Genomic DNA, 56,926 nt, shown 5'->3' with positions numbered 1-56,926 from the left:
CTCTTCTCTTCTCTTCTCTTACTAGCTTGGTACAAACACTTTTGTGTATCACACAAAGAAAAAGCCCAATCTACGACAGATTGAGCTTTGGGATGCATATTCTTGATAAATACTATTCAGTGATTACTGGGACTTCTTCACTGTAAAGCGGTTCGCCCTGCATAATGCTGATTTCAACACGACGGTTTAAGCTACGTTGCCATTCAGTATCGTTCGGCTCTACTGGCTCTGTATCGGCCATACCGCGAACTCTTAAACGTTGATGAGAGAAACCACGGACCTTTTCCATCTCTTGAGCCACAGACACCGCACGCTGCGATGATAAGTCCCAATTAGAACGGTAAAGCTCAGAATCAAGACGTTGATTATCAGTATGCCCAGAGATTCGGACAATGCCCGGAACATCTTTCACTAACTCGGCAACCTGTCTCACCAAAGGTCGGAACTTAGGTTGTAGGAAAGCAGAACCCGACGGGAATGCGCCTTTTTCACGAATTCGAATCACAATTTGCTGGCCAAGGTTTTCCACCTCAATCGCGCCTTGGTCGATCTCTCGCTCCAACGCCTTCTTGATGCTCTCCATCAAGGTTTCCATCTCTTGAGACTGTTCTTGAGCTTGCTGTTGCTGCTGATCTGATTCTGAGTTTTGGTTGTTGTGCGCAGAAACTTCTGCTGATTTACCACCCGTCATCTTGCCCTGATCACGCATTGTACCGCCAGCACGCTCAGATTCCCCTTCATGAAACTCGAGAGTTTGCTGCGTAATATCAATGGTTTGCTGCATGATTACATCAATAGGCGTCGGTTCTGGGCGACCAGGACGAAACTCCTGCGCAATAATGCTGGTACCTTTAGGAATGTCTTTTACTTCCAAGCGGTTTTGTACACCAAACGCGAATTTCATTGAGCCTGCGATCTGTTTAAATTTCAGTACGTCCATCTCAGAGAATGAGAGGAGCAGTACAAAGAAACACATCAACAATGACATCAAGTCAGCAAATGTTCCCATCCATTGTGGCAAACCCGGAGGGGGACATTTACATGGATTTTCTTCATCCATTTTTATTCCCCTTAAGCCATTTCACCATCAATCGTACGTTTACCTTCGTTAAGGTAACTCTTCAGGTAACCGTCAATAACTCGTGGGTTTTGACCATCTTGAATCGCGAGTACGCCATCCATCACCAAACGACGATTCAGTGTCTCTTGGTCACGACGTAGAGCAAGTTTGTCCGCGATAGGGAAGAACACCATGTTCGAAAGAATTGCACCATATAGAGTGGTTAAAAGTGCAACCGCCATCGCCGGCCCGATCGCTTTTGGATCATCCATGTTCGAAAGCATGGCAACCAAACCAACCAATGTACCAATCATACCCATTGCGGGTGCAACATCACCAAAAGCTGTAAATACTTTAGCGCCCTGTTCGTGACGTTCTGTGGTTAACGCGATGTCTTTTTGCAGTGCTGCACGCACCACATCACCATCATGGCCATCAACCAATAGGTCGATACCCTTTTGCATGAAACTGTTGCTGATTTCCATCTCTTCAAGTGCTAAGAAACCGCCTTTACGCGCGGCATCCGCCATCTCTACGACTTTAGCAATAAGATCTTCTGGTTCATCGGCTTTAAACATAAATGCTTTACCGGCAATTTTTGCCGCACCAAAGAACTGTCCCATGGTGAATTTCATTAGAACAACAAACGTTGAACCACCAATCACGATCAAAACGGATGTCGTGTCATAGAACATCCCGAGGCTTCCACCTAGGATCATTGCCATAATTACGAAGGCAAATCCACCAATCAAACCTATTAGGGTTGCTAAATCCACTGAGCACTCCTCATGCTTTTTTACAGTTCTACGTCGACGATAATATTCTTATCGGCAAGACTATAAGATCTTTTAGTTAATTCTTCGTCTAAGTATCACACTTTTCGTTTTTGAATCACAACTATTGGCTTACTTTGGACTTATCCAAAGCGTATAAACTCGATAAAGCCACGGTTATTCAATCAAAGTAAATTCAAGCGCCTTAAAAACGAACTTTCTAGCAAAAATTCTTGGTTACATTTGACCATCTTAGCGGCCTAGGGTAACGTTCGTTCATCTTTCCAAACGCAGATTTATTATGGCTACTAAGAAACCTGAAAATATGAGCTTTGAAGCGGCTATCGAAGAGCTTGATGGCTTGGTTGATCAACTAGAAAATGGTGATCTAGCTTTAGATGATGCGCTGAAAAAGTTCGAACGAGGCATCTCCCTCGCTCGTGCTGGTCAAAGTAAACTAAACGACGCTGAACAGCGTGTTAGCATCCTGCTGCAAAATGATGAAAATGCAGAACTGAGTGACTTTAACCCACAACCTGAATAACAAATTGTATGAGATCCCCTATGATCGAGACGTTATTGTCTTATCAAGCACGTAATAACGAGCAACTTAACCTTTGGCTTGATCGCCTGCCACACCAAAATCAGAATCTCATTAACGCGATGCGTTATGGGTTACTTTTAGGCGGCAAACGCGCACGTCCGTTTCTTGTCTACATTACAGGGGAAATGCTCGGTTGCACTGCGGAAGAACTCGACACTCCAGCTTCTGCAATCGAATGCATTCATGCCTATTCTCTGATTCACGACGACCTTCCAGCAATGGACGACGACGAATTGCGTCGTGGCCATCAGACTTGTCACATTAAATACGATGAAGCAACGGCAATTTTAACTGGCGATGCACTACAAACTCTCGCGTTTACTATACTTGCGGAAGGCACATTAAGTGCTGACGGGGAAAGCAATCGCGTTCGAATGATTCAACGCCTAGCAGAAGCGTCTGGTGCACAAGGTATGTGTATTGGACAAGCTCTTGATATTGAAGCTGAAAACCGCTCTGTCACGCTAGAAGAGTTAGAAGAAGTTCACCGCAATAAAACGGGCGCGCTAATGAAATGTGCGATTCGTTTAGGTGCTCTCGCTGCTGGTGAAAAAGCGTTTGAAGTGATGCCTCAATTAGACAAGTTCGCCGATGCCATTGGATTAGCATTCCAGGTTCAAGATGATATTTTAGATATCACTGGCGATACTGAAACTTTGGGTAAGCCACAGGGTTCTGACCAAGAATTGAACAAAAGCACCTACCCTTCTTTGTTAGGTTTAGAGGGCGCTCAAGAAAAAGCGCAAACTCTGCTACAGGAAGCGCTTCAAGCTTTGGCTGCAATCCCATACAATACCCAGTTACTCGAAGAGTTCGCCCGATACGTCATCGAGCGCAAGAACTAAGACAATAAGCGCGCATTACCTATGACTCTTGATATATCAAAGTACCCAACTCTTGCTTTGGCTGATAAGCCAGAGGATTTGCGTCTACTTCCAAAAGAGACGCTTACACAGCTTTGTGATGAATTACGTACCTATCTTCTTAACTCAGTGAGCCAGTCAAGTGGTCACTTAGCATCAGGCTTAGGTACAGTGGAGCTAACAGTTGCTCTGCACTATGTGTACAACACGCCTTTCGACCAGTTGGTTTGGGATGTTGGCCACCAAGCCTACCCACATAAAATTCTTACTGGTCGTCGTGACCGCTTATCGACTATTCGTCAAAAAGATGGACTGCATCCATTCCCATGGCGTGAAGAGAGCGAGTACGACACGCTTTCTGTTGGTCACTCTTCAACATCGATCAGTGCTGGACTTGGTATGGCGATCAGTGCGAAGAAAGAAGGCAAGAATCGTAAAGTCGTCAGTGTGATTGGCGATGGTGCGATCACCGCAGGTATGGCCTTCGAAGCGATGAACCACGCGGGTGATATTCACAATGACATGCTGGTTATCCTGAACGATAACGAGATGTCGATCTCTGAAAACGTCGGTGCGCTAAACAACCATCTAGCTCAAGTTCTTTCTGGCAGTCTTTACACGTCAATTCGTGAGGGCGGCAAGAAAGTGCTATCGGGCGTTCCGCCGATTAAAGAGCTGGTTCGTCGTACAGAAGAACATCTGAAAGGCATGGTTGTCCCTGGCACCATGTTTGAAGAGTTAGGCTTTAACTACATTGGTCCGGTTGACGGTCACGATGTGAATGAGCTGATTAAAACGCTTAAGAACATGAGAGACCTTAAAGGCCCTCAGTTCCTGCATATCATGACCAAGAAAGGCAAAGGCTACGAGCCTGCAGAGAAAGATCCAATCGGTTACCACGGCGTACCGAAATTCGATCCCGCACACTCAAGTCTGCCTAAGAGCACCAGCTCTAAACCAACTTTCTCTAAGATTTTTGGCGACTTCCTGTGTGATATGGCTGCGCAAGATCCTAAGCTGATGGCAATTACGCCAGCAATGCGTGAAGGTTCTGGCATGGTACGTTTCTCGAAAGAGTACCCAGAGCAATACTTCGATGTAGCGATTGCTGAGCAACACGCAGTGACACTAGCAACGGGTATGGCGATTGCGGGTGATAAGCCGATTGTGGCTATCTACTCGACATTCCTACAACGTGGCTACGATCAACTGATCCACGATGTCGCTATCATGGATCTACCGGTTATGTTCGCTATTGACCGTGCAGGTCTTGTTGGAGCCGATGGTCAAACACACCAAGGTGCGTTCGACTTAAGCTTTATGCGTTGTATTCCAAACATGGTGATCATGGCACCAAGCGACGAAAACGAATGTCGCCAAATGCTTTACACTGGTCACCAGCACACAGGTCCAAGTGCCGTTCGTTATCCTCGTGGTAATGGTATGGGCACCGAGATTCAAAGTGAGTTTACTGCGCTAGAGATTGGTAAAGGTCGTATCGTTCGCGAAAGCAAAAAAGCAAAAGATGGCTCGAAAGTCGCTATCCTAAGCTTCGGTACTTTCCTTGAGAGTGCACTTCAAACCGCAGACGCTATCGATGCGACAGTTGCTGATATGCGCTTTGTGAAGCCACTCGATGAAGCTTTGATCAAACAACTTGCTGCAGACTACGATGTACTTGTTACTATCGAAGAAAACGCAATAGCAGGTGGTGCGGGCGCGGGTGTGATTGAATTCTTGATGCAAGAGAAACTACTGATGCCAGTATTGAATCTTGGCCTCCCAGACAAGTTTATTGCTCAAGGTACTCAAGGCGAACTGCATGAAGAGCTTGGCTTAGATGCTAAAGGCATAGAGAACTCTATCTCTGATTACCTTGTTAAATAGCTTTCACAAGCAAACGGTATAAGCAACAAATCAAAAAAGGTTGGCCCTAGGGTCAACCTTTTTAGTATCCGAGACTTAGCTTAATATGCTTGCAACTAAGTCTTAATCCTTTAGCTAACTTAAACTAACCAGCCCGCGAAATGTGCCACTGCGTACAAGGCAACAGCCGCCATAATACCTGCCACAATATCATCAATCATGATACCTAAGCCGCCGTGTACTCGTTTATCTAGCCAGCCAATAGGCCAAGGCTTCACCATATCGAAAAAGCGAAATAGGACAAAACCAGTGAATAACCATTTCCAGTCATCCGTAGGGATATTCAATAAAGGCACTAGACCCATGGTGATCCAAAAGCCCGCAAACTCATCCCATACGATAGAGCCATGGTCGTGTACACCCATATCATCAGATGTCACCTGGCAGATCTTGATACCGATAATACAACTAACAACCACTACTGCGACATAAACAGGAAACGGTAACTGAACCAGCAATAGATAAAATGGAATCGACGCAAGCGTGCCCATTGTGCCTGGAATAATCGGCGATAAGCCACTGCCAAAACCCGTAGCCAATAAGTGCCAAGGATTTTTAAGAGAAATAAGAGAAAGTGGATTTGTCATCAGTTAACCTTAAAGTGATCGTAACCAGTTAAGTTCCAGCTTAGTGGTTCACCATTATTGTGTAATTCAAAATATTCTACAGGTCTTATCTGGCCAATGCAGGTGACTTTTGTACCTGTGTGCGACAAAGCACTTTCCAATGAACCTTTATTCTCTTCCGGCACGGTAAAGCAGAGTTCGTACTCTTCACCACTGGTCAATGCATACTGCTGTGCAGAACCGGTATCAGAAGAGAATTGAAGTAATTCAGCGGAGATTGGTAACGCACTCACATCAATGCTTGCGCCGACCTGAGAACGCTTAAGGATGTGTTTTAAGTCGGCAATAACGCCATCAGAGATATCAATAGCCGATGAAGCTAGGTTCACGAGCGCCTGACCCGCCAATACTCGTGGAGAGCTGATGTAGTGCCTCTCTTCTAGCTCAAGTGCATAAGGCTTAGCTTTGTTCTGTTCTGGGTCTAATATCACCTCTAGCCCAGCTTTGCTGTCACCTAAGTTACCCGTTACGTAAATCCAGTCCCCCACTTTCGCGCCATCTCTGCGTAGTGCTCGGCCTTCTGGCACAAAGCCCTGTACAGTCAGCGTTAAACTCAGCGGCCCTTTGGTCGTGTCACCACCAATAAGTTGAATACCAAAATAGTCTGCAAGTTTGAAGAAGGAATCACAGAAGGGAGCAAGCCATTCTTCATCAACTTCTGGCATGGTTAACGCAAATGAAACCCAGGCAGGCGTCGCACCCATCGCCGCAAGGTCGCTAATGTTCGAAGCCAACGCCTTGTGTGCTACCCATGCCGGATTCGCCTCTGTTAAGAAGTGAGTGCCCGCCACTAAGGTATCCGTGCTGATCGCTATCTCAACATTGCCCGGCGCTTTGACCAAAGCACAGTCATCGCCCGCTGCCAGATGTACATCTTTACGTTGTGGTTGTCGATTTACAAAATATTTTTCAATCAGGTTAAATTCGCCAGACATCACATGCCCTATCTTTAGTCTTCACACAAATCACCGTAATTATTGGTATTACGATAATTTAGTTACAAAAAAGGCCAGCATAAAAGCTGACCTTTAGATTCAATATACGAACGTCTTATTTCTTACGAACGTGCGGTGCAGCTTTATCAAGCACACCGTTAACAAACTTATGGCTGTCTTCTGCTGCGAATACTTTCGCAAGCTCGATAGCTTCGTTGATAACCACTTTGTATGGTACATCTTCGCGACGAGTCATCTCGTACATAGCTAAACGTAGAAGCGCTAGTTCCATCAAATCCAGATCTTGCATAGGGCGAGATACGAATGGACGAAGCTTGCTATCAAGTTCCATGTGGCTAAGAGCAACACCAGTTAGTAAGTCGCGGAAGTATGCAACGTCTGTTTCTGGCATAGCTAGAGCAGGTTCTGCGGCATGATGCTCTTCTTCATCATACTTACCACCAGATAAGAACTGTTCTTCAACGGTAGCAATATTTTCTTTAGTAATTTGCCAAGAATAAATTGCTTGTAGAGCAAATTGACGTGCGTTACGACGTGCGGCTGGTTTCACACTGGCCCCCATTAGGAATCGATTTCAGAAAGAACGTTGATCATCTCAAGTGCGCTAAGTGCGGCTTCTGCACCCTTATTACCAGCCTTGGTTCCTGCGCGTTCAATAGCTTGATCGATCGTATCAACAGTAAGAACACCAAACGCTACTGGAAGAGAAAATTCCAGAGACACTTGTGCCAAACCTTTATTACATTCACTACAAACATAGTCAAAGTGAGGTGTACCGCCACGGATTACTGTACCAAGAGATACAATCGCATCGAACTTACCTGTTTTTGCAACGCGTTGCGCTACAAGTGGAAGTTCTACTGCACCAGGGCAACGAACAACAGTGATGTTGTCTTCGCTTACTTGTCCATGACGCTTTAAAGTATCGATTGCACCAGAAAGTAAACTTTCGTTAATAAAACTGTTGAAACGAGCAATAACGATAGCAATTTTTGCATTTGGCGCTGGGAAGCCACCCTCGATCACTTTCATAAGCCTTCCTTTAACTATTTTCATCAAGTGAGAATCGCCGGATTCTAGCACAAAACTGTGAGCAATATCTAATGCTAATTTAGAAGAACAGACACCGGAGATGTAAAGATGATAACGCAGCACCGCTCTCAACCATATAGGAGCAACCAGTAGTCAAGCTCGTGTATTTAACACGTTTTGAATCGGGCTTAACTACTTTGCTCTTTTGGCAAAACGAATCACCAAAAGAGCCACTGGAATCATCGGTAAATTATGTTGCTATAAACAGAGATATATCGACTTACTCGCAAACATACTCAACAACGTTAAGACCAAAGCCACCTAATGCGTGGTAACGCTTGGTGCTTGAAGAAAGCAGACGCATATCATGAACACCAAGGTCTTGTAGAATCTGAGAACCCACACCAACACGACGAGAAGTACCTTGTTTCTTAGCCATGGTTGGTTGCTCATTCTTATCTTGAGCTTCGAACGTCTTCACTTTATGAATCAAAGAATCAGACGACTCTTCGTTGCCAAGAATAACCAGCACACCGCCTTCATCGCCAATGCGCTTCATCGCTTTATCTAGCGACCAGCTACGCTCTGTACCACGGTCTGAATGAAGCAGGTCAGTGAACGTGTCATGCAGGTGAACACGCACCAAAGGAGCACCTTCGGTTAAGCTGCCTTTTTGCATTGCATAGTGGATCTGGTTATCGATCGTGTCACGGTAAGTCACAAGCTCAAAGTCACCAAACTCTGTTGGCAAATGGCATTGTGCTACACGTTCAATCGTCGTTTCTGTGTTGTTGCGATATTCAATCAAGTCAGCAATGGTGCCTAATTTGATATCGTGTTTTTCAGCGAAGACTTCAAGATCAGGACGACGTGCCATGGTGCCGTCGTCATTTAGGATCTCAACGATAACAGACGCAGGCTCACAGCCTGCTAACCGAGCTAAGTCACAACCTGCTTCAGTATGGCCTGCACGCGTTAGAACACCACCTTCTTGAGCAGTCAGAGGGAAGATATGGCCAGGTTGAACTAAGTCAGCCGCTTTCGCATCTTTCGCCACTGCCGCTTGAACTGTCACTGCACGGTCTGATGCAGAGATACCCGTCGTTACACCCTCAGCCGCTTCAATCGAAACCGTAAAGTTCGTGGTGTACTGTGCATTGTTGTCTTGAACCATAGGGGCTAGACCCATACGGCTTGAACGCTCTTTGGTTAGCGTCAGACAGATTAAGCCACGGCCATACATCGCCATGAAGTTAATCGCTTCTGGCGTCACATGTTCTGCTGCCATGATCAGATCGCCTTCATTTTCGCGATCTTCATCATCCATCAGGATAACCATTTTTCCTAGGCGAATGTCTTCAATAATTTCTTGAGGAGTACTAATTGGCATTGTTCTATATCCTTTGAAATGGTTCTGCTTCCTAGAACCGACACTATTTAAACCTGATGATATTGCTTCGCTTTACAAAGTCTCGCTTAACGCACTTTGTATCAACGGTTAGGCAAAACCATTCTGCTGTAAGAATTCCATCGTTAATCGAGATTCAGGCTCAGACTCTTGCTGCTGACCTTGCAGTAAACGCTCCATGTAACGCGCTAATACATCAACTTCTAGATTCACTTTACGACCGACATTGAATTGGTCGATGGTCGTTTCTGAAGAGGTATGAGGAACGATAGTCAGCTTGAATGCGTTCTTGCGTAAATCGTTCACCGTTAGGCTGATACCATCGACCGTTACTGAACCTTTTTGAGCCACGTATTTTGAGATTTCTGCTGGCATTTCTACCCAGAACTCAATCGCACGACCAACTTGATTACGTTCAACAATCTCACCCACGCCATCAACGTGACCAGACACGATGTGTCCACCGAAACGCGTGGTTGGTAACATTGCTTTCTCAAGGTTAACTTTATCGCCCGCTTGGTAATCGACAAAACCCGTTTTTTTCAGGGTCTCAAGCGAAAGGTCTGCACTGTAGCTGTGGTCGTTATACTCAACAACTGTCAAACACACACCATTGGTAGCGATACTGTCGCCTAACTTAACGTCAGCCATATCAAGCTTACCAACATTAACCGTTACGGTGATGTCTTCTCCGCGGGGAGTGATTGCACTCAATGTACCTACGGCTTCTACAATTCCTGTAAACATTTTAAAACTCTTTTTGTTGTCAACGACACGTATGCAGTTGGAGTAACTATTTCTACTGTGGTTTCGTTACTATCAGTTTCGAAATACGGGTTTCGCAACAATGCGAATATCCACACCAACCTGTCGAACATCTTTAATTTCTAGGTCAATAACGTCAGACATTGAAGTGAGCCCTAATGCGCCCATCAAACCTCGTCCGTCACTGCCCATAAGTTTAGGTGCTAAATAGAGGATTAGCTCATCCACCAACTGTTCTTCAATCAAGCTTTTTGCCAATGTCGCGCCCGCTTCGACCCAAATATGATCAATATGGTTCGCTGGCAATTGACGCATCAAATCGTGTAAATCAAGCTGACCAGTATCCGTTGTTCTGACCTCAATATCAGCAGAGGTTTCAGCAACTCTCAATACCGAAGTTGGAGTCTGGAATAACTTGAGCTCAGGATACAGTTGATTTTGGCGATCAAGAATCACGCGAATCGGCTGACGCAGCTCGTCTTCAACGTAATTTATTTTGGTACTGCTTGGCAATTCTGCCCAGCGAACATTCAGCGACGCGTTGTCTTCAATCACCGTTTGGCTGGTTGATAGCACCGCGCCTGATTTTGCTCGAAAGTTCTGAACATCACGACGCGCTTCTGGCGATGTGATCCATTGGCTTTGACCATTTTCCAATGCCGTTTGTCCATCAAGGCTAGCGGCCATCTTTAACTGAACAAATGGCATGCCCGTTTGCATACGCTTAATAAATGCAGGATTTAAATCGAGAGCATCTTGCTCTAACAAGCCGATTTCAACCTCAATACCTGCGTCGCGTAGCATCTTGATACCACGGCCTGCGACTTTAGGGTTTGGGTCCTGCATGGCACAAATCACTTTTGAAACTTGAGCCTTAATCAAACCTTCAGCACAAGGCGGCGTTCTACCGTAATGAGAACAAGGTTCAAGTGTGACATAAGCGATCGCACCTTTTGCCTTATCACCCGCCATTCTCATAGCGTGTACTTCGGCATGAGCTTCGCCAGCTTTGGCATGGAAACCTTCGCCAACGATCTGGCCATCGGTTTGCACGATGACACAACCCACATTAGGGTTTGGCGCAGTAGTGTAAATGCCGCGTTTTGCTAACTGAATAGCACGCGACATCATTTGAAAATCTAGGGGAGTAAAGTTTGACATGATTGAGGAGTTAATCCTCTAATTTAGCGATTTCTTCGCCAAACTCTCGGATGTCTTCAAAGCTGCGGTAAACAGAGGCAAAACGGATGTACGCCACTTTATCCAATTCTTTCAATTGGCCCATCACAAGATTACCGATCATCTCGCTTGGTACTTCACGCTCACCAGTTGCACGGAGTTGTGACTTAATCGTACTGATCGCAAGTTCAATTGCATCAGCACTCACTGGCCGTTTTTCTAGAGCGCGCTGCACACCACCGACCATTTTATCTTCATTAAATGGTTCGCGGTTTCCATTCGACTTTATGACTTTAGGCATCACAAGTTCTGCCGATTCGAAAGTCGTAAAACGTTCACTACATGCAAGGCATTGACGGCGACGACGAACCTGATGGCCATCGGCTACCAGTCTTGAATCGATTACTTTAGTGTCGTTCTCTGAACAAAAAGGACAATGCATATCACCTCCAAATAATTGAATATCAGTGTAACGGAATTGCCAAACGTTAGGAAAGAAAAAGGGCCAATTAAGGCCCTTTTGTGTGGTAATTCATTGATTATTGCTACTCGATCGCCATTTCAAAAATGAGCTGAGGAGTAAAATTAACGACCAGCGTTAACCGCGAACTAAATAGTTCGCTTTACCTACCCACTTGTAGCTTGTCAGCTCTTCTAAGCCCATTGGGCCGCGAGCATGTAGTTTCTGGGTAGATACTGCGACTTCAGCGCCTAAACCAAACTGTGCGCCATCTGTAAAACGTGTTGATGCATTCACATAGACTGCAGCTGAACCGACTGAATTAATAAAGCGCTCTGAGCTCTCTAGACTGTTAGTCATAATCGCATCTGAGTGACTCGCGTTGTGTACGCGCATGTGGTCAATCGCTTCTGCAACGTCAGCAACCACTTTCACGCCTAGCGTGTAGCTTAGCCATTCAGTGTCAAAGTCACCTTCAACGGCATCACGTTGGTCTTCAAAACCAGTAAGCAATGATTTTGCACTAGCGTCAGCAACCAAGGTTACTTTGCCTGCTAAACGCTGTGTTAGCTTAGCAAGGAAAGCCTCAGCAACCGCTTCATGCACTAGCAGCGTATCCAATGAATTACATGCAGATGGACGTTGAACTTTCGAGTTTTCAACCACATCAACAGACTTCTCAAGATCAGCGCTCTCATCAACAAAGATATGGCTGATACCGAAACCACCGATGATCACTGGAATGGTGCTGTTTTCTTTACACATTTTGTGCAGACCAGCGCCACCACGAGGAATGATCATATCCACGTAGTCATCCAGTTTAAGCAGTTGAGAGACAAGTTCACGATCGGGTTTCTCGATGTACTGCACAGAAGCCGCAGGAAGTTCCGCTTTCTCTAATGCAGACTGGATTACTTTAACCAGCTCCATGTTTGAGAAGAATGTATCTTTGCCGCCACGTAGGATGCTTGCGTTACCAGTTTTGAGACACAGTGCTGCAATATCGATGGTTACGTTTGGACGCGCTTCATAAATAACACCAACCACGCCAAGTGGTACACGACGGCGAGACAGTGACATACCGTTTTCAAGTACCTTACTGTCAATCTCGCTGCCGACTGGATCATTCAGGCTAATCACGTTACGTACATCGTTAGCGATACCGGTTAAGCGTTCTTCGTTCAGCAATAGACGATCAAGCAGTGCATCAGTCAGACCCGCTTCACGGCCAAGTTCGATATCTTTCGCGTTTGCTTCTAAAATCGTTGTTGCGTTTGCTTCTAGCTCATCAGCGATAATCGCCAATGCTTTATTCTTTTGCGCCGTAGATGCGGTCGCTAGGTGGAAAGCAGCGTCTTTTGCTGCGATACCCATGTTAGTTAAATCCACGTTTAACTCTCCCTAAATTCTGTCTGTCTTTGGATGCAAAAAGGTGATTCGCCTTATCATCACGAGATCACGAACTACTCTTGAATCACAACCAGGTCGTCACGGTGAATGACTTCTGACCCGTAATCGTATCCAAGAATGTCGCCAATATCTTTACTGTGCTTGCCTGCAATTTTTGCTAGGTCTTGGCTTGAATAACTGGCGATACCACGCGCAATTACTTTGCCTTTACTGTCTGTGACTTGGGTGACTTCACCACGAGAGAATTCGCCTTTAACTCGAACAACCCCTTTCGCCAACAAGCTGCTGCCTTTAGTGTTGACTGCGTTTACTGCGCCGTCGTCGACCACAATGTCACCAGCTGAAGCAGGGCCCGCTAGAATCCAGCGTTTACGGTTTTCAAGCGCTTCCGCTAAAGGCAAGAAACGTGTGCCTTGTGGGTTGTCACTCAGTGAGTCAAACACCACATTTTCAGCACTGCCCGCAGCAATAATTACTTCGATGCCAGCGCGACGAGCAATATCAGCCGCCTGCAGTTTTGTCGCCATGCCGCCAGTACCTAACGTAGTACCACTGCCGCCTGCGATCTTGCGCAGTGTGTCATCAATAGTTTTCACTTCTTTGATGAGCTCAGCATTTGGGTCTTTACGAGGGTCAGCCGTAAACAGGCCTTTTTGGTCCGTTAATAGCAAAAGCTTATCAGCACCGCACAAAATACCCACTAAGGCCGACAAGTTATCATTGTCGCCCACTTTAATTTCGTTGGTGGCTACTGCGTCGTTTTCGTTTACTACAGGAATAATGTCGTGCTCAACAAGCGCATTGATCGTGTCACGTGCATTAAGAAAACGCTCGCGATCATCGAGATCAGCACGAGTCAGTAGCATCTGGCCAATCTTAAGGCCATAGATAGCAAACAAAGACTCCCAAACTTGAATCAACTGACTTTGCCCAACTGCCGCAAGCAATTGTTTGCTTGCCATCGAGTTGGGAAGTGCGGGGTAACCAAGGTGCTCACGTCCGGCTGCAATTGCGCCAGACGAAACCATAACCACAGAGTGGCCTTGTTTTTTTAATTCAGCACATTGACGAACCAGCTCAACCATATGAGCGCGGTCTAAAGCCAATGTTCCACCAGTTAAGACACTGGTACCCAGTTTAACAACGACAGTTTTACGCTGTGTTGTTGTCCCGCTTTGATGATTTGTTGTCATGAAGTCTTTTATGGATAAAACAAATAAGAGGTGATGTTTTAGCAATCAAAAGGGGAATTCACAAGCAGAAAAGGTGCGAAATCGCACCTTTTTGCTTTATATAGAAGAGTAACCTTTAAAATCAGACGAATTCGACAGACTCTTCGTCTAACTGAACGCCGATTTCAAATTTCTTTTGAAGTTCATCAACCAGCTTTTGGTGAAAGGCTTCTTGAGTTCGAGAGACCTCAGCGATCGCCTTTTTAGGTAATGGCAAAGGATCCCAGTTACCATCGATGTTGTATTTACCCGTGTTGTACTTCGCCGAAAATCCTTCTTCCGACTTATCCAACTCCAACCACCAGCCCCAAAACTCACGTTCTTCTGGCGATTTTTTATCGTTCACACACACAGACAAGCAATCAAAAATATAGTGGCCTTCTTCTGATTGCGGCTCCCTTAAGTAAGGGCCTATAGCCTTTAAAACATTTAACAAGCGATAATGCGTAGGTTGTTGTGTCACTTCTGACATATTGAATCTCCATTTCAATGTTAAGAATGACGTTACTCAGACTGTTATACGTAGAAACTACGCAATTGATTTTATAAATTATTTCTGAGTATCAGGTACTTACTTTGTACACTTTTCATGCTTAACTAATTTAGGGGAAATGTCATCTAAATAATTCATCCTCAAGCCACTTTATCGCCAATTCGAGGGATTGCTCATAACCTTGTGTAATTGATTTAGCTTTGATTTTCTTCGCTTTACCGTAATCACTGTAAATAGCAACCAGTTGGTTATCCATTGGAGGTGATACTGGGTCGCCCTCTAACGCTAATGCCAAGATAGGCACACTGGTTTTACTGTTTGACAGCAAACCTTGCACCTTGAGTGACCACGCCATCAATTGCCCAGAAAGACTATTGATATCAACGGCCCCTTTACCAAGACGCGAAGCCAACACATCTAAATGCATTTTAGGCATCTGTTTCAATTTGTCGGCATGAACAAAGATATCGTGAATTGGCGCGCCTAAAGAGATACACGCTTTAAGCTTATGCTGCTCAAGGAAAGATAATCTCACCATCGCATTGCCACCAAAGCGGAAGCCAAACAAGCCAACCTTGTGGTGATCGACCCACGGGATATTAGGCAGTTCATTCAAGACAGCTTGGTGAAGACAAGATGAGTCTTCTGTTAACGGCCAATGTGCACTGTGCCCTATCGATGGCATGTCTACCGTTAGCATGGCAATATTCTTTGGTGCTAAATAATCCCTAAACAAGCGCCACATATCGGTTTGCAAGCTATCTAGACCCGCGCTGACAATCACAACCGGTTGTGGTTTGTCTGTTTTGGTTAGATGCAAGTTCGCTTTGATCTTCTTGTTTTGGTATGGAATATCAATCTGTTTGACGATCAACTTCGTATGCTTAATTGCTTCAGAATAAGCTGCGTTGGCCAACACTTGAGCCTGAGCCGCCAAATTGTCGTTCTTGAGATGTGGGTAGCCAGCAATGCTGAAGCACAACGATGCTGAAAACAGCTCTTCAGCCATTTCTTCACCCTTCTTCTCGTTCGAGCGATTTTGATGCTGCATACCCAGTTTGGTCCATTCGTATGCCCAGTTACCACTTCGATAACCCATGACCGTATCAAGCCACTCATCGGTTGTACGAGAGTTATCTGATGACGCGATGCGAGCCAATACCGCTTCTTGCTCAATGGGGTTAACGCCTTGCCATACCCACTGAAGACGTCTTAGGTTTCGGTACCATGATGAGTTTTGCTGTTCACGCTTCTCATCCAATAGCGCTTCAGAGCTTGGCATGTATTGTGTCAGCATTGAGGTCTCTTTAGCCTGCTTGTGCTTTACAAACAAGGTTTCCGAAAGGTTTGAGCTCGTTTCTTCTGATTCAGACATTGGGATACTTAATAAGAAATGGTTGTTACTAATCATATAAAAAAAAATGACCCTATAAAGGGTCATTTCTCAAAAAACTAAGTTTACGCTTATTTTGACTTGCGATTTACCGGCTCAACGTAGCTTAGGCTAGTATCCCAAGGTTGCTCAATCCATGTGTCTTGAGCGATATCAACGATGTACTCGTCTAACAAGTCAGCACCAGATGGCTTTGCACACACAGCGATCAGTTTCGCTTTCGGGTACATTTCGCGAAGCTTGCGTGCAGTGTCACCACTATCAACAAGATCTTCAACGATTAGGAAGCCTTCGCCGTCACCTTCAGGTGCTTTAACGACTGTCATATCACGTTGGTGATCGTGGTCGTAGCTAGAAATACAAATCGTATCTACGTGACGAATACCTAGCTCACGAGCCAAGATTGCACCAGGAACCAAACCACCACGGCTCACTGCCCAGATGCCTTTCCACTGCTCTGCTGGCATTTGCTTTTCAGCAAGTTGACGGCAGTAAGTCTGCATGTTGTCCCAAGTGATAACGAATTTGTTGCTCATAGTATAAAACCTAATAATTTTGTCATGTTATTAGAGGCTATTTCAAACATAGCCTCTTCAGCGATTAAGCAGAAATCTAGACGATTAAGCGAAAGTATATTTAAGAATAAAGATAGCCGACATTACCCACACTGCAGGTGAAACATCGCGACCTTTACCACTTAGCAGCTTAATTGCAGCGTAAGCGATGAAGCCTAATGAGATACCCTCAGCGATAGAGTATGTCAACGGCATAAGCAGACATGTTACCACGACTGGGGCTGCTTCCGTAAGATCACGCCAATCAATACCAACTAGGCCAGACATCATCAAAATTGCTACATAGAACAATGCACCTGATGTTGCGTAGGCTGGAATCATACCGGCAAGCGGTGAGAAGAAAAGAGCCAGTAGGAACAAGATACCAACAACAACCGCTGTTAGACCAGTACGACCGCCCTCTGCTACACCCGCAACACTCTCAACGTAAGAGGTTGTATTTGATGTACCTAACAATGCACCAATAGATGTTGCTGTAGAGTCAGCAAGCAGTGCTTTGTTTAAGCGCGGCAATTTGCCGTCTTCCTTGATTAGGTTTGCTTTCGTTGCAACACCAACCAGAGTGCCCGCTGTATCGAATAAATCGACGAACAAGAAAGCGAATACTACTGAAATCATACCGATTTCAAATACAGCAGAGAAATCAAGCTGCATGAATGTTGGTGCAAGACTTGGTGGTGTAGACATGATGCCGCCGTATTGAACGTCACCAATAACAATACCAACAGCTGTGATAGCTAGAATCGCAATCATTACTGCGCCTTTCACGCCACGGTGAACAAGAGCAATCGTAAGGAAGAAACCAAGCGCACCTAGGATAGGAGCTATCGCGGTAATGTCACCCAGTGAAACTTTCGTTGCAGGGTTAGAAACAACGATGCCAGCATTGCTAAGAGCAATAAACGCTAGGAAAAGACCGATACCTGCAGAGATACCAACACGCAGAGACATTGGGATCGAGTTGATAATCCATTCACGGATCTTAAAGATGCTTAAGAAGATGAAGATCACGCCCGATACGAAAACCGCTGCCAGAGCAACTTGCCACGTATAACCCATCCCCATTACAACAGCGTAGGTAAAGAATGCATTCAAACCCATGCCTGGAGCTTGAGCAATTGGGTAGTTAGCAACAAAGCCCATGATGAAACAGCCAATAGCAGCTGCTAAACAGGTTGCTACAAATACAGCGCCATGGTCCATACCAGCATCAGCTAGAATCATTGGGTTTACAAAAATGATGTAAGCCATTGTTAGGAAGGTTGTTAGACCTGCGATGATTTCAGTGCGCACATTGGTGCCATTTTCACTGAGTTTGAATAGCTTTTCGAACATTATCGAATCCTATAAGGGTAAAAAGTAAACGGTTGCGTAATCGATTGGCTGTGGATTATAAAGTTATCAAATAACAAATTCCAGATAGAATTAAGGCTCTAATCGATCTTTATCAGAATGCCGTATGAAAAAGAGCGATTAAAAATGAAGACTGAAAGATAAAATAACGATTAAAAACAATAAGATAAGTAAGATAAATACGATGAAAGTACTTGGCCATTTTTTAAACCATCAGTTATTTTCATTGAGAATCTAGCTAATAAATTCCGAATTCAAACCCACAATAGTTATGTATTTTTCAACAGGATCAGTAATAAGGCGCAAATTGATATTTCGGCGTTTAAAAAACAACCACGCAGAACAGCAGGAAAAGTGATAAGCGAAAGCGGTTTGGAAAAGTAGCAGGCAAAAAAAACGCCACTCAAAACTGAGTGGCGGTAGAATCTGTCAACCAAAAGGGCTGTAAAATAATTCCAATATATAGGGGTGAACAAAACTGTTCGAGTTACATGCTTGTGGTATTAGTAACCAAAGCTTGTAGGGTATGCAAAGTTGCTAGTGTAAACAGAGCTGTTAATCCAGAACATTGCAGATGGTAAACCTTTCATAACTATCACCTTAATAAATCAATAAAAAACGAATTTGATTTCTCGGTTCCTTGGAGGCGATAAAACGGACTCATCCTTTGAGCATTTACTCTTCACTTCAGAAGTTGGTTATTAATATACCCTAAAGAAAAAAGATTACAAGTATTTTTTGCTATACGTCACACTTTTGGCTATTTACGGTTATTTTACAAACTCTATTTTGTAATTAAATTACAAAATAGAGTTAAACAAACGTTTGCCTGTACCATTTATAAGCATCAACGCGCTTATTTATGATCAGATAGACAAGATCGCTTTCAAAATTTGAGCTATTTGAGGTTTAGAACCGCTACTCGTCAAAACGCTCAAGTGGTATGCTGTTGCCATCAAAACAGACCCATATTTTAGATTTTTGTTCTAGTTTTTTGCCATTACAAAACCTAAATATATGGTTATCAAATAAAAAAGGAGTCATCCGTGTCTGAATTCCATTCTGAGATCAGTAAATTGTCCCCTGCCCCTATTTGGCAGTTTTTCGATAAAATTTGTTCAATCCCGCACCCTTCGAAACATGAAGAAGAACTTGCTCAATACATTATTGCTTGGGCAACAGAGCAAGGCCTAGATGTACGTCGTGACCCAACGGGTAACGTATTCATCAAAAAGCCTGCAACGGCGGGTATGGAAAACAAAAAAGGTGTCGTGCTGCAAGCTCACATCGATATGGTTCCACAAAAGAACGAAGACACAGTTCATGACTTCGCTAAAGATCCAATCCAACCATACATTGATGGTGAGTGGGTTACAGCGAAAGGCACAACGCTTGGCGCTGATAACGGCATGGGCATGGCTTCTTGCCTAGCGGTTCTGGCTTCGAACGAAATCCAACACGGCCCTATCGAAGTTCTACTTACCGTAGATGAAGAAGCAGGCATGACTGGTGCTTTCGGTCTTGAAGCGGGTTGGTTAGAAGGCGATATCCTTCTTAACACCGATTCAGAGCAAGAAGGCGAAGTGTACATGGGTTGTGCTGGCGGTATCGACGGCGCAATGACATTTGAAATTGCACGTAACGCGATTCCAGCTGACTTCGTAACACGTAAGCTAACGCTAAAAGGCCTAAAAGGCGGTCACTCTGGTTGCGACATCCACACAGGTCGTGCAAACGCAAACAAACTGCTTGCTCGTTTCCTAGCGGGTCACGCAAAAGAGCTAGACCTTCGCATCGTCGAATTCAAAGGTGGTAGCCTTCGTAACGCTATTCCTCGTGAAGGTTTCGTAACGGTTGCTGTTCCTGCTGAAAACCAAGAGAAACTGGCTTCGCTATACAACTACTACACAGAGCTGCTTTCAACAGAGCTAGGTAAAGTAGAAGACAGCATCGTGACTTTCAACGAAGAAGCTTCTGTAGAAATGGGCGCACTTGCGTCAGCAGACCAAGCTCGCTTTATCGCGGCACTTAACGCATGTCCAAACGGCGTGATTCGTATGAGTGACGAGATTGAAGGTGTTGTTGAAACGTCTCTAAACGTAGGTGTTATCACAACAGAAGAGAACTCAATCACAGTGCTTTGCCTGATCCGTTCTCTTATCGATTCAGGTCGTAGCCAAGTAGAAAGCATGCTTCACTCTGTTGCTGAACTAGCAGGCGCTAACATCGCATTCTCTGGTGCTTACCCAGGTTGGAAGCCAGATGCAGATTCAGAAATCATGCACATCTTCCGCGACATGTACGAAGGTATCTACGGTCACAAACCAAACATCATGGTTATCCACGCTGGTCTTGAGTGTGGTCTATTCAAAGAACCTTACCCGAACATGGATATGGTTTCTTTCGGCCCAACCATCAAGTTCCCTCACTCTCCTGATGAGAAAGTGAAGATCGATACGGTTGAGCTATTCTGGAATCAAATGGTTGCACTGCTTGCAGCTATCCCAGAAAAAGCATAATTCGATAAACTATGTATGTTCAATAAATGGTGTTTCCAATAAATAGGGCTCTTCACTAAATAGCACTTTTCAGTAAACACCGTTTATAGACACAAAATAAAACAGGTACTCAATGAGTACCTGTTTTTGTATCCAATCTTTGTAGCTATGTACTTGTGACTAAATAAACAATTAAGCGCGTGAAGCCGCGTAGCTTTCTAACTCATCAATTGAAGTTTGTGCTACTACTTCGCCGTCGATGAAATATGTCACCATCTCACCATCACGAACTCCGATCAATGTCGCACGCTCACCAGACTGGTAAGTGATGTCCATTTGGATCGTGTTTTCGTCGATCTGCTGCATTTGACCTTTCTCAATCATATCAGCACTCGTAATCGGACCCACTGGTGCTTCAGTCAGTGACTTATCAAGCTGATTGTTGATATCAAGGTAAGTATCAATCTTAGTATCAAATATATGCGGTGCACCTGTTAGTGGGTTGCTGCCCGTCCAGAACTCTAGTGAGTTGAATACCAAGTAATCAGCTGCAACTGTTAGACCGTAAGCCGGTGCAAGCAATATGTTCAAACCACCACGAGCGTAACGGTTATCAACGGCTTTAAGGTTGAACTTCATTAGGTAACCCGTTACTGCATTGCTACCAACACAGCCAGATAAAGCAACAGATACCACCGTTAGTGCTACAACTTTTGAAATTGTTTTTTTCATTTTCATCTCGATATTTGAATTTGGCCGCCAAAAAATGGCGGTGGATAATAGCAACCAACCAAATGACAAATATCAGTGTACTGTCAGAAAAACCACAATTTGAAACACCCTATAATGAGTCAAATTAAAACTGGAAACTTATTTATAGATAACTCCATAGAAAAATTTTGTCGTCACCGTAAACCGATTGATTCGTACTAAAAATCAACGATTGGTACATTCCGTGTTAACGAATTATCACCATGTTGAGAACAACCTAAATGGCAAGACTAAAACCTAATCAACCATTCGAATTACTTGGTTATACTGTTCAGCCAGGACAGCGAATGGAGATTGAACTGCAAGCGGCTCAGCTTTACACGCACTCTCCACTTTCGATCCCGATTGAAATTATTCACGGTCGCCAAGCAGGCCCAACACTGATGGTAAATGCGGCTATCCACGGCGATGAGCTAAACGGTGTTGAGATTGCACGACAACTGACCAATGCGATTGATCCAAAGAAACTGAAAGGTACCTTGATTGTTGTGCCTATCGTTAACGTGTTTGGCTTTATCCATAAATCTCGTTACCTACCAGACCGTCGTGACCTAAACCGTTGCTTCCCTGGCAGTGAGAAAGGATCGCTAACATCACGCATCGCTTACACTTTCTTTGAGAATGTGGCGAAGCACTGTGATTTTATTTTGGATCTACACACAGGTGCGATTCACCGTACTAACTTGCCCCAGATCCGTGCAAACCTGTCGAACCCAGAAACATTGCGCATCGCAAAAGCGTTCGCAACACCAGTGATCATTGACTCACCACTGCGTGACGGATCACTTCGTAGCGAAGCGGAAAAATTGGGTATCCCTGTATTAACTTACGAAGGTGGTGAAGCGTTGCGTTTTGATCACCTAGCGATTCGTGCGGGTTACCTTGGCGTACATCAAGTGATGAAAGAAATCGGCATGCTGCGCCCAAACCGTAAAAAGTTGCCAGAGCCAGTGTTGAGCAAATCCACCAGCTGGATCCGCGCTGAGTCAGACGGTATTTTGCGTAACATGGTGAGACTTGGCGAACAAGTTGAAGCAGGACAAACCCTTGCTTACATAAGCTCTCCATTAGGTCACCAAGAAGGCCAAGTGATCACAACCAAAGGCGGTATCGTAATTGGCCAACAAACTCTACCGTTAGTAAACGAAGGTGACGCAGTATTCCACATTGCTTACTTCAAACAAGATGACGATGAAGTGGGACAATCAGTTGAGAGCTATATTGAAGAAGTAGCGGAAGATGATTGGCTAACGGCGCTTAACAACTAATCAATGACATGTAGTCACTAACAAGAAGTGGCTACATTTTCGAAAATAAACTCCACAAACTAAAAAGCCCCAATACACTTTTGACTAGAAAGAAAAAGGTTATATTGGGGCTTTTTTTACTTGTCCCTTATCTTAAAATTAAGGAACCTGTAAATTAATTAAGCGCTAAATTACTCAGCGTCTTCTTGCTCTTCTTCACGAGCTTTTGCGCGTGCTTCACGTGCTTGCTCAGCTTTAAGCTCTTTAGTATGACGTAGTTCGTCACGCTCTTTACGCTGCTCTGATTTACGCTCGTTACGTTCAGCTTGGTTTGCGATGAAAGATGCTAGCTCTTTCTCTGCCCACTCTTGTGCTAGAGCTTCAGTTTCAAAACCAGACTCACGCTTAGATACTGTTGTGCTGCGAGACGTTACTTGACGAGTAATCTCTGCACACCAACCGTTGCGTTTTTCTGTAAGGCGGATATCAAATTTTTTGTTCTTAGACATGTTCTATTTTTTCCTAAGGGAGATCATTAAGGGATCGGTCAACTTTGATAACTCCATCTAAGTGAGCATCTTTTAACACCATCCCTTGGTAAGCGCGGTATTAGAGCACAAATCAATGAATATTGCTGCAAATATTTGCAGCGGATCACACTCCAGTGCTGTAAATCGTGTGTGCCGGATTTCAATGGGTTCGTAACTCTCCGATTCACCATCAACTTCTGTGCAATTTTATCGACAACAATGAAATGAACTGTGCTCAAACAGAGACAAATTAAAGCGATAACTAGCTGCGATCAAAAAGGGAAGCTCAGTGCTTCCCTTTAAAAATGTGTTAGAAAATCAATACGCTTACCCCGGATGACCATCCACTCTTGGTGTTAACAGCATCATGCCAAACTTCCAGATAAACAGACCAAACGCCAACGTCCATAAACCCGCGCTGATGTTGACCGTCTCAAATAAGTAAGCAGGGAAGAAAGTGACACCTAAGCTACGAACTAATGCCGCGATAAAGATAGCCGAGAACGCCAGCGCCATACTTGGCCCTTTATAGATAGCACGGCCAGTGTGTCCCATGGTGACACGTGTGATCATCGCAAGAATGAGCCCACTCAAACCGCCAATCGCAAACAGGTGCAGCATGTTATGGCTTGCAAATGGATTATCTAACAAGCCTCTTAGCAACAAGCTCAAAGGAATACACAGATAAGCCGCATGCAGTGACCACACCAAAGGCTCAGACAACGTTGTCCAAGGCTTCCAACGAACAAAGCGCACCAACTGAGTCACACCTGCAAACACCATCAACTCATTGCCCACTTGAGCAAAGGTCAACGGGAAGAAGCTCAGCACAAACAATCCAACCAAAGGCAGGTTCGCTAGCCATTCCAACCAAACCAGTGGTTGCGCTTTTTCAAAGTCAAAACGACGGGCCGTGAAGAACGGGATAACTCGTCCACCCATCACGGATAATAGCAAGGTAAACCACCATAACATTGCGTGCCATACTGCAGACGATGGGAATGGAGGCATGCCTTTAATCGTCGCGTAACTAGCAAAGTTAGCGACGATAGCCAATATAAACAGCGGCACAAAAAACAGGTTCTTCCAGCCTTTCGATTTCACGACACGGAAACCAATCTCGTAAGCGGCAAAGATCAAGAACAACGCTTCAACCGATGAGATTAACCACAATGGCGCCGGTGTCCAAAATAGAATACGAGGTGCGAGCCACAAACCAACGAGCGCTGCTAATCGATAATGTTTAGTTCCGTTGACTCCCGTCCACGTTTGCACCGCAGTCAGAACAAAACCAACCACAATCGCCATAGAAAAACCAAACAGCATTTCATGTACGTGCCACCAAAGCGCGGGTACTTTTAACACTTCAGGCTGACCATTTTGGAACATGACAACCCAAGCGACGATAGCAATCACGGCATAGAGACTGCCAAGAAAGAAGAAAGGTCTAAAACCTAAACGAAGATAAGCTGGAATCGCATCTTCTACGCTTTTATCTGTGATATTTAACAAACTCATTCCTCATTTCAGATTACAAGCCAAGTGTGGCTTATATTGAATTGCTACCAATAGCCAAATTCAAGGTGCAGTAATCATCACCGCAATATTGCCTAACACAATGCATGAAACGCGCCAAAGATATAAAACCAATAAAAACAAGCAACAAGGTGTATTTAGAGGTCAAAAAAGTGTCAATTAAACACACCACAACAAGTCATTTAGACTCGAAGATGTATGAAATAAAAAACTACTGACATTTAATGAAGCCAAACATATAGTAAGACTAGTCTCAAATACAAAAGAACAGACAGGGAACACGATGTATATTTTTGGTTATGGTAGCTTGATCAACTCCTCTTCTCGTCAACTCACAGGTCAAACAGGACAAGCGATTCCTGCGATAGTGCACGGCCTAGTGCGTCACTGGAGTAAAATCGACGACAGTTATGTTTTGTCACCGTTGATCGTCAATCTTGGTGAGGGACAAGTGAATGGTGTTTTGCTTGAGGTCGATGATGTTGCGTTGGCTGAATTTGATCGTCGTGAGCGTGGTTATCACCGAATTGAGTTAAGAAACGATCAGATAGAGAGCCAAACCGACTTCAAAGCAGATCAATCGATCTGGGTATACATCAAAGACGAAATCGAAGCGCCTTGTGAAAGCAGCCCTATCGTTCAAACCTATGTTGATACTGTCATGGCAGGATGTTTAGAGGTATCTGAAAGCTTTGCGGCGCACTTTGTGGAACATACACAAGGTTGGCACCATCCATTAGAAAATGATCGCCACCAGCCGAAATACGGCAACCTTGCTGGGGTTTCTGCTCACCACCACAGTGTGATTGATGGCTTGATACTGACCGTTCGTAGCTAGTTGATACTCATAATTTGTCGGTCTACATAGCTCGTTGCACTTAGTCAGTGAACTCGACCGTTAACTGTTCTAAATCGAGATTAAACAACTCAAACCTGTAAACACCTAAGGGGTTAGAGCTAACTTCGAACAAAAGAAAAAGCGCTAGGGGGAGCTAGCGCTTTTAAGACCAACTAAGTCCGTTTAGCCCGGTAGTTTTTTCAGCTATATCATTAGGATATAATCAATTTTTTTACTTAGGTAAATCAAAAAGCCTATTCTTTACGACTACTTTTAGTCGTAAATTAAGTATAGTCGGGTTCTTATAATAAGCCGGATTTTTCTAAAAATAATTCACATAAAATTGATGACCGAACAACTGCTGCAACTATGCAGCAACCACAGATGAAACGGCTTGTGTAAAAAGCTTTCTAAGTAGCTTATTTTTATCATCTAAATGCTTAGTCTTGCGATAGATGAGCTGTATATCAAAATCAGGCACATCGATAGGTGGCTCCACTGCTACCACGGTATCTTGGTCTTGAGTATCATTGCGTGCCACCAGTTTGGGGACGATACACAATAACTCCCTACCCCTTATCAAACGTTTTACTGTTAAAAAGTTGCTTGAAGATATAGCCACTTTTCGGCTGAAGCCTAATTCAGCCAAACGTTTATCGACGCCAGTCTTTAAAGACCCAGCAGGAGAAACAAGAGCATGCTCGACAGCAACAAACTGTTCTAACGATATCGGCCCCTCAATAGATACAACCGACTTGTCGAATAAACAGACATGTTGCTCTGTGTACAAATGCGTGGTTCGATATTGCTTTGAGACCTCACCAAAACTGCCTATCGCCATATCAAGCTTGGCGTCTTCAAATACTTGCTGATAGTTACTCCGGTTTACATTGAACAGCACGACTTGCGAATTAGGAGAGGATTGCTTGATGAGGTCAAACAATGCTGGCGCGAACATCTGCTCAGCATAATCGGAAAGACCAATCTTCCAAGTCCCTTTATAAGTCGCGGCATCAAACGATTTAGACAGTAACACCTCTGACTGGATGGTATTGAGCAGAGCTTCTACCGTACTGGACAGTTCAATGGCTCGATCGGTCGCCTCCATCTTGCTACCGACACGCTCAAACAGAGGGTCATCAAACAGCTTTCTCAGTCTTTGTAAGCTATGACTCATCGCAGATTGGCTGACATAACAACGTTCTGCCGCCTTACTCACACTGTTGGTTTTATACAGAGCTTGCAGTGCAATCAATAAGTTAAGGTCAATTCCTTTCCAGTTAAAATCAGCCACAAATCAATCCCATATTATTCATAGTTATAATTAAAATAATTAATTTGAATCATAGTTCAACTCCACCTAAATTACGCTAAACATTTATCTGGAATCGATCATGCTTTCAATTTTTAAAACCTTTTTCTGGCTTGGCTGGATTAGCTTCGGTGGACCAGCGGCACACATTGGCTACTTCCGTAAAGCCTTTGTTGAGAAACTGAATTGGTTATCCGACGAAGAGTACGGGCAAATTGTCGCCCTCAGTCAATTTCTGCCTGGTCCAGGCTCAAGTCAGGTTGGCTTCGCGGTTGGTTACAAAAAAGGTGGCTTAACCGGTGCGATTGCCGCATTTGTCGGTTTCACCTCCCCTTCTGTCATCCTAATGTTGATATTGGCCTTAGTGAGCAACCAGTTGTTGGAAGCACCGCTTTTCATTTCAATCATCCACGGACTTAAGCTACTCGCGGTCGTGGTTGTAGCTGACGCCACTTTCGGCATGTACAAAAACTTTTGCCAATCAAAGATAGCAACAGCACTGTGTGTGATCACCGCGATTGTTCTACTTTTGATTCCTGGGATCTGGCCTCAAGTCTTAGTGCTCCTATTTGCTGCTATGGTTGGCAGTAAGTTCTTAACCTCACACGAATTAAAAACAGTACCTTCGACGCACAAGATATCGTTAACACCGCTCGTGATTTTCGTTGCTTTACTGGTTGGTCTGCCTCTATTCAGTGCTTACTCTCAAGGCATTGAAGTATTTGGCTTGTTCTACCAAGCAGGCAGCTTGGTATTCGGTGGCGGTCACGTGGTTCTTCCGTTGTTACAGAATGGTATTGGTGACCAACTGTCTCAAGATGCCTTCCTAACAGGCTATGCCGCTGCGCAAGCCGTACCGGGCCCGATGTTTACGTTAGCCACTTACCTAGGTTATGTATTAATGCCATCAGCACCGATCACAGGGGCACTGCTCGCAACGATTGCGGTGTTCTTACCGGGCTTCTTGCTGCTACTGGGTGTATTGAAGAACTGGCAGGCAATTGCGAGTAAGCCTCTAGTAGCTGGGGCGCTTACCGGTGTGAATGCAGCAGTTGTTGGTCTATTGCTTGCGGCCCTGTATCAACCCATCTTCACAAGCGCAGTGAGCAGCGGCATAGACTTCGCTCTGATCATTGTTGGTGTGTGGTTATTAAAAACCGTAAAGGTCCCGATTGTAGGGTTAGTGGGTGTGTTTATGTTGTTTGGCGCAATTACAGGTTTGGCGATCTAAGCTATCAATTAATAGACAGACAAATAAGAAGTGAGAGGTTTGATCGCTTACTTCTTGTTTTCCCGCTCTTCTTTCAAAAACTAAAAGCATCTTTTACTTCCTATAGTGGTTTAACCCCGTGGAAGTTAAAGAACAAATTGCAATCAATAAGCGGTACAAAGTTCAGCGGCCAAAATGATTTTTGGTGCTCAGGAAGGTAATACCTTAAGAAAGCGATTAAGTTATTACATGGATTGACATGCTCTCTCGCCATAATGTAATCGTAATGCCACCCCTTCTGTAAGGCGTGTTTTCTTGTCGTCATATAACGGCCTATTTTCCAAGCGACCCCAGGATCGGTAGGAATCAAAATAGACAGAGTGCCTCCAGGCTTTAACACTCGTAACCACTCTTTGATCACCAAATGAGGCTCGTATAGGTGCTCCAATATATGAGTTGCGATTACGCGCTCGAAGCTATTGCTTTCAAAATCTAACTCACAAGCATTAGTTACGTTAAAAGTGAGTTTGTCATAAGAATTGATACGACTGAGTTGCTCTTTTGCCACCTCAAGAGCCGCAGCATCGCCATCACTCACGATATACTCGTCAAAGGTGTGTTTGACGTGCAGCAAGTGTTCACCTGTACCGGAGCCCACTTCTAACACTCTCGAAAAGTGTTCACTTTCACCAAATGGCTTTTCACATGCTATGTGGCCAGCTCTCATCACATAACCCGTTGTATTGCCGTTATAAACTCGCTCATCATATTCGTCACTGAAACGGGACAAATAATCGATCCACTCTTTGTCTTCATCCTTGCTTGTTCTCATGCTTGATTCCTATTCAGATAGCGTTTTATCACTCGTTCTTAATATAGAAAGAATCCTCATCTCTCGCCTACCTCGTGATACGTTGTCGAGTATCAACCCACAGAAAAAAGACATCACCGCTATCAACGCAATTGAGCTAGACAAAATCGCAGTAGGCACCCTTTCGACGAGCCCAGTATCGATGAAGTCGATGATAACGGGGATTCCTAAAACCAATGAAATGAAGCAAAGCAACATAGACAACACGCCAAAGAAAAACATTGGCTTTACATCTCTCAATAAGAACAAAATGAAATTGAGAATTTTGAGCCCATCACTAAAGGTATTCAATTTACTGGCTGTGCCTTCAGGCCTTGATTGATATTGCGTCGAAACTTCTTTGATTGGCATATTATGATGTAGCGCATGAACGGTAAGCTCTGTTTCTATTTGGAAGCCATCACTGAAAATGGGTACGGTTTTGACAAATCGATGGCTCATAATTCGATAACCAGAAAACACATCACTCAATTGAGCATTGAATGCTAAATTAATCAGCGATGAAAACAGCTTATTTCCTAGGATATGCCCTTTGGGATAAGCCATTGAAGCTCGCTCTCGACTTCCAATAATCATATCGAGTTTTTCATTATCCAATTGTTCGATCAGCGCAGGGCATATTGACGCATCGTAAGTGTCATCACCATCAGCCATCACATAGATATCAGCATCAATATCAGAGAACATTCTCCTGACAACCTCCCCTTTACCTTGGCGAGGCTCATGTCGAACAATAGCCCCAGCCTGCAAGGCCTCGTTTACCGTGTTGTCGGTTGAGTTGTTGTCATACACATAAATAGACGCATCAGGTAAAGCCTGCTTAAAAGACATAACTGTCTTTCCGATAGCACCCGCTTCATTAAAACATGGGAGTAATACTGCAACTTTTATACTATTCATAAACTCTCCCTAACCCTAAAGATTCGGTAGCCATCAGGAACATCGTCATATATGGTCTCCAACCAGCTGGGAACATTTGAGCTGTATAATTTGTTTATAAGAGCCTCTTCACTTGCTGATTTTTTCAAAACCATTAAGTGGGCGTCATTTCCTATAACAATATAATCAATGTTCTTAGCTTGGATTTCGTCCTTGGCTAAACTCATATCTCCCTCTAACATAACCTCTATAAGAAATTGATTACCAACGATATTCCTATGATAAGGAGCTGCAATTATGCGGTTATTAGTGTGTGCCAACACAGGTGCTCCCGTCTCAATTCCTGTTAGAATAACCTTTGCTTCGATGCCCTTTTCTTCCAATACTCTAAATAGAGTTTTCTTGTCATTTTCAACCGCATTTCTTTCGATGTCATCATTACCAACCGCTATCACTAGAAATGCCATTACTAATGGAGCTCCTAATAATATAATCAACACTTTAAATATTGAATATTTTACAAACTCAGACAATCTTATAACTACATAAGCCTGAAAAGGGCTTGATAAAATAAAACATAATCTTATCACCCTAACCTGCCAGAATATGGCAAGGAATAAATTCAATAAGAAAATAATATACAAGATTGTACAATGATGATTATTAACTCTAAAAAAAGGATACAATAAAGCAGGGATGACCAGTAACACATAATTATCAATAGATAATAATCCATTCTCACTTACATACTGAAAAATAGATTTAGCTTCAGAAACATGGTCAAGCCAATAAGTCTGAAGTATAGGTGGATAATCGACAAACAAAGCACTGGTAATATTTGGATATAACAAAACCACTGGAGTCACATATCCAACACCCAATATAAAAAACACAAACGAACGCAACCCAAAAGGCCAACTATCAAATTTAAACCAATTGTAATTATTAACAAAAACCCAACCAACAAAAAACAAAACCACAATAACAAATGACACTTCATCGTACTTAAAATCAAAGAACTCATTATAAGGTCTGTTTAATAAAACGGAGATAACAACTGAAACACAGCAGAACAGATATAGCCTTGATACATAAACAAACCAACTCTTGCTAACAAAAAAACAATACACAGTGTAGACGATAAAAAAACTCGCAAACAAAAGGATATTGTCTAACCCAGTCCATAACGACAATGCCAATAGAATAGATTGAGCATACACTCGCCATAATTGATTAATTTGACTTACAGTTATAGGTGTTAGAGATAGGAACAAGATAGCCAAAATAAGCTGAATATTATGATGATCTATGGAGCCAGGAATAAAATGCATAACCGATGGGGAAAACAGAGCAAACATCATGCTCAAAAACCGATAGCGCTCTCCGAAGTAGTGGTTACATAAATAGAAGCATGACAGTGAATAGAGGAGTAGATAAAGCAAAGGTACAATAGAAATAGACAGTGAATAAGCGGTACTTTCATCCACAACAAACAATAAAGGATACGCAATAACAGAAAGTATCAGATCGGGGAATCGGGACCAATGGATAACAATACCATCAGCGGCATTGAAATTATCCATTGGTTTTAGATACCAACGCCCACTATTCATCCAATCTTGAAATTGAACAAAGCGCATGTAATCGTCATTATCATTTAAAACCAGTGTTGAGATACTCTCCCATTTATAGAAAAATATCGCAGTCGCACACAGCAGCCAAACAACAGAAATAATGATGATATCTTTATTAAAACTTTCACTCTCAGGCAAGATGAATATCCTTTTCATTAACCCAAAGATAATAATTTAAGTCGTTACTGCTCCATCTCTCTTACCTCAGATAACGCTCTATTTAAGTTGTCATTCGCCACTTTATAATAAGATGCTTTTTTATCGATAGCTTGTTGTAGATAGGGAATGGCTTCGTCAGGCTTACCCTGCAATATTAAAAAATAACCGACATTATTCAAAGCTTCAGGAGCTTCCATGTGTCTCATAAAAACGTTGGTTGCCTTTTTGATATCCCCGGCAGCCAAGTAAATAAGCGCAAGGTTGTTTTGAGCCTTTTCATTATTAGGCTCTATCTCTAAAGCCGAACGAGTGTATTGATACGCTTCCTTGTAATTGCCATACATGTAGTGGGAGTACCCCATATTCAACAAAGCTTTAACTGAACTTTTGTCTATTGTCAGTGATTTTTTAAAGTACTCTTGCGCTATCTGGTGTTTTCCATCGACATCTTCCAGCACACCTATCCCCATGAAAGCTAATTCGGGAGACATGCTATCAACCTTCAAACCAGCCACTTCACTTTGACTTAAGGCTTGGTAATTTTTAATTGTTTCACTACTTTTTAAACGAACTTGATCTGCATTAATCGCTTTAAAGAAATAACTCCGCCCTTCCTCTTTGCGACGCTGCTTTGTATACAAAACACCTAATTGCTCTAGGACTTCGGTATGTGCAGGGTTAAAATCTAATGCTGCTAAATAAGCTTTCTCGGATAGTGCATAGTTACCACGAGATGAATGAATTTGGCCTATCGTAAAAAGCGTTTTATCGTGAAACTCTTTCTCAGGAAAGGATAGAGAGCGAATATATTCATAAAGGGCCAAATCGATATTGTTATCCCTCAATGCTACATCACCACGCATAATGGCTTCTTTCTCACTCAGTGGAGGGTCATCACTGCTTAAGGTATCGATTGGTTTACCTGAATACAACTCTGCATCAAATTGGTTTGTCGGCTCATCCGAGGATGCACAACCAAGAATAACGAACACTAATAAAGCTAGAAAATATCTACTCACTCGTATCATAAACTTACTCCTGGTGCACCAAGTGCATCAATAACAATAATGATCCCAGGCCCTAACGCGACAATAAAAAAGCAAGGCCAAATAAACAACAACATAGGGAACAACATTTTAGTCGGTATCTTGGCCGCGATTTCTTCAGCAGCTTGCTGACGCTTATCTCGAAAATCTACCGTATAATCACGAAGAGTCTGCGCTAAGCTTCCCCCCATTCTAGACGCATGAGAAAGCAAAGAAACCAACCCCTCTAATTCGACTAGCCCCGTCCGGTCAATGAACTGCCTTAGCGCATCTGGCATGGTGACACCTGCTTGTATCTTGGCAAAAACAGTCTCCAATTCATCGGCTAACTCTGGCTGAGAAACATAAAGCTCAGAAGCAACTCGTCCAAGTGCTGCATTAAAGCCTAGACCAGATTCCGTACAAACTACAAGAAGATCAAGAGCATCTGGTACACCATTTCTAATTTTCTTCTGTCGCTCTTTTTGCAACTTGCTCAAGATAATATTGGGAGTGAAAGTCCCAAGAAAGACGCAGGTCATGATCAATAAATTATTGTAGCTACCACCGAATGAGATGTAATAAACCATAAAGCCCGCGATGATACCGACCAAACTCGATAACACTTTCAATGCATAAAAAACCGATAACGCATTTTTTTCATGAAAGCCTGCATGCATCAACTTTTGTGAGTAGGTTTCATTATCCTTTTTATTACCTTTACTAATAAAAGGACTCAGCGACTCCAACGTATTAGAGAAGTCATAAGGCTTTCTATTATTGGGTGAACCCGTTTCTGATATTTGTTTGAGCTTTTTATCTAAAGGGGATCGGGTTCCCAAAATAAACAACCCTAGAGTCAATGTTAACAAAATGGTGGTAAGCAAAATCATTACGTAGATAACCATCTGAGAGCTGACTCCAAAGTCCGCTAACATTTGCTTCCAAACTTCAATGTTTAATAATTCCATAGGTTAAATCTCTATGCTGATGATTCGCTTAATCCATAGGGCTCCAATCGCTAAAAGTACGATACCAACACTGACCATTGAAACGCCGCGAGGGTCATTATAAAGCGGCTCAATATAATCTGGATTCGCCACTTTCAAAGCAAAAAACAAACCAAATGGGGATAAGGTTAATATCCATGCTGATAGCCGACTTTCAGCAGAAAGCGTTTTTATTTTCCTTTCTAGCTTAAAGCGAGATCTGAGAACTTCGGATACTTTTTGAAGATTTTCGGAGAGGTTACCCCCTGTTTCTTTCTGCAACATTACCGCACTAGAAAAAGCTAACATTGATACGGTGGGGACACGCTCAGCCATTTGTAAGATAGCCAAACGTAAATCGTAACCATAGTTAAGTAGGTTATAGGTATTTTTAAACTCGGCACCGATAGGGTCAGGGAGTTCTTCACCAACCTCATTGAATGATTGAATTAGCGGCTGCCCAGCTTGTAATGCCCGTCGGATAATATCCAACGCTTCAGGGAGCTGCTCTTCAAATCGAGCCATTCGATAACTCACTCGATTTTGCACATACAGGTAAGCAACAACCCAGACAGCAATGAATGCCGTTAGGCTAATGAACCACTCTTGTTGAGTCATTATTGATATCAGAGTGAGCGACACACCGCATAGAGCAACAATGAGTAAAAAGCGACTTAGCGAAACTCTAATACCGGCTAACTCCAACATCCGTTTTAAGCCAGCAAAATAAGGGATAATGATGAGCTTGCGATCTAATGGGGATAAGTCTTTATTATAATGCTCTTTGAGTAGCGATAAGCTCTCTTCATCGATATTACGTTGGGTCTCTTTCAAACGTCGAGAAAGCTCTTTATGCTTAGCTTTTTTCCCCGCAGCAGGCAGTAACAATGCTTGGGAGATAAAAAGCACCGCGATGAATAATAGGCCGAGTGAAACACTTACATTATCCATAATCTCTCCTTAACCATGAGTCTCAGTGAAGAGCTCGAAAGGCAGATCGAGTCCACGTTTAACTAACTGGTCATGATATTGAGGTACGATCCCCGTCGCAGTGAAATAGCCGATAATATTGCCATCTTCATCAATACCTTTACGTTGAAAACGGAAAATTTCCGACATGGTAATCACCTCCCCCTCCATGCCGTTGATCTCTTGAATACTCACCATACGGCGCTTACCATCTTCTTGTCGTTCCATTTGGACAACAAGGTGGATCGCCGAAGCAATTTGGGCTCTTAAGTTTTTGGTTGAAATGTTCCAACCAGCCATAGAGAACATGTTTTCAACACGGCTTAAGGCATCTCGGGGGGTATTGGCGTGAATAGTCGCAAGAGACCCATCATGACCAGTATTCATTGCCGCCAACATATCAACGGCTTCGCTACCACGCACCTCACCAACCACAATTCGGTCTGGTCGCATACGTAAGGTGTTTTTTACCAACTCTCTCTGACTAATCTCCCCTTTCCCTTCTAAGTTAGCAGGGCGGGTTTCTAGGCGAATAACATGGGGTTGTTGAAGTTGTAACTCTGCAGAGTCTTCTATAGTAATGATTCGTTGGTCTCGAGGGATGAAACCAGAAAAGATATTCAGTGTGGTTGTCTTCCCTGACCCCGTCCCTCCTGAAATCAAGATATTAAGTTCTCCTTTCACGGCAGCTTCGACAAACTTAGCCATTTGAGGCGAGACGGAGTCGTAGCTAATCAAGTTATCCATCGTCAAACGATCAACGGCAAAACGACGGATTGAAACGGAAGGACCATCAAGAGCCAAAGGAGGGATAATGGCGTTAACACGTGACCCATCAACTAAGCGCGCATCTACCATAGGTGATGCTTCATCTATCCGACGCCCTACCTGACTTACTATGCGATCAATAATGTTTCTCAGGTGACGGTCATCCAGAAAAGTGTATGGCGTTTTTTCGAGTTTACCCCTTCGCTCAACGTAAACACTTTTAGGGCCGTTGACTAATATATCGGAGACCGTTTGATCGGCTAATAGAGGCTCAAGCGGCCCAAGGCCAAAAACCTCATCTTCTATCTGCTTGATAACCCGCTTACGCCCTTCGGCACTGAGTGCATGGCTCCCATCGTCAGCCATCAATTGTACGATGGCTTCATGTAGGTCTAGCTTAGCTCGCTCTTTTTCCAAGCTTGAAAGCAACCCTAAGTCTAACGTTTCAAGGAGCTGCTTATGGAAAAAGTGTTTAATTGATAGCTCTTGCTCGAGAACTTTCCGAGCCTCATCAATCGCCTTTTCTTTTTCTACATGAGCTTCTGCACTGCGAGAGTGGCTAGACACCTCAACGCTTGATAAACGTTCAACAGGATTGGCATCTTCTGAATCATGCGAAATCTGTTCTACTCTTTTTGCAAACTCTGGATTTACATTTTTTCGTTTAAAGAACATCACAATCCCTCGCGTTTACTTTTTATCAACCCATTATGAAAACAGCTTTTTCAGCCACCCTTTCTCTTCCTGCTCTGGTGGTGAAAGAATGTGTGACAAATCGATAATAGAGCGAGTAATAGAACTTTTCTTTCTCGACTGAACTAGCGGTTGCCCCAAGTTGGCACTCTCTAATGCAACTTTGAAATCATTAGGCATAAGGTGTATGTCATGCTTACCTACCGCCTGTTCAATATCTTTTAATTTAATTGAGTGTCGCTTTTCATAACGGTTCAGAATGACCTCAATAGAATCACTTTGTAAGCCATACTCAAATTTCAGAGACTTAATGAGTCGACTTGTGTTTTTGACTGACACTAGGCTCTGTTGCAAAACAAGAAGCACCTTTGTTGCTGGTGATATTGCGGATGCAAACACATGGTCTAATCCTCTAGAGAGGTCAATGATCACATATGGGTAAAAACGGCGTAATATAGGAAGCAATCGGCCTATTTTCTGTGCCTGTTCAAAGTCATCAGCATTGTTCTCATGCTTAAAGCTTAGAACATGTAAGCCAGATTCGTGCTTATTTACCAAAGTTCCCAACGATATTTCATCTAGGTCATTCGAACTATTGATCGCATCCGAAACACTATAAGTAGGAACAATATTTAAATAATCAGGAATCACACCAAATTGAAGGTCGATATCAAGTAACAAAACCTCACCGGGGTGCTGACTGGCCATCTCAATAGCGGTATTCAACGCCAAGGTGGTCGCCCCCATTCCCCCCTTGGTGTTTAAAAACAGAATAAACTCACCGTAGCTTGAGTTCTCAAGCTTTTCGGCCGCCGTTTTCTTGAGCAGTGGGAGCAAATCAGAAAGCGTCACGTTGTGAGATAAGAAATCAGAAGCCCCTAGACGCAGCGCGATTTTTAATGAGCCATTGTCACTTTCATCACCGAGTACAACTAAAGATAAATCTTGTTCTTCTAGCGATAGATCATAACCCTGTAGCTCAACCATTTTTTGAGCCCAGTTGCCATGTGCTTCAACAAAAATAAGTTCTGGAACATCGGCACTTTTTAAGTACTCCTCACTCATTGCTCCGAGAGAAAATGATGTCACATGCACATTTCGACATTTCTTCAGCTCTTGGCTCATGTGTGAGAGAAAACCCTCAGTACTGTAGATCAACCAGACTTTTAGGTTTGTTCTCAAACGCGTAATATCGTTCTCATTAGGCGTAATTTTGATCGCTTCCCCCATACCGCTACTCCTGTATAAAATAACTTATGGACACCGATTCCGAGTTTCGGAGTCCGCCCTTACCACACCTAAACTTTCTGCAGGTAAGATGGTTTCAAATGAGGGAGCAGCCAAGTAACCACTCGTACCTAAAAAACTCAAATTATCAATTAATTGAATTCCGTACCCTGTCGCTCGTGCCCTTACAAATTTAATGCTACTAAAGACAGGATCCGTATCATAACCAGATGTAATTTCATTCCCACTCACATCTAAATATGCAACTTCCAAATTCGCCGCGGTAAAACCAACAAGAGGGAGATCAGCAACAACCATTCCCGCGATGTTGTCCCTATCAGCAACGTAGCAAACCGTGGCTAACCTTGCTGCCTTTCTGGTCGCTTCACTGACCATTTGAAGCGAAAATATGTAAGCACCCAGCGCTAAAATAAGGAAGACCAAGAGAAAGACTAGCCAAGACACTATGGTAAATTCGATAATAGCGATGCCTTTAATACGCCCTTTGTACCGTTTCATCACAACACCCTCATTATCGAAGAGACACTAATCGGAATAGAAAAGCTCGCCGAAGAAAACGGGATCGACACAAAGTGAGGAATATAATTGTAGGTCACACTCACACGTACATAGCTATCTGTATTCGGTGGGCTAATTGTCACGTCAGAAACAACTAAATTCGACAATATCGCCGTTCCAGCTGTGTTTTGACCATAAACCACCACATTCTGTATTTCTGACGACGGAGCCAGCGTTCCACCTTGGGTTCCATAGACTTCACTAACCGCATAGCGGGCGCCATTTTGAACGGATTTAGATATCACATTGTAGTGAATCATCATATTGCCCAGTTCAAGCACTAATATAAGGAAGAACAGCAATACAGGAGTCGCGATTACCATCTCGATAGCAGCAAAGCCACGATTAGATTTAATTAAAGGTTTCATAATCAAGACTCCCCACTATCAGGATCCTTATACAAAACAATCTTATAAGTTCCTTCCGTTGTTGATTCTGTACTACCTGAACCACCAACCACACTACAGGAGTGAATGAACTCACCAAAGACGGCTGGTGTACCTGAGTTATTAGTTGGTGCTTTTTGCAACAAGAAAAAACAACCAATTTTATTCACAGTAAAGTCAGTGGCACCGCCACTTTTACCTGTGCAATCCACCATAGGTATCGGTAAAATACGACGCCAAGCGACACCATTTGCTGCGCACCCTGAACCATTACTTGCTATACATGCGTTGGTATCAGCTTCATATTGCGCATAGGTATAAGTACCATCAAAATCGATATCCCCTGTACTTGCATCAATCGTAATCTCATCGCTAGGCTCTGTAGTTACGTAGTCAGAAGGGTAATCAGATGCCGTTAAGCCACCACCATAATCGCCAAAACGAGTATTCAAGCCATCGCCTGTTGGGCCAACCGTGCCGCCAGGTTTGGTCGTGATATCTTCACCAATTTTAACGGGTTGGTCATAACTACCACCTAACCCCTCTTTTATAGCCTTACCACCAGACCCAAAGTCTAATAAATGATAATTACCGTTACCCATTTCAGATAAGCTACTGTCACCCACCTTCAATGCATGGACAGTCCCGACTTCATAACCAAACACGCTCGTTATTGCATCGCCAGTAACGTCATGATATCCATCTTCAGGATCGACGTCGTTGTCCGAAGTTCCGTCACCAATGCAAACCCCAATAGGCACAACGTTATTGACAACCTCTTGCCCGGAGCTTGGCCCAGCGACGGCACTTGCTGAAACCTCTTTTACTAGTCCAAACATTTGAATAAAGAACTCATCCATATCCAACGAATCTACTCGAACGCGTACATATACATCATCGTCATCACCGAAGGTGGCTGTTCCAGTAAAATCCTGAGGATCGTTAGAGTAATCAATGTTTATGGAAGCGGTGGTAAAATCAATCTCATGATTCCCTGTTGACGCTGCCATTGCATTTAACGCAGTGCCTATTTCAGCATCCACCGCATCTTTGTCTTTACTATTGTCCAGTATGGTTGCTGCAGCTAACGCCGCTGAATCTACAGCATTTTGTAAGCGTGTTTTATTAACCAGCATATGGTTAACATCTACAGCCAACGCTGACACAGCTAAGAAAACAAGCAGAGCAGCGGTAACTAATACGACAACTAAGCCTTGCTGTTTTCTGGGACTTTTTGATACTCGATACAACATATGAGTACCTCCAGATTTAGTTAAATTCTTCTAAGATCTGGCTACTACTTCCAGACAGTTCGTTTTCACCTCTGCCTACATATCTATCGTAACCAGTCTGCATCCGCTCCCCTGTACCATCCGGTACCACGAGTAAATTCTCTTGGGTCGCATTAGGGTTATACGTTTGTTCTGTTTTTACGAGTGCTACCGAATGCCCTAAACGAGCATCATTAGCACAGCCAACTAACACCATTACGAGAAAGACCATCATTATTCTAATCATATCTATCTCCTTATAAATCATGTCCAAATGAGCCTTCGCTACCACCATCTGTTGGTGATATTCCCTGTGAAGCTTGAGATTGCTCTGAATCCGATTCAGACGGTTCAGCGATATAAGCGCTTCGACCTAATAAGTAATATTCCAGATCATTCGGGTCAACAAAGGCGTCTGTTGGTAACGTTACTTTACTTCGGTCAATAGGACTCGCAAGTCGAGGGGTGACAAGAATGACAAGTTCTGTTTCACCAGATACATACTCTTGACTATTAAAGAGTTGCCCTAAGATGGGGACATCACCAATACCCGGCATTTTGTTACTCACATCCCTAACATTCTCGCTGAGCAACCCAGCAATACCAATAGTTTGTCCGTCGGCTAGCTCAAGCGTCGATGACGCGCTTCGACGAGTAATTGGTGGGATAAAGTAGGTCGCATTGGTTGTTCCTGGGTCAATCGTTAACGAGCTGCTATTGGCAATTTCACTCACATCAACAGCCAAGTTTAGATTGATCTTTTTATCACTCAGAACCGTTGGGATAAATTTCAATCCAACTCCATACTCTTTATATTCAATCGTAATGCCATCTTCATCTGGCACAGGGATAGGGAATTCACCACCCGCTAAAAACTCAGCTTTAGAGCCACTTAATGCCGTTAAGTTAGGCTCAGCTAATACTTTCGCCACACCATTCTGTTTGGCTACATCCAGGGCGAATGTAAACAGGGTATTACTATCAATAAACGAGCCTAAAATGCCGTAATCAGTAGAGGTTGGAATATCAAAGATTGGCGTAGCCCCTAGAACACCAGCAGGAACTGACGACGCCCCCCAAGAAATATTCGATCCGCTCGTTTGGAAGAAGTGAAAGTTTGCATCAAATTTTCTCACCAAGCTTCTTTGAACCTCGGCAACCGTCACTTCCAACATAACTTGTTGAGCACCACCAATAGACATCAAGTTGATAACACCTGTCGCTGCAGCTTGCTCGCTACCACTTTCCTTCGATTCATCAGCCGTTTCACCCGAAGAGTAGGTTTCTGCTATTCGCATCGCTACATTCATTTGTTGCTGATTACTCACCTGCCCACTCAGCAGCAAGCGATTCTGGGCACTGTGCACCTCTATAGTTTCATCAGGAAGAAACTCATATAACTTCGCTTTTAAGCTATTAAGATCATGAGTGACTTCGATGTTGATCGATTCAATCAGCTGGCCACGGGAGTCCCACGCCATTAGGTTAGTAGCACCTAATTTTTTTCCGATTAAAAACAGCTCGCTCGATTTCAACATCACAATATCAAGTACATCAGGATCACCAAGCGACACTTTGCTCGCTTTCCCTGACAACACCACATGTGTTGATTTGTGATGAGGAACCGTTACCGTTTTACCCGTTTGTAGAGCAGCAAAGCTCAGTGTAGAGAAACAAACGAAGCTCAAAATACACGTTATTATTATTTTCATAACTCACCTCAATCCTTGACGCGAACACTAGATGCTTGAGTACCTTTAATGATCGTCACACTCGGCTTAGGTACGTATCGACGAACAACCTTTTTCTCAACTTCATGAGGGTTTCTCAGTGTCAGTTGAATACTGCCTTTACTCTTCGCTGTTAAAAGTTTTTCAGCATCTTTAGGTGAAACCTCTAATGTCACAGCTCGTACGATAATAGGACTGTTTTCATTCGTTTTTGCCGTTTGGTCTACTGCCAATACCTTGATATCTTTCAACACGGTACGAGTTGCTGCTGAGTTTTTGCTGTAAGAAACGGTGCTAAGTATGTCAACTTTATTACCTGGTAATAGAAAACCAGCCACACCAATAACGTCATCCACTCGTATTGTTACCGCACGTTTATTCTCAGGAATTAATGCAGCAAGCGTTGAGCCTTCTCCTGGAATAGTAAAACGCATTTTATGAAGCACTTCTCCAGCATAAATAGTATTGGCCACCACTTTGCCAACCAATTCAGAAGCATCGGAAAAATTATTTTCATTAATCCAATCAACTTCCATCAACTTTGTCGCTAAGAACTGTTCCTCAATAATGGTTCCAGCTTCAATTTCTTGTGATGCCACCACGACTGGATGACGCTCCACAGCTTCAACTTCAACGGTTGGTTGAACTTGATCTTCCATCCACTGCTTAGCAAAAAATACAGCCGCTAAGCCAAATACTACGGACAGTAAAAACAGTAGGAAAACTTGACTCTTATTCATTATTTTCTTCCTCGTGTCCATCAGAGGTAAAATAGACTTCCCATGCCATGGAAAGAATATCGAAGGTAATAACAGGCGGGAGTTGTTCAAACGAAAGAATATCTTTGCTTATACCAACGAGATCTTTCGGTAAACATGGGAAAAGTGGCACCTTAAGAAGCGTGTGCATTTGAGACAAACGCTCAAAGAATCCATCTTGAAGCTCTACTTCTTTATCAGCAACGACGCTCATCCATAAAGCTTCATAGTCTCGTTGGTTAAGTGGCTTGAATTCAATCTTGTAACCTAAACGACGCAAAAAGGCAGGGTCGCTTATTTTCTTGGGATTTAGATTTGTAGAGAAGGCCAGCGTTAATACAAATGGCATCGTTATCTGCTGACCATTAGGCAGCGACAAATAATCGAATGAGTACTCCATCGGTACTATCCAACGGTTAAGAAGCGCATCCACAGGCATGGGCTGACGACCAAGGTCATCAATGATAAAAATCCCATTGTTTGCCATCATTTGAACTGGTGCTAACCAGACTCGACTATTTTCTGAGTGATTGACTTCAAGCATATCCATCGTCAGTTCTCCCCCAACCTGGATATTGGGTCTTTCACAATTAAGCCAACGCTTGTCGTACTGATCTTTGAGGGAAATACTTTGATCGCTGCCGTTACTATCCAACGGTTTATGATGTTGCGCCGAAAACACCTTGATAATGTTACCCAGAGCATAGACAGCATAAGGGATAAATACAGAGGTATGTAAAGCATTCACAATACGGCTCGCGACAAATGTTTTACCCGTTCCTGCATGTCCATACAACAACAAAGCACGTCCCGAATTGATTGCTGGCCCAAGTACTGAAATCATTTTTTCGACACCATATACATCATTCAGTGCCGCCTCGACATGTGGCCGAGTTACTAACTCAGCTCTCAAGTCTTGTTGTTTTACCACCTCACTATATTGGGTAAGCGAAACCGGTGCGGGGCCTAAATAGGCATCACGCTTGAAAGCAAGATCCGCTTCTTCAAGCCCTTTTTCTGATAGTGAATAACGAACATGACTATGTGACACAGATGAGAGGGAAATATCAGAAGTAGGCTGAAATACCTCGATTAATGACTTCTTTCTTAAAACGGCTAAAGCACTTTCCACGATATGAGTCACAACACATAAATAATTAGAAAGCTCTAAAACATCCGATTTTGGGTAAGCCGACAAATGCTTAAGTACGAGATTTTCAATAACGACTTCAGGAACACCCAACATATCAAGAGATGTAGGGACGATTGGGGCTGAAATTTGTGGCTTCAAGGTTGTTGGAGCAGTACGCCCTATAATATCCATATATTATGTCTCCCCACAAAGCTAACCAACAACCGATTTAAGTAAAGTAGCTATACATCGCTAACCCTATAACAACAGAAGGAGCAAAAGGCATCGTTACTTTATTTGAATACCGAGTATGTAAATTAGCTGTTTTATCAATGACTGGTGCAGCTCCACCAAGCACAATTATCTTATTTTCAAAATAGCTTTTAATACTAAAACAGCTCGAGTTGGAGAGGTTGTATAGCAGGTAGAAAACCCCAACAACTCCAGAAGAAACCAAGATAAAGTACGATGCATCGAGTAATTGCCCCCACCCCAAATACATTCCTACAACACCTAATAACTTCACATCCCCTGCAGACATTGCTCTTAAAAAATAGAATAGCAATCCAAAACAAAAGAATACGACCGACCCAAATAAAGACATTAAGAAACTATCAAAGGTGTAACTGCTGTTAAACATTGATAAAAAATAGAAAAACAAAAAAAGAATCAATATTTTGTTCGGTATACGATGTTTCTCAACATCGTATACCGATACAGCAATTAGCAATGCCCAAAAAACAGAAGGCTCATTAATCATAATTTCAATTCATACGCTCGATATAATACTTTGAAATTTACTCACTAATGTCGTAGCCATTCCAGAGAAAATTAGCCCGACAAAAATTATGAGCGAGGCAGCACCAATGACATACTCAATAGTCGTTAACCCCTTTTGCTGTCTCACTCTCCGAGCAACCATGGCAGTAATCATTAAATACTGTTAATGATGTTATTAAGCTTAGCGGATAGGGCTGCCCCAAAACCAGTAAATATAGTGGTCAAGCCTAATACCAGTAACGCTGCACCAATTACATACTCGATAACAGTCAACCCTTCTTCATCTTTCATGAATTCTTTACAATTATTCAAAAACTTATCCATGAGAACCTCTCCTTGATTTACGTATCAGGCTTTGTTTGCCTGTAAAGTAAATCTAGAGGTGAGAGATATATTTGGTTAGGATTTTTTTGCCATTTACTTGCACTTTTTTGTGGTACTTCTAATCTAAATATAAAGCTTCATTAATTAGCCACTTTTAGACTAAAAGAGAATATGAAATGCATTGGGTATCTGTATGAAAATAGTAACCCCGTTATTATCGGATAAAGAGAGTGATTTCAACTCCGTTATTATCAATAAAATAAGTCACTATTTCTCTATTGCAAATTTCAAACAAGACATATCTATAATCAGTAACTTAGACGTCAGACTGGTATTTTTCATTTTGAATACCCCTGATAAAATCCAACTACTTACCATGGCTTTATCTATTTGCGAAAATTTGAACAAAAGAATTGTTATTATTTGCTCTGACCCGTTACCTAATATCGTTCGAAATCATAAGAATATATTTTTCATCATAGAAACAAACAGTAATCATCTGACCAGTCAATTCGAAGAGCTTAAGGCTAAGACACGGCATATGTTCGAGTCCCACTTCGATATCGACAGAGACACAAACAACAACAACCAGCTGCCTGTAAAAGCCTTCACATCCGAAGTCGTTAACTTTGTGATGGAGAACATCAACAAAGAAATCAGAGAAACAGAGATCGCCGAGAAATGTCACTGTTCAACCACCTATTTTTCTAAGAAGTTTCATCTACACTTTGGAGTAAGCTTTAGAGACTTCGTGTGCGATAAACGCATTCTACTTGCCAAAAAGTTAATCGAGGCAGATACCGAATCAAAAATTGCTGTCATTGCCTATCAATGTGGATACAAGGATGTGTCATATTTCTCGAGAATTTTTAAGAAACGGACTGGAGTAACGCCTGCAAGTTACAGGCGAGCCTGCACAGATAACGGAAAACAAAGAACATAAACGCTAATTTTACTCCCTAAAAGAAAAAATCATGGTACATTTAACATGATTTTAACAAAAATAACTTAGCGAAAAACATGGAGTTAGACAATGATTCAGCCTAACGAGTTTAGCCAAGAACAAGCAACAGCTCTCCCTACACCCAATGACATGATTTTAAAATGGGCAGAAGAACGCCCAGATGAAGTCTACTTAAAGCAAATTATTAACCGCCAATTTGTTGAGTTTACTTATAAAGAAGTGGCCGACAAAGCACTGAAACTGGCGTCAGCATTAGAAGGACTCGGAGCCCAACCCGGTGATCGAGTCGCTCTCGTATCGAAAAACTGTGCAGAATGGTTTATCTGCGATCTTGCCATGATGTTAGGAGATTTTGTCAGCGTCCCAATCTTTCCAACAGCGGGTGCCGATACCATACAGTACTGTATTGAACACAGTGAAAGTAAAATTGTGATTGCGGGTAAACTCGACGATCCTAAGGCCACTCAAATAGTACTGGATGATAATCCAAACTTGGTGAGTATCTCACTTCCCTACGATAGCGCAGCGAAGTGCCAACATACTTTCGAACAACTCATCGATACCCATGAACCCTCAACCAAGCGTCCTCAGCATCACGATGATAAAGTAATGTCGCTTGTTTATACTTCGGGTACATCAGGGCTACCAAAAGGCGCGATGCTCACATACGGCGCCTTTACGTGGTCAGTTCAACGGTTGATCGATCATATTGGTATCCAACCCGGCGATCGCTTGTTCTCTTATCTACCGCTTGCCCATATTACAGAACGCGTTTACATCTTTGGCTCATCGGTAATGGGCGGTATAGTCACTGCTTTCCCGGAGTCTTTAGATACCTTTATTGATGATGTGAAAATGCATCGCCCTACTCTATTTATTTCAGTTCCTCGCTTATGGACTCTGTTCCAGCAACGAATCCAAGATAAGCTTCCGCAGAAGAAACTGAATTTCTTACTTAAGATTCCGTTTATCAACAACATCATTAAGAAGAAACTGGCTGATGGCCTAGGGTTAGATCAAGCCCGCGTTTTGGGATGTGGTTCAGCTCCGGTATCACCGGCTCTACTCGCATGGTATGAGAGTGTTGGCCTACACATTACCGAGGCTTGGGGAATGACTGAGTCTTTCGCCTACAGCACGATAAATCACCCGTTTAGAGCCGACAAAATTGGTACTGTGGGTAATGCTGGTCCGGGCATCGAACTCAAAATTGCAGAAGATGAAGAAATTTTGGTTCGAAGCAAAGGTATGTTCTCTGGTTATTACAAAAATGACATAGCCACCCAAGAGTCTTTTAACTCTGAGGGATGGCTTCATACTGGCGATATTGGTGATATCGACAGCGAGGGCTACCTAACGATCCGGGGACGTAAAAAAGACACCTTTAAAACTGCGAAAGGTAAGTTTGTGGCTCCAGTGCCAATCGAAAACAAACTGTTTGAATACAGCCGCGTAGAAATGATGTGTTTGATCGGCTTAGGCTTACCTGGTCCTATCCTACTCGTGGTACCGCATGACTTCCCTAATTTTGATCGGGCTCGTTATGAAAGAACAAGTAAACGTGTCATTGAAAAAATGAACGAACAGTTAGCCTCGCATGAGAAGATCAAAGGGGTACTGATGATTAAGGAACCGTGGAGCATCGACAACGGTGTACTTACCCCTACTCTCAAGATAAAGCGACATATCCTTGAGCAGAAATACCATGAAATCGGTCATAACTGGCCGAAAGATAAATTAGTGGTTTGGGAAGAGTAATCAAAACCGAGAGGGAGCCATTACGGCTCCTTTTTCATAAGCTCAAGTTACAAGTATTTAGTGTAATCAGCCGCATCATTACGTTCATAGTCCAAACCGATATCCTTTCTCATCCGATCGCTCAAAGATTCCGAGCTAATAACTTGTCTTGATTTAGCCGCCTTACTATTCTTTTTTTTATCATTAACTTGAAAAATATAAGTAACTAATCTGCCAATCCAACAGGTCATTGCTTTCATTTTATCTCTCTTGTTTTTCCTATTAATTTGTCGTTATTATGGAAATAAGCAGTTCGATAAGCGAACAACCATTATTAACAAGGACTATAAGCTGAGGTTATGGATAATAGACTGCGTCACCTTTCAGGCCTCCGTTACTTTGAAGTTGCGGCACGCTTGCATAGCTACAGTAAGGCAGCTGAGGAACTGTTTGTTAGCCAAGCAGCCGTCAGCCAAAAGATTCGCCAACTAGAAGAACAGGTTGGATGTAAGCTTTTCATTCGTAAGGGGCGTGTTATGGCCTTAACACATGAAGGGCGCACACTTTTCAAACATGTTTCTGATGGGTTTCAAGAGGTATTGCTAGGTTTAAACAAGATCCAGTCTGAACCCATTCAAGGTCTGCTTGTTGTTAGAAGCCCTCCTTCATTTGCTTCACGTTGGTTACTACCACGGCTTTGGAAGTTCTCGGTAAAGCACCCAGAGATCCCGATCAAAGTGCTAACAGGCTGCGATACCCCAAATTTAAAACACGGTGAGATTGATGTGGCTATTCGACAAGGTGAAGACCTATGTGTGGAAGATGGTTTAACTCTTGAGGTACTAATCAACGAACCTATCTATCCTTTTTGCTCACCAGAATTAGCAAACTCTCTTATACTCACCTCACCAGAACAGCTACTTAAATGTTGGTTAGTTCAATTCGAGGGGGGTTGCTTCCCTTGGGAAAGTTGGTTTAAACAAGCGAATGTTCCGATGCAAGACAGTTCTATTCAATGGATGGAAGTAGGTACTTTTGATATGGGATTAACGACAGTTATGGCTGGTCATGGAGTTTGCCTTGCAACAGACAGTTTAGCTGGTGACTTCATTGAACGCGGCTTGTTAGTAAAGCCATTTGATATAGGCATGACGCCTGGCGTTCAAGTAAATCTATGTTTTGACCCTAACTCGCCTAGAGAAGTGCGTATAACGGCATTTACCAATTGGTTACATGAAGAAGTAAATGAGATATTGGAGAACTAGCTCTTGTCTTTCAACTCCTGAAATAGGCAGTTCTTCAATAACTAAACACAAACTACCAGCTTAAATGGTCTGATAATTCATAAAGCGAAACTGGTATACTTAGCTCAAATAAATGGCGAGAACATCTCATGACACAAGACAATAATCCACTGCACGGTATCACTCTACAGAAGCTACTGACTGAATTGGTTGAACATTACGGTTGGGAAGAGTTGAGTTACATGGTGAACATCAACTGCTTTAAAAAAGACCCGAGCATTAAATCGAGCTTAAAATTTTTGCGTAAAACAGATTGGGCACGCACCAAAGTAGAGCAGATTTACATCGACTTAAAGCGTTAGTCTCTCCCTGCTTTATCAGTCCCGTGTTGAATAAATACGGGACAACCACTGTGTCTACTTTTTAGGGGCTACATCAGCACCTCGCACCTCGCACCTCGCACCTCGCACCTCGCACCTCGCACCTCGCGGTATATTACAAACAATAAAAAGCCCCGCAAGCTTTCACTTGCGGGGCTTTTTTAGCTAATTTAGAAAAGGGCTAATTACTTACCAGCTTCTTTTTCTGCTTTAACTTTTGCAATCACTTCGTCAGCAACGTTAGTTGGACATGGTGCGTATTGCGCGAATTCCATAGAGAATTGGCCACGACCAGAAGTGATAGTACGTAGGTGACCGATGTAGCCGAACATCTCAGAAAGAGGTACGTCAGCTTTAATACGAACACCAGTAACGCCAGCTTGTTGATCTTTGATCATGCCACGACGACGGTTAAGGTCACCGATAACATCACCAACGTGATCGTCTGGAGTGAACACGTCAACGTTCATGATAGGCTCAAGAAGTTGCGCGCCAGCTTTAGGCATAGATTGACGGAATGCGCCTTTCGCTGCGATTTCAAATGCGATAGCAGATGAATCGACTGCGTGGAAGCCACCATCGAAAAGTTCAACTTCAACGTCTAGCGTAGGGAAGCCAGCTAGTACGCCGTTATCCATCATGCCAGCAAAGCCTTTCTCAACTGCAGGCCAGAATTCTTTAGGAACGTTACCGCCCACAACTACTGAGTTGAACTTGAAGCCAGAACCTGCTTCACCTGGTTTGATACGGTAATCGATCTTACCGAATTGACCAGAACCACCAGACTGTTTCTTATGCGTGTAGCTATCTTCAATTGCTTGAGTGATAGTTTCACGGTAAGCAACTTGAGGAGCACCAACTGTTAGGTCAACGCCGTAAGTACGCTTAAGGATATCTACCTTGATGTCTAGGTGAAGCTCACCCATACCTTTAAGGATAGTTTCGCCAGTTTCTTCGTCAGTCTCAACTTGGAAAGATGGATCTTCTGCAACCATTTTACCGATCGCGATACCCATTTTCTCAGAACCGCCTTTATCTTTTGGAGATACAGCGATAGAGATTACTGGAGTTGGGAAAACCATTGGCTCAAGCGTTACTTGGTCTTTTGGATCACATAGAGTGTGACCAGTTTGAACGTTCTTCATACCAACGATCGCAATGATGTCACCAGCTTGTGCGCTAGTTAGTTCGTTACGGTCATCAGCTTGCATCTCAACCATACGGCCAACACGCTCAGTTTTACCTGTGAATGAGTTAAGGATCGTGTCACCTTTGTTCAATTTACCAGAGTAAATACGAACGAAAGTTAGAGCACCGAAACGGTCATCCATGATTTTGAACGCAAGCGCTTTGAAAGTTTCTTCAGTAGAAACGATAGCGTGGTTGCCTGTTTCTTCGCCGTTCTCATCCATTAGAGGTTGAGGATCAACTTCAGTTGGAGAAGGTAGGTAATCTACTACAGCATCAAGGATAACTTGCATGCCTTTGTTCTTGAACGCAGAACCACAGAACGTAGGGAAGAATGCGATATCACGAGTACCTTTACGGATACAACGTTTGATGTCTTCGATAGAAGGCTCTTCACCTTCCATGTAAGCTTCCATTAGGTCATCGTCTTGCTCTACAGCAGTTTCGATTAGCTCTTCACGGTATTGCTCAACGTCATCAACCATGTCCGCAGGAACATCTGTGATTTCGTAGTTTTCAGGAAGACCAGTGTCATCCCAAACGTATGCTTTACGGCTTAGAAGGTCTACAACACCCACGAATTCATCTTCGCGGCCGATTGGTAGAACCATAACTAGAGGAGTTGCACCTAGAACGTTTTTAACTTGGTCAACAACGTTGTAGAAATCTGCACCCATACGGTCTAGTTTGTTAACGAAGATCAGACGAGATACTTCTGATTCGTTAGCGTAGCGCCAGTTAGTTTCTGATTGTGGTTCAACACCACCAGAACCACAGAATACACCGATACCGCCATCAAGTACTTTAAGAGAACGGTATACTTCAACTGTGAAGTCAACGTGTCCAGGAGTATCGATAACGTTTAGACGGTGACCGTTCCAGAAACAGCTTACAGCTGCTGATTGGATAGTAATTCCGCGCTCAGCTTCCTGTTCCATGAAGTCAGTAGTTGATTCGCCATCATGTACTTCACCAGTCTTGTGGATCTGACCAGTTAGCTTAAGGATACGCTCAGTGGTAGTTGTTTTACCCGCATCAACGTGCGCGAAAATACCAATGTTTCTGTATTTCGATAAATCTGCCATTGTCTTACTCTGTTAATAGGATATAAAATGCGCGCAGAGTATATCACAATCTGTGAGGACTGATAGCTTTGCATGCATTTGGGACTAAAAAAATTTGCCTTTTTCTAACATATAGAAAAAGGCAATCTGAAGAAACAATCTAAATGATTGTTAAGTTTAGTGCTAACTTAAAGCGAAAATAGCGTTTAAGTTAGACTGAATTTCTGCTGTATAGAGTAGCTGAAGTGAGCTCAATTACAACTCATCAAAAGCATTAATTGCTTCCGATAATTTTTTCACACCGTGGATCTGCATTCCTGGAATGCCACCTTTAGGCATGTTAGCCGCTGGTACAATGGCTCTCTTGAAGCCGTGTTTAAACGCCTCATTTAAGCGCTCTTGACCGCTCGGTACAGGTCGAATCTCACCAGCAAGGCCTACTTCGCCAAAAACCACCACATCTTTTGGCAATGCGCGGTCTCTGAAACTCGAAAGTAAAGCCATTACCAATGCAAGATCAGCACTGGTTTCGGTTACTTTAACACCACCAACGACATTCACAAACACATCTTGGTCAGCCATTTGTAAGCCGCCGTGTTTATGCAGCACGGCTAGTAACAATGACAGTCGATTTTGCTCGAGACCAACAGCGACACGACGCGGGTTAGCCAGCTGCGAATAATCCACCAGCGCTTGGATTTCAACAAGGAGTGGACGCGTTCCTTCCCAAACTACCATCACTGAACTGCCTGAGGTTTCTTCTTCACCACGAGACAGAAAAATAGCCGATGGATTGCTAACTTCTTTTAGCCCTTGCCCTGTCATAGCAAACACACCTAGCTCATTCACTGCACCAAAACGGTTCTTGTGGCTGCGCAAGGTTCTAAAACGACTGTCCGTTCCGCCATCTAACAGCACCGAGCAGTCAATAATGTGTTCAAGTACTTTTGGTCCCGCTAAGGTACCGTCTTTAGTTACGTGTCCCACTAGGAATACGGCAACGTTGTTCTGTTTCGCATAGCGCGTTAATGCGGTTGCCGATTCGCGCACCTGAGCAACACTGCCTGGAGACGATTGAACATCAGCGACATGCATAACTTGGATTGAATCGATAACCATGATCTTAGGCTGCTCTCTTTCTGCAACCTGACAGATTTTATCAACATTGGTTTCAGAGAGCATTTTGAGATGCTCTTTTGGTAACCCTAATCGAGATGCTCGCATCGCAACTTGTTGAAGAGATTCTTCGCCAGTGACATAAAGTGTCGGTAACTGGGAAGAAAGCTGACACATAGTCTGCAATAACAGCGTTGATTTACCGGCACCAGGGTTACCACCAATAAGAATCGCAGCGCCAGGTACAACACCACCACCAAGTACACGATCAAGCTCTTTGAAGCCACTACTAAAGCGCGGGACCTCTTGCAAGTCGATTTCCGATAGCGTTTGAACCGAAGATTCAGTTGCACCACCAGCGTAACCACTTAGTCGTTCATTGCGCGCGACCTGAGGTGAAGCGGCTAACCTAACTTCTGTAATCGTGTTCCAAGCACCACATGCATTGCACTGCCCTTGCCAACGTGGAAAATCAGCACCACAGTCATTACACACATAAGCTCGCTTTGCCTTAGCCATAAAACCTCAATAATTTGCTTGGTAACGGGTAAATGTTGCTATTTTGTGACCCCGTTGACCGTACAGGTGAAAATAAAAGTTGCAGTAGGGCCACGAATACCTAAAGATCAAATACAACTCGTCGATAACAATAACGCACCATCCATTCTAACAAGAAAAGTATGCAGCAATCTGAAATTCTATCTGTAGCAGAACGACTTATTCCGGCCTACCATGCCGAAGATTTCGAATTCCTTCTTTCTCAAATGACAGAAGGCGAATCGCCGTCTCTAAAACTGCTCGTTAAAATGGAACTGAATCGTATCATGGCTCCGTGCACAAAGAGCATTGATTTACGCGGTCGTATTGATAATGAATGTCATCAATTCACGCTAGACGAGCGTAAACATTGGCTTGATGACATAGCTTTGAACGCGTATCAACGTGGTACTAAAAAATTTAAAGGTTATACCGAGGGCGTGTGGGAGTTAGTGATGACTCCTCGCATTCAACCTCTTCGTAATATTGTTAAAACATCCTCTCAAGATGACCACGATATCACTAACGCTGATAGCCCCTATGAAGCAGAAGCCATTAACCTCGGTTACGATTTAAAACGCAAAGAAAACAGGCTCAAGATTAGCTCACAGGTTGAAATCACCACACCAAAAGGACAAAGCCTACATGGTGTGACAGTTGATATTTCTCCGTCGGGTGCAAAGTTCAAGGTACCAAGGGCGTTTAAATACAACCTAGGGGAAATCATCAGTGTTAAATTCACTGAGCTTGTTGAGAAGTCACTAGAAGCCGATGTTAATGAGGCGGTTGAATTTCGTATTCTGGGTATTGATGAATCCTACGAGAACAATGCAGTCAAATTTTTAAGATGCATGAGAATCAGCGATACAACGAGTGTGGCTCGTTTACTCGATGAATCTCTAAATAGTGTCAGCAAGAAAACCAGCCATGAGAATCAAGATAGGCTCATTCGAACGCGAACTCGCGGTATTGAACACACCTATCTAAAGTACACCTGTAATCTCCCTCTATTCTTCAGTGGTAGTGAGTTGAAGCTCGCGCTGCTCACGGATAACAATCATCCCCAATGGCAATACTGGCATGATGAGCGTAACCAACAGGCTCTGGGTACTTTGTTCAACGAACAACGTATGAACTTACTCGCTAAGCCTGGCGTGAAGGGAACCAGTAACGTTATCTACTCTTTTACCCATGAACATAAAAATAAGACCTTGTTCTACTCGATGATGCTGCCTGAAGCTTCTCGTGAAGAGAGGCAACTGTTCTGGCACATCGGCGGTAAACGTAAAAGTTGGAAGGCGTTCAAATTCTCGGTTTTCGAATTATCCGACTCTGAGCGACAAGCCTTAGCTGAGCATTCAGATACGCTTGCTCAAAGCTCAGCGCAACTGACTCATTGCGGTATCTTGCAAGAGATCGGTGATCATGAAAGTGCTGCCGATTATCTATTAAGTGAAAAACCACGCATTCCAAGCAGTGACCTTAATCGCTTTCGTCATCCGCGAACGGTGGTGGGAAACATTCAAAGTATCTACTTTGATTCCCAAAGTCGTCGTAAAGAACCGAGATATAGCTTTAAATCGCCAATTCAACTCACATCACAAGATAGCCCAACAATAAATGGACACACTGTAGACATATCAAAACGTGGCCTAAGCATTACCCTTGAACACCCAATGGTACTCAAGATTGATGATCCTGTTGTGGTGAATTTCAATGAACTGCAACTCTATGATAAAAACTTGCCATTAAGCACAGTGCCTTACCACGTAATTCGTGTAAGCCCGAACGGTTGCAACGTTCAATTGGTTATCACTGAGAATGCAAAAACAATGCGTACCATCGCATTCCTCAATGGGCTTATCGATCAGAACCAAAGTAAGCTAAATAAGAAGCAAGAAATACTGCCCACCGATTCACTGCTTAAATCACTGCACACTGTTTTGCTTAACAAAATGGTCAGCAATCCAATTTTCATTGATAAGCCGGGCTCAACGTTGCGTTGTAAGCTCATTGGTGTGAACTTCCCGCTGAACAAGCATCTAGCGTTACTCGCTAAACTTGGGCACAACCAAAAGTTTTCACTGGAACCGATTTTCAAAGGTCACTCTAATTCACTATTAGCTGAGCCACTGAAAAGAATTGAAGGTGCAGAGCCAAAACATCATGACGTATACATTGCTGCGATAAAGTTTGGTAACAAGATTCAATCTGTACATACGAAGTTGGTGAAAGACTTTGCATCTACGAAAGAACGTATTTCTTTCATCAAGAAGGCACAAGATCTGGGTGATGTGTATGTACTGCGAGTCACTACCGCCCCTATCTTTAATCCATTAACCAGCTTGTTCCAATCAGACTTAGCCGAGCTTTCGCGCATCAGTATGCACCAAGCGAAGAAGTTAGAGAGTGAGGTCACCGCTTTTATTGGTTATGGTGAGATAGAAGACATTACCGATGAAGTATTGATTCGATTGGAACTCTCGCACTAAATAGCCAGATCAACTTACCGGTTGTCGACTTATCGGATTTAAAAGTAGAAAAAGCAGGCTCATCACCTGCTTTTTTTGTCTCTACGTCGCTATACTAATCAACTAATAGTATTAGATACGAAACCTAAGGTTTGGCTTGCCAGCTGATTTTTTGCTGCTTAGCTAATACACCTGACAAGATACAAAGCACCCCACCTAAGCCAGCATAACGCACAGCAGTTTGTGCCTGTTGTTCAACTTTCGGTTTTGCATGGTAAGCAATCCCTAAACCGGCAGAACCCATCATAACCAAGTCATTGGCACCATCACCCACGGCAACGGTGTTATGCAGTTCCAGTTCATACTCTTCAGCAAGTTCTACCAAGATATCCGCTTTGGTCTGTGCGGAAACAACATCGCCTAATACTTCACCCGTCAATTTACCATTGACGATCTCTAGCGTGTTTGACTGAGCGTGGTCAAGATCAAGCGTATCTTTCAGGTAGTCTGAGAAATAAGTAAAACCACCCGATGCAATCGCCGTCTTCCAGCCAAGTTTATTCAGAGTATTCACTAGCTCAACCAAGTCTGGCATGAATGGTAATGACTGGCGCACTTGCTCTAAAATAGTTTCATCAGCGCCTTTCAGTGCTCCTACTCGTTGGCGTAGGCTCTGTTCAAAGTCAAGCTCGCCTTGCATCGCACGCTCTGTGATTTCAGAAACTAACTCTCCGACTCCTGCGAGCTTTGCTATCTCATCGATGCATTCAATTTGAATTGCTGTGGAGTCCATATCCATCACGATCAAACCTGGCTTAGATAAGTCTGGGACCTCGCTAAGGCAAGCATAATCAAGCTTCAGTGCTTGTAAAATTTCTTCGTGTGCAGGGGTTAAGTTCCCTGACATCAGTGCCACTTCATAATGTCCCACCTTCCACGTATCGAGGATGGTGTTGTAGGTACCAGTGAAAAAGTCGATGTCATCGAATGATTGTGGAGATAGGTACTCACCGAACACAATCCAATTGGCTTTAGATTTAGCGAGTTGAGAAGCGAAACGTGTCTCGGGGAGTCGGGTTAATAATGTCGTATGCCTTTTAATCGGCAGATATTTCTGAGCGTCCATGTGTATGATTCCTAATTAACTATGCTAAACGTTAACCTATTGCAATTTGAAAACGCAAGTCTCAATATGTCTTAATCATAACATTTGTTTATTTCAGGCTTCGTGAAACATGAATGAATCATTGTTCTCAATACGTAACGCTTTACGAGTATTAGCCCTAATTTTGTTGGCTGCTATGTTCGTGGTAACCATTAAAAACACAGTAGTGATCAGTAAAGGTAATGAGAAGATCCAAGCAAAACAGTTGGAAACGCTGACCAAACTACTGATCTCACAGGCATCACTTTCAGCCAGTAAGATGATCACTCAGCAAGACCAAGAGCGCCTGCTAGAGCTCACTAACCAACTCTCTCAGGATCGATTGGTATTTGATACCACCATCTACGATGCAGAAGGGATTCGACTGGCTTCGAGTGAAAAAGCGCTCTCGGTACGCGAGGTTCTTGGCTTAGACACACCTCTTTCAACGGCAAGTATCGGCAGGCAGCAACTCGTTGAACCTATTTACTCTCCAGAGAGTACGATCATTGGCTTTATCCGCGTGACTTTTGAGACAGGAAAAATGACAGCTATTTCTGATCATCACTACCGTAAGAGCGATCGCTACATGATCGGTATGGTCTTAATGGGATTTGTCAGTGGCGTGTTGTTCATCATGCTTATTCGTAAAAGAAAGGCTAAGTCTGGGGAAAACTGGCTGCTTAAAAATGTCAGCTCTTAACAGCTTATACCAATCACAGTAAGTAAGTGATCAGAAATAGCGCAGGAAAAAGGCTTGAGAACAAGGCGTGATTTTCTGATAAGTAGTTATTCTACAATCAAAAATCACAACGCAGTTATCGAGTGTTTTAACTAGCTAGGCTGACCAGTTATTT

54 protein-coding genes are annotated in these 56,926 nt (G+C 43.2%); 13 read left to right on the top strand and 41 right to left on the bottom strand.

All coding sequences use genetic code 11. The features are described from left to right. Positions 1-112 precede the first annotated feature (112 nt). Both AB4180_RS05400 and pomA read right to left on the bottom strand, forming a co-directional pair. On the bottom strand, positions 113-1,060 hold the full coding sequence (locus tag AB4180_RS05400) for a flagellar motor protein MotB (protein WP_009847463.1): 948 nt from the start codon (positions 1,058-1,060) through the stop codon (positions 113-115). Between the two features lie 11 nt (positions 1,061-1,071). Next, complete coding sequence (gene pomA, locus AB4180_RS05395) at positions 1,072-1,836, bottom strand: flagellar motor protein PomA (protein WP_009847464.1); 765 nt, start codon at positions 1,834-1,836, stop codon at positions 1,072-1,074. Positions 1,837-2,134: 298 nt separating this feature from the next. On the opposite strand from pomA, the gene xseB reads away from it, so the two are divergent. Genes xseB through dxs form a run of 3 tightly spaced genes read left to right on the top strand, consistent with a single transcriptional unit; the run spans position 2,135 to position 5,187 of the window. Beyond that, a complete protein-coding gene (gene xseB / locus AB4180_RS05390) occupies positions 2,135-2,377 on the top strand; it encodes an exodeoxyribonuclease VII small subunit (RefSeq protein ID WP_004734405.1) in 243 nt (80 codons plus the stop codon). A 20-nt stretch (positions 2,378-2,397) separates the two neighbouring features. After that, positions 2,398-3,282: a (2E,6E)-farnesyl diphosphate synthase gene (ispA, locus tag AB4180_RS05385; protein WP_017096792.1), complete on the top strand. Its 885-nt coding sequence runs from the start codon at positions 2,398-2,400 to the stop codon at positions 3,280-3,282. A gap of 21 nt (positions 3,283-3,303) precedes the next feature. Then, complete coding sequence (dxs, locus tag AB4180_RS05380; RefSeq protein WP_102249103.1) at positions 3,304-5,187, top strand: 1-deoxy-D-xylulose-5-phosphate synthase; 1,884 nt, start codon at positions 3,304-3,306, stop codon at positions 5,185-5,187. Between the two features lie 119 nt (positions 5,188-5,306). Here the strand turns inward: dxs and pgpA are convergent, their stop codons facing one another. The 14 genes from pgpA to AB4180_RS05310 all read right to left on the bottom strand — a co-directional run bounded on the left by pgpA (position 5,307) and on the right by AB4180_RS05310 (position 18,090). Then, positions 5,307-5,813 (bottom strand): phosphatidylglycerophosphatase A, encoded by a 507-nt coding sequence (gene pgpA / locus AB4180_RS05375; protein ID WP_102249104.1) that lies wholly within the window; start codon positions 5,811-5,813, stop codon positions 5,307-5,309. Continuing rightward, positions 5,813-6,787 carry a thiamine-phosphate kinase gene (gene thiL, locus AB4180_RS05370; RefSeq protein WP_102249105.1) on the bottom strand — a complete coding sequence of 325 codons (975 nt, stop codon included), beginning with the start codon at positions 6,785-6,787 and terminating at the stop codon, positions 5,813-5,815. The genes pgpA and thiL overlap by 1 nt, the downstream gene beginning before the upstream one ends. A 115-nt stretch (positions 6,788-6,902) precedes the next feature. Further along, positions 6,903-7,370, bottom strand: coding sequence for a transcription antitermination factor NusB (gene nusB, locus AB4180_RS05365; protein WP_004734399.1), 468 nt, complete (start codon positions 7,368-7,370; stop codon positions 6,903-6,905). Continuing rightward, on the bottom strand, positions 7,370-7,840 hold the full coding sequence (gene ribE / locus AB4180_RS05360; protein ID WP_004734398.1) for a 6,7-dimethyl-8-ribityllumazine synthase: 471 nt from the start codon (positions 7,838-7,840) through the stop codon (positions 7,370-7,372). The genes nusB and ribE overlap by 1 nt, the downstream gene beginning before the upstream one ends. A gap of 280 nt (positions 7,841-8,120) precedes the next feature. Further along, entirely contained in the window at positions 8,121-9,230 is a 1,110-nt protein-coding gene (gene ribBA, locus AB4180_RS05355) for a bifunctional 3,4-dihydroxy-2-butanone-4-phosphate synthase/GTP cyclohydrolase II (RefSeq protein WP_102249106.1), read from the bottom strand. 108 nt (positions 9,231-9,338) lie between these two features. Further along, positions 9,339-9,995, bottom strand: coding sequence for a riboflavin synthase (locus tag AB4180_RS05350; protein WP_010436361.1), 657 nt, complete (start codon positions 9,993-9,995; stop codon positions 9,339-9,341). Between the two features lie 72 nt (positions 9,996-10,067). Beyond that, on the bottom strand, positions 10,068-11,144 hold the full coding sequence (gene ribD, locus AB4180_RS05345; RefSeq protein WP_102249107.1) for a bifunctional diaminohydroxyphosphoribosylaminopyrimidine deaminase/5-amino-6-(5-phosphoribosylamino)uracil reductase RibD: 1,077 nt from the start codon (positions 11,142-11,144) through the stop codon (positions 10,068-10,070). A gap of 40 nt (positions 11,145-11,184) precedes the next feature. Then, the gene (gene nrdR / locus AB4180_RS05340; RefSeq protein ID WP_004734394.1) at positions 11,185-11,634 is read right to left on the bottom strand and encodes a transcriptional regulator NrdR; all 450 of its coding nucleotides are present in this window, start codon (positions 11,632-11,634) and stop codon (positions 11,185-11,187) included. A 156-nt stretch (positions 11,635-11,790) separates the two neighbouring features. After that, entirely contained in the window at positions 11,791-13,041 is a 1,251-nt protein-coding gene (locus AB4180_RS05335) for a glutamate-5-semialdehyde dehydrogenase (protein WP_102249108.1), read from the bottom strand. Positions 13,042-13,115: 74 nt separating this feature from the next. Beyond that, entirely contained in the window at positions 13,116-14,300 is a 1,185-nt protein-coding gene (gene proB, locus AB4180_RS05330; RefSeq protein WP_012604650.1) for a glutamate 5-kinase, read from the bottom strand. A gap of 76 nt (positions 14,301-14,376) precedes the next feature. Then, complete coding sequence (gene crl / locus AB4180_RS05325) at positions 14,377-14,766, bottom strand: sigma factor-binding protein Crl (RefSeq protein WP_009847473.1); 390 nt, start codon at positions 14,764-14,766, stop codon at positions 14,377-14,379. A gap of 142 nt (positions 14,767-14,908) precedes the next feature. Further along, entirely contained in the window at positions 14,909-16,162 is a 1,254-nt protein-coding gene (gene frsA / locus AB4180_RS05320; RefSeq protein ID WP_009847474.1) for an esterase FrsA, read from the bottom strand. A gap of 89 nt (positions 16,163-16,251) precedes the next feature. Continuing rightward, the gene (gene tet(34) / locus AB4180_RS05315) at positions 16,252-16,716 is read right to left on the bottom strand and encodes an oxytetracycline resistance phosphoribosyltransferase domain-containing protein Tet(34) (protein WP_009847475.1); all 465 of its coding nucleotides are present in this window, start codon (positions 16,714-16,716) and stop codon (positions 16,252-16,254) included. A gap of 84 nt (positions 16,717-16,800) precedes the next feature. Continuing rightward, a complete protein-coding gene (locus AB4180_RS05310) occupies positions 16,801-18,090 on the bottom strand; it encodes an NCS2 family permease (RefSeq protein ID WP_009847476.1) in 1,290 nt (429 codons plus the stop codon). 1,064 nt (positions 18,091-19,154) lie between these two features. Between AB4180_RS05310 and AB4180_RS05305 the strand changes: the two genes are divergently transcribed. Beyond that, the gene (locus AB4180_RS05305) at positions 19,155-20,627 is read left to right on the top strand and encodes an aminoacyl-histidine dipeptidase (RefSeq protein ID WP_012604655.1); all 1,473 of its coding nucleotides are present in this window, start codon (positions 19,155-19,157) and stop codon (positions 20,625-20,627) included. A 171-nt stretch (positions 20,628-20,798) separates the two neighbouring features. On the opposite strand, the gene AB4180_RS05300 is transcribed toward AB4180_RS05305, so the two are convergent. Further along, on the bottom strand, positions 20,799-21,338 hold the full coding sequence (locus tag AB4180_RS05300; RefSeq protein WP_102249109.1) for a DUF3332 domain-containing protein: 540 nt from the start codon (positions 21,336-21,338) through the stop codon (positions 20,799-20,801). 260 nt (positions 21,339-21,598) lie between these two features. On the opposite strand from AB4180_RS05300, the gene AB4180_RS05295 reads away from it, so the two are divergent. Then, the gene (locus tag AB4180_RS05295; RefSeq protein ID WP_012604657.1) at positions 21,599-22,645 is read left to right on the top strand and encodes a succinylglutamate desuccinylase/aspartoacylase family protein; all 1,047 of its coding nucleotides are present in this window, start codon (positions 21,599-21,601) and stop codon (positions 22,643-22,645) included. Between the two features lie 170 nt (positions 22,646-22,815). On the opposite strand, the gene AB4180_RS05290 is transcribed toward AB4180_RS05295, so the two are convergent. Further along, positions 22,816-23,133: a DUF3622 domain-containing protein gene (locus AB4180_RS05290; protein WP_009847480.1), complete on the bottom strand. Its 318-nt coding sequence runs from the start codon at positions 23,131-23,133 to the stop codon at positions 22,816-22,818. Between the two features lie 348 nt (positions 23,134-23,481). Further along, complete coding sequence (locus tag AB4180_RS05285; RefSeq protein ID WP_102249168.1) at positions 23,482-24,666, bottom strand: NnrS family protein; 1,185 nt, start codon at positions 24,664-24,666, stop codon at positions 23,482-23,484. 307 nt (positions 24,667-24,973) lie between these two features. Here AB4180_RS05285 and AB4180_RS05280 point away from each other — a divergent pair, with 307 nt between their 5' ends. Beyond that, positions 24,974-25,528, top strand: a complete 555-nt coding sequence (locus AB4180_RS05280) for a gamma-glutamylcyclotransferase family protein (protein WP_102249110.1) — start codon at positions 24,974-24,976, stop codon at positions 25,526-25,528. A 367-nt stretch (positions 25,529-25,895) separates the two neighbouring features. Here the strand turns inward: AB4180_RS05280 and AB4180_RS05275 are convergent, their stop codons facing one another. After that, entirely contained in the window at positions 25,896-26,822 is a 927-nt protein-coding gene (locus AB4180_RS05275) for a LysR family transcriptional regulator (protein WP_102249111.1), read from the bottom strand. A gap of 100 nt (positions 26,823-26,922) precedes the next feature. On the opposite strand from AB4180_RS05275, the gene chrA reads away from it, so the two are divergent. Beyond that, positions 26,923-28,071 carry a chromate efflux transporter gene (gene chrA / locus AB4180_RS05270; protein WP_102249112.1) on the top strand — a complete coding sequence of 383 codons (1,149 nt, stop codon included), beginning with the start codon at positions 26,923-26,925 and terminating at the stop codon, positions 28,069-28,071. A gap of 100 nt (positions 28,072-28,171) precedes the next feature. Here chrA and AB4180_RS05265 read toward each other — a convergent pair whose 3' ends face one another. The 17 genes from AB4180_RS05265 to AB4180_RS05185 form a co-directional block, all read right to left on the bottom strand. Further along, a complete protein-coding gene (locus AB4180_RS05265) occupies positions 28,172-28,882 on the bottom strand; it encodes a class I SAM-dependent methyltransferase (protein WP_102249113.1) in 711 nt (236 codons plus the stop codon). A gap of 9 nt (positions 28,883-28,891) precedes the next feature. Then, positions 28,892-29,821 (bottom strand): glycosyltransferase family 2 protein, encoded by a 930-nt coding sequence (locus tag AB4180_RS05260; protein WP_017096776.1) that lies wholly within the window; start codon positions 29,819-29,821, stop codon positions 28,892-28,894. Beyond that, positions 29,818-31,590: a hypothetical protein gene (locus AB4180_RS05255; RefSeq protein ID WP_102249114.1), complete on the bottom strand. Its 1,773-nt coding sequence runs from the start codon at positions 31,588-31,590 to the stop codon at positions 29,818-29,820. Before AB4180_RS05255 ends, AB4180_RS05260 begins: the two co-directional genes overlap by 4 nt. 26 nt (positions 31,591-31,616) lie before the next feature. Further along, positions 31,617-32,621, bottom strand: a complete 1,005-nt coding sequence (locus tag AB4180_RS05250) for a lipopolysaccharide assembly protein LapB (protein WP_102249115.1) — start codon at positions 32,619-32,621, stop codon at positions 31,617-31,619. Then, a complete protein-coding gene (locus AB4180_RS05245; RefSeq protein WP_012604666.1) occupies positions 32,618-33,589 on the bottom strand; it encodes a type II secretion system F family protein in 972 nt (323 codons plus the stop codon). The genes AB4180_RS05250 and AB4180_RS05245 overlap by 4 nt, the downstream gene beginning before the upstream one ends. 3 nt (positions 33,590-33,592) lie before the next feature. Then, positions 33,593-34,558 carry a type II secretion system F family protein gene (locus tag AB4180_RS05240; protein WP_102249116.1) on the bottom strand — a complete coding sequence of 322 codons (966 nt, stop codon included), beginning with the start codon at positions 34,556-34,558 and terminating at the stop codon, positions 33,593-33,595. Between the two features lie 9 nt (positions 34,559-34,567). Next, positions 34,568-36,019, bottom strand: a complete 1,452-nt coding sequence (locus AB4180_RS05235; RefSeq protein WP_102249117.1) for a CpaF family protein — start codon at positions 36,017-36,019, stop codon at positions 34,568-34,570. 33 nt (positions 36,020-36,052) lie between these two features. Then, positions 36,053-37,267: an AAA family ATPase gene (locus AB4180_RS05230; RefSeq protein WP_012604669.1), complete on the bottom strand. Its 1,215-nt coding sequence runs from the start codon at positions 37,265-37,267 to the stop codon at positions 36,053-36,055. 24 nt (positions 37,268-37,291) lie between these two features. Then, on the bottom strand, positions 37,292-37,783 hold the full coding sequence (locus AB4180_RS05225; RefSeq protein WP_029223094.1) for a TadE/TadG family type IV pilus assembly protein: 492 nt from the start codon (positions 37,781-37,783) through the stop codon (positions 37,292-37,294). After that, positions 37,783-38,211 (bottom strand): TadE/TadG family type IV pilus assembly protein, encoded by a 429-nt coding sequence (locus AB4180_RS05220; protein WP_102249118.1) that lies wholly within the window; start codon positions 38,209-38,211, stop codon positions 37,783-37,785. The genes AB4180_RS05225 and AB4180_RS05220 overlap by 1 nt, the downstream gene beginning before the upstream one ends. Positions 38,212-38,213: 2 nt before the next feature. Next, positions 38,214-39,482, bottom strand: coding sequence for a TadE/TadG family type IV pilus assembly protein (locus AB4180_RS05215; RefSeq protein ID WP_102249119.1), 1,269 nt, complete (start codon positions 39,480-39,482; stop codon positions 38,214-38,216). A gap of 16 nt (positions 39,483-39,498) precedes the next feature. Continuing rightward, positions 39,499-39,768, bottom strand: a complete 270-nt coding sequence (locus AB4180_RS05210; protein WP_029223092.1) for a hypothetical protein — start codon at positions 39,766-39,768, stop codon at positions 39,499-39,501. Beyond that, entirely contained in the window at positions 39,758-41,212 is a 1,455-nt protein-coding gene (locus AB4180_RS05205; RefSeq protein ID WP_012604674.1) for a type II and III secretion system protein family protein, read from the bottom strand. Before AB4180_RS05205 ends, AB4180_RS05210 begins: the two co-directional genes overlap by 11 nt. 8 nt (positions 41,213-41,220) lie before the next feature. Then, positions 41,221-41,970, bottom strand: coding sequence for a Flp pilus assembly protein CpaB (cpaB, locus tag AB4180_RS05200; protein ID WP_041472893.1), 750 nt, complete (start codon positions 41,968-41,970; stop codon positions 41,221-41,223). Continuing rightward, positions 41,963-43,312, bottom strand: coding sequence for an AAA family ATPase (locus AB4180_RS05195; protein ID WP_102249120.1), 1,350 nt, complete (start codon positions 43,310-43,312; stop codon positions 41,963-41,965). The genes cpaB and AB4180_RS05195 overlap by 8 nt, the downstream gene beginning before the upstream one ends. Before the next feature lie 37 nt (positions 43,313-43,349). Beyond that, positions 43,350-43,880 carry a prepilin peptidase gene (locus tag AB4180_RS05190; RefSeq protein WP_102249121.1) on the bottom strand — a complete coding sequence of 177 codons (531 nt, stop codon included), beginning with the start codon at positions 43,878-43,880 and terminating at the stop codon, positions 43,350-43,352. A 173-nt stretch (positions 43,881-44,053) separates the two neighbouring features. Continuing rightward, on the bottom strand, positions 44,054-44,224 hold the full coding sequence (locus AB4180_RS05185; RefSeq protein WP_012604678.1) for a Flp family type IVb pilin: 171 nt from the start codon (positions 44,222-44,224) through the stop codon (positions 44,054-44,056). Between the two features lie 193 nt (positions 44,225-44,417). Here AB4180_RS05185 and AB4180_RS05180 point away from each other — a divergent pair, with 193 nt between their 5' ends. Both AB4180_RS05180 and AB4180_RS05175 read left to right on the top strand, forming a co-directional pair. Beyond that, positions 44,418-45,167, top strand: a complete 750-nt coding sequence (locus AB4180_RS05180; protein WP_102249122.1) for an AraC family transcriptional regulator — start codon at positions 44,418-44,420, stop codon at positions 45,165-45,167. A 90-nt stretch (positions 45,168-45,257) separates the two neighbouring features. Further along, on the top strand, positions 45,258-46,946 hold the full coding sequence (locus tag AB4180_RS05175) for an AMP-binding protein (RefSeq protein WP_009847504.1): 1,689 nt from the start codon (positions 45,258-45,260) through the stop codon (positions 46,944-46,946). Positions 46,947-46,993: 47 nt separating this feature from the next. Here AB4180_RS05175 and AB4180_RS05170 read toward each other — a convergent pair whose 3' ends face one another. Then, positions 46,994-47,185: a hypothetical protein gene (locus AB4180_RS05170; protein WP_017096672.1), complete on the bottom strand. Its 192-nt coding sequence runs from the start codon at positions 47,183-47,185 to the stop codon at positions 46,994-46,996. 99 nt (positions 47,186-47,284) lie between these two features. Between AB4180_RS05170 and AB4180_RS05165 the strand changes: the two genes are divergently transcribed. Both AB4180_RS05165 and AB4180_RS05160 read left to right on the top strand, forming a co-directional pair. Further along, positions 47,285-48,190, top strand: coding sequence for a LysR substrate-binding domain-containing protein (locus tag AB4180_RS05165; protein WP_102249123.1), 906 nt, complete (start codon positions 47,285-47,287; stop codon positions 48,188-48,190). Positions 48,191-48,318: 128 nt separating this feature from the next. After that, entirely contained in the window at positions 48,319-48,531 is a 213-nt protein-coding gene (locus AB4180_RS05160) for a VF530 family DNA-binding protein (protein ID WP_012604684.1), read from the top strand. Positions 48,532-48,734: 203 nt separating this feature from the next. On the opposite strand, the gene fusA is transcribed toward AB4180_RS05160, so the two are convergent. Together fusA and radA are read right to left on the bottom strand one after the other, a co-directional pair. Next, a complete protein-coding gene (gene fusA / locus AB4180_RS05155; RefSeq protein ID WP_009847514.1) occupies positions 48,735-50,822 on the bottom strand; it encodes an elongation factor G in 2,088 nt (695 codons plus the stop codon). Positions 50,823-51,056: 234 nt separating this feature from the next. Next, the gene (gene radA / locus AB4180_RS05150) at positions 51,057-52,436 is read right to left on the bottom strand and encodes a DNA repair protein RadA (protein WP_009847515.1); all 1,380 of its coding nucleotides are present in this window, start codon (positions 52,434-52,436) and stop codon (positions 51,057-51,059) included. Positions 52,437-52,597: 161 nt separating this feature from the next. Here radA and AB4180_RS05145 point away from each other — a divergent pair, with 161 nt between their 5' ends. Beyond that, positions 52,598-54,946: a PilZ domain-containing protein gene (locus AB4180_RS05145; RefSeq protein WP_017096670.1), complete on the top strand. Its 2,349-nt coding sequence runs from the start codon at positions 52,598-52,600 to the stop codon at positions 54,944-54,946. Positions 54,947-55,070: 124 nt separating this feature from the next. Here the strand turns inward: AB4180_RS05145 and serB are convergent, their stop codons facing one another. Further along, the gene (serB, locus tag AB4180_RS05140; protein ID WP_102249124.1) at positions 55,071-56,051 is read right to left on the bottom strand and encodes a phosphoserine phosphatase; all 981 of its coding nucleotides are present in this window, start codon (positions 56,049-56,051) and stop codon (positions 55,071-55,073) included. Positions 56,052-56,160: 109 nt separating this feature from the next. Between serB and AB4180_RS05135 the strand changes: the two genes are divergently transcribed. After that, positions 56,161-56,772 carry a YtjB family periplasmic protein gene (locus tag AB4180_RS05135; RefSeq protein WP_009847518.1) on the top strand — a complete coding sequence of 204 codons (612 nt, stop codon included), beginning with the start codon at positions 56,161-56,163 and terminating at the stop codon, positions 56,770-56,772. The last annotated feature ends 154 nt before the right edge of the window (positions 56,773-56,926 follow it).

It is taken from the genome of Vibrio sp. 10N.286.49.C3 (assembly GCF_041469545.1).
Classification (GTDB): Bacteria; Pseudomonadota; Gammaproteobacteria; order Enterobacterales; family Vibrionaceae; genus Vibrio; species Vibrio tasmaniensis_A.
This window is presented reverse-complemented; position numbering and strand designations above follow the sequence as displayed.

Bases quoted from the DNA above. Each gene is read 5' to 3' on its own strand.
- AB4180_RS05400 (WP_009847463.1), bottom strand. From the start codon at position 1,060: ATGGATGAAGAAAATCCATGTAAATGTCCCCCTCCGGGTTTGCCACAA.
- xseB (WP_004734405.1), top strand. From the start codon at position 2,135: ATGGCTACTAAGAAACCTGAAAATATGAGCTTTGAAGCGGCTATCGAA.
- ispA (WP_017096792.1), top strand. From the start codon at position 2,398: ATGATCGAGACGTTATTGTCTTATCAAGCACGTAATAACGAGCAACTT.
- dxs (WP_102249103.1), top strand. From the start codon at position 3,304: ATGACTCTTGATATATCAAAGTACCCAACTCTTGCTTTGGCTGATAAG.
- pgpA (WP_102249104.1), bottom strand. From the start codon at position 5,813: ATGACAAATCCACTTTCTCTTATTTCTCTTAAAAATCCTTGGCACTTA.
- thiL (WP_102249105.1), bottom strand. From the start codon at position 6,787: ATGTCTGGCGAATTTAACCTGATTGAAAAATATTTTGTAAATCGACAA.
- nusB (WP_004734399.1), bottom strand. From the start codon at position 7,370: ATGGGGGCCAGTGTGAAACCAGCCGCACGTCGTAACGCACGTCAATTT.
- ribE (WP_004734398.1), bottom strand. From the start codon at position 7,840: ATGAAAGTGATCGAGGGTGGCTTCCCAGCGCCAAATGCAAAAATTGCT.
- ribBA (WP_102249106.1), bottom strand. From the start codon at position 9,230: ATGCCAATTAGTACTCCTCAAGAAATTATTGAAGACATTCGCCTAGGA.
- AB4180_RS05350 (WP_010436361.1), bottom strand. From the start codon at position 9,995: ATGTTTACAGGAATTGTAGAAGCCGTAGGTACATTGAGTGCAATCACT.
- ribD (WP_102249107.1), bottom strand. From the start codon at position 11,144: ATGATGTCGCGTGCTATTCAGTTAGCAAAACGCGGCATTTACACTACT.
- nrdR (WP_004734394.1), bottom strand. From the start codon at position 11,634: ATGCATTGTCCTTTTTGTTCAGAGAACGACACTAAAGTAATCGATTCA.
- crl (WP_009847473.1), bottom strand. From the start codon at position 14,766: ATGTCAGAAGTGACACAACAACCTACGCATTATCGCTTGTTAAATGTT.
- frsA (WP_009847474.1), bottom strand. From the start codon at position 16,162: ATGTCTGAATCAGAAGAAACGAGCTCAAACCTTTCGGAAACCTTGTTT.
- AB4180_RS05310 (WP_009847476.1), bottom strand. From the start codon at position 18,090: ATGTTCGAAAAGCTATTCAAACTCAGTGAAAATGGCACCAATGTGCGC.
- AB4180_RS05300 (WP_102249109.1), bottom strand. From the start codon at position 21,338: ATGAAAAAAACAATTTCAAAAGTTGTAGCACTAACGGTGGTATCTGTT.
- AB4180_RS05295 (WP_012604657.1), top strand. From the start codon at position 21,599: ATGGCAAGACTAAAACCTAATCAACCATTCGAATTACTTGGTTATACT.
- AB4180_RS05290 (WP_009847480.1), bottom strand. From the start codon at position 23,133: ATGTCTAAGAACAAAAAATTTGATATCCGCCTTACAGAAAAACGCAAC.
- AB4180_RS05280 (WP_102249110.1), top strand. From the start codon at position 24,974: ATGTATATTTTTGGTTATGGTAGCTTGATCAACTCCTCTTCTCGTCAA.
- chrA (WP_102249112.1), top strand. From the start codon at position 26,923: ATGCTTTCAATTTTTAAAACCTTTTTCTGGCTTGGCTGGATTAGCTTC.
- AB4180_RS05265 (WP_102249113.1), bottom strand. From the start codon at position 28,882: ATGAGAACAAGCAAGGATGAAGACAAAGAGTGGATCGATTATTTGTCC.
- AB4180_RS05260 (WP_017096776.1), bottom strand. From the start codon at position 29,821: ATGAATAGTATAAAAGTTGCAGTATTACTCCCATGTTTTAATGAAGCG.
- AB4180_RS05255 (WP_102249114.1), bottom strand. From the start codon at position 31,590: ATGAAAAGGATATTCATCTTGCCTGAGAGTGAAAGTTTTAATAAAGAT.
- AB4180_RS05250 (WP_102249115.1), bottom strand. From the start codon at position 32,621: ATGATACGAGTGAGTAGATATTTTCTAGCTTTATTAGTGTTCGTTATT.
- AB4180_RS05245 (WP_012604666.1), bottom strand. From the start codon at position 33,589: ATGGAATTATTAAACATTGAAGTTTGGAAGCAAATGTTAGCGGACTTT.
- AB4180_RS05240 (WP_102249116.1), bottom strand. From the start codon at position 34,558: ATGGATAATGTAAGTGTTTCACTCGGCCTATTATTCATCGCGGTGCTT.
- AB4180_RS05235 (WP_102249117.1), bottom strand. From the start codon at position 36,019: ATGTTCTTTAAACGAAAAAATGTAAATCCAGAGTTTGCAAAAAGAGTA.
- AB4180_RS05230 (WP_012604669.1), bottom strand. From the start codon at position 37,267: ATGGGGGAAGCGATCAAAATTACGCCTAATGAGAACGATATTACGCGT.
- AB4180_RS05225 (WP_029223094.1), bottom strand. From the start codon at position 37,783: ATGAAACGGTACAAAGGGCGTATTAAAGGCATCGCTATTATCGAATTT.
- AB4180_RS05220 (WP_102249118.1), bottom strand. From the start codon at position 38,211: ATGAAACCTTTAATTAAATCTAATCGTGGCTTTGCTGCTATCGAGATG.
- AB4180_RS05215 (WP_102249119.1), bottom strand. From the start codon at position 39,482: ATGTTGTATCGAGTATCAAAAAGTCCCAGAAAACAGCAAGGCTTAGTT.
- AB4180_RS05210 (WP_029223092.1), bottom strand. From the start codon at position 39,768: ATGATTTATAAGGAGATAGATATGATTAGAATAATGATGGTCTTTCTC.
- AB4180_RS05205 (WP_012604674.1), bottom strand. From the start codon at position 41,212: ATGAAAATAATAATAACGTGTATTTTGAGCTTCGTTTGTTTCTCTACA.
- cpaB (WP_041472893.1), bottom strand. From the start codon at position 41,970: ATGAATAAGAGTCAAGTTTTCCTACTGTTTTTACTGTCCGTAGTATTT.
- AB4180_RS05195 (WP_102249120.1), bottom strand. From the start codon at position 43,312: ATGGATATTATAGGGCGTACTGCTCCAACAACCTTGAAGCCACAAATT.
- AB4180_RS05190 (WP_102249121.1), bottom strand. From the start codon at position 43,880: ATGATTAATGAGCCTTCTGTTTTTTGGGCATTGCTAATTGCTGTATCG.
- AB4180_RS05185 (WP_012604678.1), bottom strand. From the start codon at position 44,224: ATGGATAAGTTTTTGAATAATTGTAAAGAATTCATGAAAGATGAAGAA.
- AB4180_RS05180 (WP_102249122.1), top strand. From the start codon at position 44,418: ATGAAAATAGTAACCCCGTTATTATCGGATAAAGAGAGTGATTTCAAC.
- AB4180_RS05175 (WP_009847504.1), top strand. From the start codon at position 45,258: ATGATTCAGCCTAACGAGTTTAGCCAAGAACAAGCAACAGCTCTCCCT.
- AB4180_RS05170 (WP_017096672.1), bottom strand. From the start codon at position 47,185: ATGAAAGCAATGACCTGTTGGATTGGCAGATTAGTTACTTATATTTTT.
- AB4180_RS05165 (WP_102249123.1), top strand. From the start codon at position 47,285: ATGGATAATAGACTGCGTCACCTTTCAGGCCTCCGTTACTTTGAAGTT.
- AB4180_RS05160 (WP_012604684.1), top strand. From the start codon at position 48,319: ATGACACAAGACAATAATCCACTGCACGGTATCACTCTACAGAAGCTA.
- fusA (WP_009847514.1), bottom strand. From the start codon at position 50,822: ATGGCAGATTTATCGAAATACAGAAACATTGGTATTTTCGCGCACGTT.
- radA (WP_009847515.1), bottom strand. From the start codon at position 52,436: ATGGCTAAGGCAAAGCGAGCTTATGTGTGTAATGACTGTGGTGCTGAT.
- AB4180_RS05145 (WP_017096670.1), top strand. From the start codon at position 52,598: ATGCAGCAATCTGAAATTCTATCTGTAGCAGAACGACTTATTCCGGCC.
- serB (WP_102249124.1), bottom strand. From the start codon at position 56,051: ATGGACGCTCAGAAATATCTGCCGATTAAAAGGCATACGACATTATTA.
- AB4180_RS05135 (WP_009847518.1), top strand. From the start codon at position 56,161: ATGAATGAATCATTGTTCTCAATACGTAACGCTTTACGAGTATTAGCC.